Source organism: endosymbiont GvMRE of Glomus versiforme, from assembly GCF_003546845.1.
This window is the reverse complement of sequence record NZ_NWVA01000006.1, coordinates 1-57,671: the sequence shown is the minus strand read 5'-3', so window position 1 is coordinate 57,671 and position 57,671 is coordinate 1. Positions and strand designations below refer to the sequence as shown.

Below are 57,671 nucleotides of genomic sequence, written 5' to 3'. Positions count from 1 at the left end.
ATTAGTTAAATGGTTAACTTGAAATCAAGTGCCATTAATTTCGCCATTGCGTTCTATGGGTCCTTTAATAGTGAGTTCACGGATAGATTTACCCGTGAGGAGAAAGCAAATATCCACTCTGGTATCATAGATAAAAACAATATCAACAAGATTATTCATGCTTTACCNATTTAATAAATAATATTTTAACAAAATTCAATAATTTTTGTTTTAATTCCTAATTATTATTTCTAGAATTTATCCTGAATTTGCTGATTCAGGTCTTCTGCTTTTTGTTTAAGTTCTTGGTTTTTTTGGATTTTAGGTGATTTATTTCTGTTTTAAGATTATTTACTACTAATTTTATTAATTAAAGAAGAATTTACTAAAAAATATGAAAAATATGGGTCAATAGATTCTTGGATTATCGATGAACTAAGACTGAATAAAGCATTTGCTCATGCCTTTGAACTCAGTTATAAAGGAAAAATAGCTATCCCAAAGCAGCCAACCACTTAAATAAAAATGCCGGCGACGCGGGGAACCGAAATAAGCGATTTTCCAAGCTAAGCAATTAGCAAACGAGCAAGAAAGGAAAAATTTAAAACTTACTCCTCCATTTGCCACTTATGGGGTCTTTTATTCATTCATCTTTTTCAGTGAAAGAAAAAGTTAAAAGAGAATTTAAACTATCTACTCGCAATAAACGGCGATAGAAAGTTATTTGTCCGTCTCTAACGCATTTATAAAAGGCTTCTCAGGTGTTTAGACGATATCTGTCTTTTCTAAAAGAAACTCAATGATTAGTTAAATGGTTAACTTGAAATCAAGTGCCATTAATTTCGCCATTGCGTTCTATGGGTCCTTTAATAGTGAGTTCACGGATAGATTTACCCGTGAGGAGAAAGCAAATATCCACTCTGGTATCATAGATAAAAACAATATCAACAAGATTATTCATGCTTTACCTCCTTAACACAGTTAACGCAATAATAACCACTAGCAATTTTTTTCATGGTGATAGTTAAATGTTTTTCATAACAATTTTGACAAGTTTCCGTTTCGGGACATTCTTGATGTTCTACGGATTTTAATCAAAAGGATAAACTATAACAAGTTAAATTCCTCCTTGTTCTATCAGCAAAGAATTCGGACTTTTCAACTTCATTAGCATAATCACTAACTCATAACTGATAATTCTTTTCGCTAATGTCTTGGTCACTAATTGGCTGCTGACAGTGCGGGCAGAAGAAATCTTTTAAATAGTTATCTTTTTCAAAAGTACCAGTGAATTTTAACAATTCAGCTCCCATTTTAGTAGGAACCTCCTTTCAATGCTTCGTTCTCTGTGACTGGATAATTAACTTGACAATTCTGACACTGATAAGCACCCAAGCAACCAATTCCGTTATTTGATTTACAGCTCAAAAGCACTTTTCCTTGTCGTCTAGCTTCTAAACGAGCGAATTTTCTTTCTTCATATTGGAGTTGGCTTTGAATATGGTCTAATTCAAGTTGTAAAATTCGGTGTTGTCTTTCCACACTCTCGCTGACCAATTTAGCAAAGGTTTCAATTCCAATCGCAAATTTTAAGGCAAATTCAATTTTGTTTTGGAGCAAGTATTCTCATCAGTTGCTATCCGGTTGCTCTTTGGCTTTTTCATTTTCTACGGCTTCGGTTAAGAATTGATTACCAAATTTCTCCGCAGTTATTAAGCAATTAGCCAGATTATTCGCTTTTTTGGCTTTGATTTGACAAGTTTTTAACTGCTTTTGGGTTTGCTGTTCTTGCTGCTGTAATTCCGCAATTTGGCTTTCCAATTGAGTTTTTTTCTCACCTAGGAGAGAAGCCCCGTTATTTTGGTTTTTTTTATCGTTCATATCTATTTTCATGAGTAAATTAGCAGGCGTCGCCGTATGAGACTTGGCGTCTACCCCAAGGGTGGGGGAGACTGAGAAAATTACGACTGGCTTGGAATTTTTTCACTTTTTTGTTCACAAAAAACCAAGGGGTTCGTAAAATTTGCTTATTAAAATTGATATGAACTTTAAAGATAAAAGAAACCTTTGAAAAAGGGATAATTACCTTTTAAGGATTAATTTGGGGTATCGGGGAAACTGGCACACTGGGACAGTTTGGGCGATGGAGTTTAAAACTAACGCAATAAAACCAAAGAAAAGAAAGTAAAAACTTCTATTATGTTAGGAATTACCCAAATTACCCAAGAGGTAAACAAAAAAAGTAAATTAAACAGTATTGAAAGCACCAAAAAAGTCTTAAATGCTTTCTTAGAAACTATTCAGCAAAAGCTAGTTCAGGGAGAAAGCATTAACTTTAAGGGATATTTCACTATCCAAAGAAACACCACTAAACCAAAAGGTAGTAAGAATTGCGGCAAGCATGAAAAAGCCATTACTGATTTCAAGCAAGCCAATAAGGGAAAAGGCATTGCTGTTTTTGCTAAATCAGAAAAGTTTAAGAATTTAGTCCGAGACACAAGAAATTGTAAAGACTGCCAAAGCAAAAAACAGCAATTAGCTAAATCTGCTAAACCAATTAACAGAGTTAGTTTTAAAGTTAGTAAAGATTTTTGAACTGCTTCTAAATCAAGCAAGAAAAGATAAGGAAAAAATTGCCTATTAAACTTACTTAAACGAAGAAGTTTTAAAAAATACAAAAAAGACTGATACAAAAAAAAAAAGAAATTGGCAAAAGAAGAAAAATAATATGAAAGACATAGGTCAAGAAATAGAAATAAGTTTAGACTTGTGAATTTTATTTCATCTTTTTCAAAACAAAGGAAATGAAAGGAAGATGAAAGCAATCTTGTATAGTTTAGAATATCAAAGCAAAAGCGGAAAAGAAGCTGAAAAGATAAAAGATAGATGATATGCAGGTTATCCAAACAAAAAATATGAAAAGATTCTGAGCAATAAATTTAAACCCGTTTTTAACAAAAAGAGAGATATTTCCTTTTTGAATAAAAATATAAATTTTTCCATTGAGATAGAAGAAAAAAAAGAAACTAAACATTTAGAGAAAATATTTTCTGACACCGCTCTCTTTGTTTCTGATTTTAATTTCTTGGACAAACTTTTTGAAAAAGTAATCACTGATAATATTTCACTACTAGATGAAAAAACAAAATTCACAATCAAATTTACTAAATCCACCGAGAAGCCAGACATTCATGTTCTTTTAAACGAAACTAAATTCCTTGGCATAGAAATAGTTGAAATTCACACTCCCAAATATAATTTCGAGAGAAAAAAAGGTTCGGTGATGAAAGAAATTTACAAACAGATTGAAAATGAACAATGAGAGAAAATCAAAAAAAATAAATCTGGATTAGTAAACTTTGAAAAGGTTGAAAAAGAAGCGTGGTCAATTTTCGGAATCCGGATTAGAAAATCAACTCCCGAAGAACTAATGAAAGAAACAGAAAAAGAAATAACGAGAAAACTACAAAAAAAATATTTTCAAAATCCCGAATTTAAGATAATGACAATTTGAACTTTTCTACTGCCACAATTTTTTCTAACTCCTTGAAGCCTATTACTATACGAACGAGAATTAAAAACAAAACTCACACAAAGCGACTTTTTAGAAAAAATGTCAGGAATGCTAAATAGACTAAAAGAAAAAAATTTAAACTTTTTGCTAGTCAACTATCTAGAAACTTATCCTCCTCGGCTTGACCCAGTAAGCGAAGAAATGGATAAAAGTCATTATTTTTTTAACAACAACTTTTTAATACCTAACAACAACTTCGAAAATAAACTACTGTTGGAAAAGATAAAGGAAGAATTAAAAGAAGAAAATCCAAGTTATTCACAAGCAAAGCTCAAAACTGATCACTTTTCTCTTCTTTATTATTATAAAAAAAGTGAAAATAACTAAAATTTATTAATAACATGAAAAAAAACAAAAACTTTGAAAAAGCTCTCCAAATTTTAGGACAAGGAATTGGACCAGTACATATTAATGAGAAGGGAGAAATAATTATTTTTGATGAAAAAGCCAAAAAAGAATTTAGTATAGGAAAATTAAAATCACTCGACCAAGCCCCCAAGGACGAAATTAAACAAGCCAAAAAATTTTACGGAAGAAAGTAAAAATATAAATATAGATAGTAATTGTTGATTGAATAAGCTAGTCAGTCGGTCGGATTTAGTGAAGTTTCCTAGGCTTGGCTGGCTGGCTTATTGAGTTAGCAATTATGGAAACTTCACAAGCAATTCAACTAACTCCGACTGCTAAAACTAGCAGACACGGAGAATATAAAAATTCTAATTATCATAGAGAGTATTATTTAAAAAATCGTGAAAAGTTATTAACTTATAGCCATGATTATTATGGTGTTAAAAAAACCTTAACTTCTCGCTTCCAAGGAGAAAAATTTGGTGTTAAAAAATTTTTTTCTTCACACACGCGTAATAATAACATATCCTCCCAAGAAACAAAGAACTTGTTTTTTTTTGGGGAAGAAGGAAGCAAGAGGGAAAAGTTAGAAAGAAGGTTAGACAAGGAAAGATTGAGATTAGCCACCAAGGATAAAAGACCCTTAAAGAAATATTGAAATCAGCCTTGGTTTAAGGAGTGATTGGATAAAAAAGGGTTGTTAAAGAGATATCAAGAGTGAAGTTTACGGGGAGGGAATAAATTAGGGAAAAAATATTTATCTTTCTTAGATGTGGATATTGAAAAGCCTGATTTGGAGGAATGGCGAAAAAAGCAAGTAAGGAAAAATGTGCTTTTGTTTTTGAATTATTTGAATTGTTTTTATGTAGAAACTAAAAAAGGTTTTCATGTTTACATTCTTTCAGATGAGTTATTAACTAATGAAGTGCTTTATCATGTTGATAGTTGATTAAAACGTAGTAAAATCGTTGGGAGCATTCAAAGTAAAGGCAAATATGTGGTAGGTTTTGATAGCATTGATAAAAAATTGGTAGAAAAGGGTAAATGATTTTGACATGTAAAAAATTTAGAGGAAGTAAAAGAAAAATTAGCAAAGTTTTTTTTATTGGTTGGTAGCCAAGAAGAAAAAGCAACAAAAACAGTGAAAAAAACTTATCAAAAGAAGATAATACCGCAGTTCAAGTTTTCTACACAAGTTAAAATATTATCTACTCATGAGAAATTTATTAATCGATTAGGTGAAATGATGCGAAAAGTTAGATATTTAAGTAGCATGGGTAAAAATGGTTATTTTCTCCTTAATTCTTATCAAAAACCAAGAATATTAGAGCAATTGCCAAGAGGAAAAATACTGAGTCTAGGGTTGATTCAAGGGAGCAAGCATGCTTTCTTTGGTAGAATTAATATATAGAAGCTATACCGTATAGAGGCTATATTTATTAAAGAAGTTGTTAAAATTATATATTATGACAGAATTAAGACAAATAAGTAATCATAAATTTCTCCAAGAATTACAAAAAAGAGTTCAGGGAAACCAAATAACCACGGAACAGTTAGCCGAAATACTTAAAAAAAGGGTTAGCCAGGTAGTCAAAAACCAAGAGGAGCAGCAAAAACAAGCCGCCAAAGACTATGAGGAATGAGCTAACGACCCCGAGGAATGAGAAGTGGACGAAAAAGAGGAATGGAATGGTTAAACGAGGTGAAGTTTATCGAGTCCGTTTGGATGATGCCGAGGGACACGAACAAAAAGGTGATAAAGAAACGGGCTATCGTCCAGTAGTAATAGTTTCTAATAATCAGCAAAATGCCGCAGGAAAAATATTTGTGGTTGTTCCTCTAACCAGCAAAATAAAAAAACTTTATCAGGCTTTTCAAGTTCCCATTTTCTTTCGTGGTAAGCAAGGGCGAGCCAAATGTGAACAAGTGCGAGTAATTGATGTGGGAAGGTTAGAAAAATATCGTGGCAAGTTAACCGAAAGAGAAATGACTGCGATAAATGAAAAGTTAGTATTTGTGTTGGATTTACTGGAAACTTTTTCTAATGAACAAGTTCTAGCATTATTAAAAAGAAGGTTGCAGAAAGGGAAAATAAGTTGGTTAGGTGTTTTAACTAGTTTGGAGGTGGAAAAGTAAAATTATATGACAACAATAATCGCCATCCTCTCCCAAAAAGGCGGCGGAGGAAAATCTACTCTTGCCCGAACGCTAGCAGTAGAATTAACTAAACAAAATCAAAAAACTCTACTAGTAGATTTAGATATTCAACAAAAAACTAGTCAAGAATGAAGCGAAAGAAGGAAAAGGAAAAATATCAAGCCTTTAATTAGTTGTCAATCTTTACCTTATTTTGAGGAGAAGTTAATCAAAACTAACTATGATTACTTAATAATTGATTGCCCGGCCAGAATTAGCAAAGAAAGCTTAATTATTGCTAAACATGCCAGCCTAATTATCCAACCCGTCCGTCCTTCTTTGGATGACTTAAACCCTGCTATTCGGGAATTCCATGCCTTAGTGAGAGCAGGAATAAGTAAGAAAAAACTAGCTTTGGTGATTAATTGTGTTAATTCTAATGCCGAAGAAAAAAACACCCGTGAATACTTGACCGAAGCCGGTTATTTTGTTTTCTCAATTGCCTTACTAGATAAGGTTTCTTATCGTGAAGCCCAAAATCAAGGATTAAGTATTAGTGAAGTTAAATATCCAAGGTTAAGCAATCAAGTTCAGTTATTAGTTAAAAGCATTTTAAGTAAAATATAGAGGCTATACGATATAGAAGCTATAAAATAATATATATGAACCAAAAACAGTTAAATCCTCACTTGAACCAAAACTTTATTTGTGATAGTTGCCAGAGAAAGTTCCAAAACGAAACGGCTTATTCACCAAAACTGGGTCCAGGTTTTTTGACTGAAACCTATTGTGTTAACTGCGTAGAAGCAACCGAGGAGAAATCATTAAATAATTCTAAATCTCAATCCAAGACTAAAAAACCAAAAAAATGAGAAGCCCCTCCTTTGGAAGCCAGTGAAAATTTAACTTCTTTAAATATTGACAAGAGAAGTTTAACCAAAACTGGCAGAGTTCACCAATTAGGAACCCGAGTCAGAAAGGAATTTTTAGAACAATTAAAATCCATTGCTTATGAAGAAAGATTAAAGTATGTAGAAGTATTAGAAAAAGCATTAGAGTGTTATGAGAAACACAAGAGAAAGACAAAAAATTAAAAAAAAAATAATTTATCTGTTTTTCCTTTTTTGATATCATTTATTTTCAGCATCTTTTTCGTTTTTGCTCCTGGGGAATTGCCATCAAGCACAGCCACAGCAGAAAAAAGTAGTTTGGGACTGATAAGCAACTAGGTAGAGAGGATTATTTTCAACACCACAAAAAGCACATTTTCCTTTGCCAGCAGACAAGCAATTTTTTAAACTTTGGCAATAAAAGCAATTGGTTAAGTTTTCTTTCATGGTGGCGGGTGGATTATTTTTGCTTCTAATGTCTGGCGTTCTCTTTCTAACTGCTGGTAATAATTAAGTTTCTGTCACTGGTAAAACTGTTGAGCTGCTTTTTTGATTTCATTGGTTAGATAGTTTAATTGCTTTTCTGCTATTTGCTTATCTTTTAGGGCTTGCTGATAAGCATTTTGAATGTTGGTGAGGTTTTGTTCGCTATGGTTTAACTTTTGCGTTAAATTAGTGTTGGTTTCTTGCTCGTTTTTGAGTTGTTGGCGGAGATTGTGATTGATTTGTTTTTCGTGGGCGAAATTGTTTTCAGCGATGGTTCTTTTTTCTTGTTCGCTGGCTAAATCTTGGATTAGTTGGCTAATTGTTTCCTTGGTAGTGGTTAAATCTTGCTGAATTTGTTCTTTTTGCTTTGCTACATGGGTTTTTTGTTGGTGGAGGAGAGAATTTTGCTCGCTTAACTCTGCTAAATCGCTTTGTAAAGTTTCGTTTTGTTCTTTTGCTTGGGCTAATTTTGATTTTAAACTTTTATTTTCCCTCTGAATTTGACTTAACTGTTCCTCTAATTGGTTGATTTTGGTTAAATGCTTTGCTTGTATCGGGCTAAATAATGACAAATCAGGGGTTAATGGTTTAGGCAATTTATCCAAATTCACTTTAACGGGATTGTCAGGTTCAGGTTGTGGCGGTTTTGGCTTTTCTAGTCAGAATTTACCAGCAAGGATATCAGTGGTGTCGTCATCATCGTCGCCATGGTAAGTATTCATCCAATATAAAGCGGTAGTTCTAATGCTTTGGTGGCCTAAAAGTTTTTGGAGTAATGGTAAAGGTAATCCTGCTTCGGCATGATAAGTGGCAAAACTTCTCCGCAAAGTGTGGGGAGTTAATTCAGTATTAGCAGGGATTTCTAGGGATTTTTTAATTCTCCGCAAGAAGTGGTAAAAATTAAAACGATTAGTTTGCTTTGGCTTCCACTCACATTTTTTTAGTTCACTAATGACTTTTTTGGGAACATAAACATAACGATTTTTCTTGCCTTTGCTCTTAATCAAAAATAAGCCCCGGTGAGTTTTAGCTGACAAATCAAAATTTATTGCTTCACTTACTCGCAAGCCTGCTTGATAACATAACAAAAATAGTCCATAATGTTCTCTCCTCTTAAATTCTCCGTGGTTATTTGGGATACTCTGAATTCTCTGGCTAATTCTTTCTAAAACTTGTAAATTAGGAAGCATATTATTTAAAAATAAAATATACCTCCTGGGGTTGTTTAATTAATCAATTTTTCTCCTTATTAGTTAATTCTCATAAACTCTTAACTAACTCTTTTTTAACCCTTTAACTGTAAGCAGGGCGTAGCCCTTACATAATGGTTTTTTGGTTAAAAGATTATACTAATATTTTACTCCGCCATGGAATTTGCGGCGACTTTTTTTCTTTTGCCTAGTCAGTAACCAATTCATAATACTGCTAGGCTAAAAAGAATTAAGCCGCCAACTAATAGATAAATGCTAGTATTCGGGCTTCTGGTGTTATTTTGGCTATTATTTGGTGCTGATTTTCTGATTTCTGTTTTTTGCGGCTGACTAACTATTTCTTGCAAGTAAGACATATGAGCTTGGGTTTGTTGATTAGTATTGCCTCTGCCAACTAATTCTTTGGCATGAACCAATAAATCCATTAGCACAGTGCCTTTTCAGCAATTAAGTTGGATTTGTTTGGTTTTAATACCTTCAATGATTTTGCTAAACTGCTCGCTGGTTAGGTTGTTTAAGTTTTTCGCACTAGCCGGATTTTTGCTGATATTGATTCGCTTTAAATTAGGAAAATCAGTAAATAACTTGGCAAAATCTATTTCTTGGATTTGATTACCAAAAAGATTAAGGCTTTGTAATTTATCTTTATTGGGTAAACTATTTAAAAAATCAAGGTTCTCAAAATGATTATTTGCCACATTGAAACTTTGGAGAGTGGTGAATTCGCTTAAATCTGCGTTTCCTGCTAGGTCTCTATTGCTGATATCTAGGTAATAAATGCGTCCTTTACGGGTGATTTGGTTTAAATGTTGTTGTGCGTCATTATTCATATAAGAGATTTTAACTAAATTTAAAATCACCCCTGGCTAAATAAGACCTAAAATTAGCNGGCTAATTCTTTCTAAAACTTGTAAATTAGGAAGCATATTATTTAAAAATAAAATATACCTCCTGGGGTTGTTTAATTAATCAATTTTTCTCCTTATTAGTTAATTCTCATAAACTCTTAACTAACTCTTTTTTAACCCTTTAACTGTAAGCAGGGCGTAGCCCTTACATAATGGTTTTTTGGTTAAAAGATTATACTAATATTTTACTCCGCCATGGAATTTGCGGCGACTTTTTTTCTTTTGCCTAGTCAGTAACCAATTCATAATACTGCTAGGCTAAAAAGAATTAAGCCGCCAACTAATAGATAAATGCTAGTATTCGGGCTTCTGGTGTTATTTTGGCTATTATTTGGTGCTGATTTTCTGATTTCTGTTTTTTGCGGCTGACTAACTATTTCTTGCAAGTAAGACATATGAGCTTGGGTTTGTTGATTAGTATTGCCTCTGCCAACTAATTCTTTGGCATGAACCAATAAATCCATTAGCACAGTGCCTTTTCAGCAATTAAGTTGGATTTGTTTGGTTTTAATACCTTCAATGATTTTGCTAAACTGCTCGCTGGTTAGGTTGTTTAAGTTTTTCGCACTAGCCGGATTTTTGCTGATATTGATTCGCTTTAAATTAGGAAAATCAGTAAATAACTTGGCAAAATCTATTTCTTGGATTTGATTACCAAAAAGATTAAGGCTTTGTAATTTATCTTTATTGGGTAAACTATTTAAAAAATCAAGGTTCTCAAAATGATTATTTGCCACATTGAAACTTTGGAGAGTGGTGAATTCGCTTAAATCTGCGTTTCCTGCTAGGTCTCTATTGCTGATATCTAGGTAATAAATGCGTCCTTTACGGGTGATTTGGTTTAAATGTTGTTGTGCGTCATTATTCATATAAGAGATTTTAACTAAATTTAAAATCACCCCTGGCTAAATAAGACCTAAAATTAGCCGCCTTATTAGCAGGAATTCAATCAAAAGCATCAAATCTTTTGCCATTTAAGATTTTAACTAAACAAGCATCACAGAGATATTTATGCTGATTACTTTCTTTTTGGGTTCAATAGCCTCAATTGTTTTTTTGGCTGTATTGTTTTTTTTTTGTATATCATTTTTTTGTTTTTTCTTTTAGTTCTTTAAGCGGGTGAAAACATAGTTGACAGAAAAAAATAATAAAACAAAAGAAAAACAAAAGAAAATGGATACCAAATATAATCCTCTTCTTCGTATTCTTGTTGTTATTCATTTTTTTGATAAAATTGTAAAATAAATTTACATGGAACCATTAGGATATCTTTTTTATTTTCTTATTTTTTTTCCTTTATGAGTTATTTTACTTGTTTTCTCTCTAGTATACAAAATCTATCATATTCAACAACAGATTAAAAAGCACAAAAAAGCAGCCGTTTTTTGATGAGACTGGTTAATGATTAGTTATCTTTTACTTATGCTTGCTTGTGTTATCTTATATTTGAATCGTTGTGACAAGTTAATTTCGATTATTGTTATACCCATATTTACTTTTTCTTTATTTTTGCTAATTAGTAGATTTTTTTATCCCCAAAAATCTTCATGAGCAGATTGATTACTAGTTTTTCCTACTTTGCTTGCTTCTACTTTAGTTTTTCTTCATTTAATTATTATTTTTTATTATTATAAAATTAAAATTTAGACATAAAATAGCAAATTATGGAGATGAACCAATAAAGAATACCTAAACAGAGTTTCTTTGGTTTTATTAACTGGTATTCTTATATTTGCCTACATTCCTGCTTTGATATTTTGCCTTTTTTTTACAGCAGATTTGAGATTATATTATTAGTCGACCAGGAAAAAAAGGTGAAACCAAAAAAAACGAACATGAATGTTTATTTCTTTTATGCTGAAAAGCAGGTTTACGAATAACTGAAGCAGTGAGATTTGATTTAAATATGGAACACCAGAATCCTGAATATAGAGGGTTGTATTTATTGCGGGGCAAAAGAAGCAAAGAAAGATGGATTTATATTTCACCAGAAATTATTAAGGAATTAAGAAAGAGAAATTGAAAACCCAACACAGCTACTCGGTTTGGTTTTTTTAAATTTTTGAGAAAGGTTAGAAAAGAATTAAATATTGCTGAGAATATTGAATCTGAACCCCATACTTTAAGAAGATGTTTTGCTACTTATAATGCTTTAAATGGTATGCCTTTACCGGTATTGCAGAAGGTTTTGGGACATACTAGAATTAGTACTACTGCTTTATATATTAAAGATAGCGATTTAAGTAATTTGGTTAAGTTTAAGCCGATGAGGTAAGAAGTTTAGAAGAATTAATTGAAGGTAATTTGAATTTTTTGAAAGGGATTCAGAAAAAAAAGATTTTTAATAACCAAATCAACAAAATAGGAACAAAAAGGGAAAATAAACTCCAAAATCTTCTTTTGGTTTGATAACTTCACTTATTTCAATCCCTGTAATCTTTCTAACTCTTTTACTTCATAGAGAGTTCACAGAAAAGCTTCAATATCTTGGGTTAGCTCTTGGTGTCTTTCGTCGTGTTTTTGACCGAAATTTAGTTTATAATTAGCCATAAGACAGTGAGCTAATTCATGGGCGATAGTGTTGATTAGTTTGCGAAAGCCAAAATGGTCGGTAAAGTTAGGAATATCACTTTTTAATCCGGCTAAACAGTAAGCAAATAGAATGTTTAAATGGATTTCTTTGGTGTAAATGGTTAAGTTTCCTATCTCTTCTTTTCCTAGTCTAGTTCTGCCGTGTCAGTTGTAACTTAGTTGAAATCCACCAAACTTGACTACTGCGGAGCGTAGAGGATAAATGTTGCCGTGTTTTTTAATTAAAATGTCCTGGTAAGCTTGATAAGTGGCATTAATTAGATGTTCAAAATAAGTCTCCATTTTATTTTTTTGGTTTGAATGTTGTGCTACTTTTAGCGATATCTTTGCCGCTACAAATTACTTCAACACTAAAACTTCCTTCTTCGTCAGGAGTGTTTTCTGCTTCTTTTTTTAAACTTAACAACAATTCTCTCATTTGTTTATCACTTATTCTTTTTGGTTTAGTTGTTTCTCTTTGGTTTAGTTTCATATAAAAGTTTTTGTTAGTCTAAAAGAAAGAACCAAAGAAAATTTTGCCCGCAAGTCCCATTTCCTCTCAATTTCAGTGAAAAATATTACAAAAAATCCTTGTTTCTTCCCATTTTTGAGTGAAAATAATGAAATTTAGCCCTTTTCCTGCTCTTTTTCCCTAAATATTTAAAAAATGAGTAATTTTTAAGGCTTTTAAAAGTGAAAATACTGCTAAATTTCCTTGTAAATCTGCTATTTTTTCAATATTAATGAGGCAAACCCTTAATTTTTTGTAATTATCATTCCTCACTATCAAAAGCAACTTTCCAAGCCACTTTTACCTTTTCCATTGTTTCTCTGCTGGCTACTCCTAAATACTTTTCTAACCTTAATTCTCGAAAAACAGTAAAAGGGTGATTAAGAACTATTTTACTAGGTTCGTCTAAACCAGTTTCCGGAGTATTTTTGATAAAGACTTCGAACAAACGAACATTTTCTAAATCATCCGTAGTCATCATAGCAACAACTACAAAATTGTCATACTCATTTTGAATATCACTACTGATTACTAAACCAGGACGGTAATCTTTGGAGAACTCCTTAATTTTATCACACTTTATTAATCAGATTTCCCCTCGGCGGGGAATACTTGGTATTTCGCCTCTTTTTGGAGTTTTGTTTTNAAGTAGTTTAAAAGAATTTCATTGCTCAACTAATCTAATAAAAGACGCTAAAGTAAAAGCTATTGAACAAGAACTAAGAAAATTTGGAGAACCAAATAATTATGATTTTGCTAATCTTTTAAAGTCTTGGAGAACTTGACAAGAAGAATTTGTTAATAGTTCGGCTCAACAGTGGCTGGATAAAGAATATCCGGAAGAAGATGAATGTCAAAGAATGACCACTGATGAGGGTTGAGATGGCAGTTATGGATGATACAATGGGTGCAAAGAAAGGGGAGAAATCACCAAACTAGATATTAGCCAACAAAACTTAAAAGGAGGATTAAGATTAAAAGGTTTTAGTAGTTTAGAAAAACTTGATTGTTCAAGTAATCAATTAACTAATCTTGATTTAAGTGATTGTCCAAGGTTAATCGGACTTAGATGTGACCAGAATGCACTACGTGATTTAAACCTTCTTCAATCAGTTGATAAGTTAGAAGTATTGCGAATCCAAAATAATCCCAACCTTTCGCAAGATTTAAGAATATTCACTTCTTTTAAAGAATTAATCCACTTAGATATTAACAATTGCCCTTTTGAAGGAAGCTTAAAGCCTCTTGAAAGTTTGAATAAATTGGAACAATTAAACATTAGCAATACCAACCTGAGAGAAGGATTGGAGTACTTGCCAGAAAGTTGTAAAAAAGTTTATTGTAATAGTAATTATCCTCATCAATCAACCAAAATTATGGAAGAATTAGATAAAAGTAGGTGTCTAGTAGAAGAAAGAAAAGAAGATGATAAATATTATGATCTTGATAAATGACGAGTAGACAAACAAAACAACATGATTGCTTCTATCATTCCTTTGGAAAGATTATTTGTCATTCGGGGTATAATGTTAAGCAATTTATTAATAAATGGGAAAAGTCACTCGAAAATGACTGATACGATAACCTCAGAGACTTGTTGACAAGTGAGAAAAAAAATAATTCAAGTGAACTAAGCAAACTACAATCTCCTGGCGAACTACGAAAAGAACGTTGAGTAACTTATGGTATTCAATTCATTGGTCGTGGTTCCGCAGTAGTAGGTGCTATCCTAACCTTTCAGGATTACGGTGCTATTGGTGGAGGAATTTTAGCCATTTATCCCTTTACCGAATTAGCAATTTCCAGTATAGGAGGAAAACTTGAGACCAAAGGAAAAAAATGAAATGACTTTTTGGCAGATGCTGATGATTTTTTAGATAATTATCACGAGTTGCTAGGAATACTTGCTCCGATTGAAATTGATGAGTTGAAAGAAGAAGGTTCGGTAAACAAATCGATAAAAGATTTAAGTAGAAGAATTGAGAAGTTTTTAAAAGAATATGATAAAGATGGTAACTATGAAATAGATGTTGATGAATTAGTCAGAGAACGGGAAAAACTTATTCAAGATTTAGACAAAGGCAAAGAAGAAAGTGAACTATGAGGAATTGTTAATGACATAAAATCACTAGAAAATGCGATAGTTGAGTATCGAAAAGCTTCTTATTATGGAAAAAATGAAGTGAAAACTAATAATAAAAGGCCAGAAAACCATAAAGTTGATATGATGCAAGCTCAACAAATAATTCAAAAAGAAGTTTATGGAATTCCGGGTTCGAGTAAGAAATAAATTTTCAAAAGGAATTTTTTCCAAAGGTGAACTGATAAAACCAGAGGTTGGAAGGGGAGAAAAACCTTGCTCTTCTTTGGTAGTTGCTCTTTTCGCTTGGTGAATCTGGCATGGGGTAAAAAATGAAAAGTGGTTTAGAATATAAGAAAAGGGAGCCAAAACTCCCTAATTTTTTAATAATTGAGTTTCTTGCTGAATTATTAGCAAAAAAAAAGAAAATCCCCCCAGACCCCCCATTTTCCCCCCAAAAATTGAAATTTCTCAGCATTTTCCTCACCTTTCTCCCTCAAACCCGCCGTTGTCGCCCCTCGGGTTGACTCCTTCTTTCGCCGTTGTCGCCCCTCGGGTTGACTCCCTTCGGTCGTCAATTCCCTTCGGGGCTTCCAATTCGGCGTAAATATTACAAAAAAGTTGCGTTTTTCACTCTTTTTCTCCTATTTTCGCCGCACATTCAGCCTTAATTTTTATATAACTTGGACTGTTTCACAGTCCAAAAAGCCCTCCGGGCTTAATAAAAAAAAAATAATAATGATTGAGGCTTAAAATTTTTAATAAGTGATGCTGTTTTTTCCTTTTTTTGCCTGTGCTTTTTTGTATCCAAAGCACAGGTTTTAAGTATTAAATAGGGAAAATCCTTTAATTTTCCTTATTAAATGGGGCAAAATAGGGTTTTTGAAGGAAAATTTTTTTTGCTACTTTTTTTTAAATGAGACAATAGACGGACAGATATTAAAAATATCTCTATGAAAAGCAAAGGTGATAATTTGTTAGAGAGGAGTATTTTTAATTCAAAAGAGATAAATAAATCTCCTTTAAAAAGAGTAGGAAAGAAACATTTCAAAACTCCTACTTGTCAGTGATGCAGTTCACCAGAAATTAGATTGGTGCCAGTGAGTTCACTTTGGAACCTAAAACCCCCAGAAACCCCTCGTTATCAAAAACTTTGGCAAGAACGCGGCTGACCAACGAAACTGAACTTATGCTATTATTGTAAACAGAACTGTGAGTTAGCACATAGAGAAGTTAACTTGTGGCTGTGTCCCCGGTGTCATAAGTGTTTGATTTATCGTTTAGAGAATAAGCCGGGAAAGGCGGCTTATGAGCAATTGCCGGTGAATTGCTTGTGGTGCGGTTGGAAAAAGAAGCGTTTGACTAAAAAACAGCAAAAGAAAATCACCGACCAAGTAATTAAGAGTGGGCTGAGTTATCAGAGAAGTAAGAAAACCGCGAGCAAGAATTATTTTGCTTGGTGTAGTTTTTGTGAAGGAGTGATAGTTGGTAAGCAAAAAGATAAAGGAGTTAAAAACCGCAACCAAATACGCTTTTGAACTGATAAAGTTGGTGAGGAAAAGTTGATTTGTAATAAATGCTTGCGGGAAAATGGGGAATTTCAGCAGTTATTGTTAGGTAAATATAAGGGGAGGTGAAGAAAGTATAAGAGTAGGGGGTTGATTTAAAGCAGAAAGGCTTTGTTGCTTTAAAAAACATTATATTCCATGACGAGCAAAGAAACATCGCCCCAAAAAAGCCAAAAAAGAAGTAATTACCTATTTTCTTTATCCGCTAGAAGACCAAAAAATTATGGTCAATGACCACTTAATTAAATATTTCTGCATTAGTTCTCACTGTGATAAACATTTAGAACATGGCATCACTCATGAATTAATTATGAAACTAGTTCAATTATTAAACAGCCGCTATTTTCCTTTTAGTGGCAAACAACCCAAGAAAAAGAATTATTTTAAAGAATACTCACCAAATCACTGCGTTAGCAATTCACTTTTAATTGGAAGGGCGTTAACCTTTTTAGCGTTTTTACATAATGGTTTTTTGGTTAAAAATAAAGGCTATTTATTGGAAACCTTAATTATTTTATGATTAGTGAGTTTTTTGCTCTTGCTGCTGATTGTTTATTCCCTCTGCTGTATAAAAGCCATTTGCTGCGAACCAGTACTTATTTCTGCCATTAGGGCTTGGACTTGGTTTTGTAATTCTTGGTGCTCCTGTTTTAAGTCTACTAGTTCTTTCTCTACTTTCTCTTTATCTTTTTTAGTTTGCTCTAATTGAGTTTGGAGAGATTGATTCTCTGTTTGCAATTGACCGTTAGTATTATTAGCAATAGTTAGGGAACTATTAAGATTAGTAATAGTCTGCTGATTTTGTTGATAAATATTCTGTTGATTTAATTGGTTGATTTGACTTTGCAATTCCTGTTTTTGTCTATCTATTTTTTCTTGAAATTCTTGCCTGGCAGTGTCTAGTTGATTTGTTAAATCTTCAATATTATTTCTAAAAACTTCTTCGCTTTGTTGTTGTTGGTTAAGTTTTTGTTGTAATTCTTGGATTTGAGTAGTTAAATTATCAACATTTTCTCCTTGGGCTTGGATTTCTCCTAATTTCTCTGCTAATAAATTAATAGTCTTCCGGTCTTGTTCTTTTATTCATTCAAAAATAAATTTCTCTATTCCGGAACCAATTAAAGGTTTTTGTGGATTTTCTCTTGCTTTTCCTAAACAAGCTTTTTTTCAGTTATCTTCGTTCTCTAAAACTTGTAATCATTCTTCGTATCTTCCTGCTTGGTTTTTATTTTCTTCACTTTCTGCTATTTTAGCCAAAAGTCAATTTCTAAATTCTTCAAAATTATGTGTCATAATAGTTATTTTTATAGACAATAAAACAATATTTTCCTTTTTTGGTTCTTGCTTTTTTTTCCTTGTTCCAATTCCCTAATTTGTTTTTCTATCTCAACTATTTTTTTAATTGGCGGTTGCCTCTTCTTAATTCAGGAAGAGCATTGTTTAATCTTTTTCAAAATATTTGTTTTTCCTTTTACCTAATCAGTAACCAATTGCTAAGACTGCTAAACAAAACAATACCAAACCGCCAATTAGTAAATAAGTGCTGCTATTAAGAAATTTGTCGTTGCTTTGGCTATTATTTGCCGCCACTTCTCTAACTTCTGCTCTCTATGGTCTTTCTTGGTTCACTATCTCTTGTAATTGTGCCAAGTGAGCGTTATGGCTAGTGTGTCCGCGATTAACTAAATTCTTGGCATATTCCAGTAAATCCATTAAAACTGTGCCTTGCCAAGAAACTACACGGAACTTTTTGTCTTTAATTCCTTGGACTAGTTTAGCAAACTGTTCGCTAGTGAGATTATTTAGATTCTTGGTTTTTACTGGGTTATTTTCAACATTTATGGCTTCTAAATTAGGAAAAGTAGACAGTAATCAAGCAAAATCTATTTCTTTAATTTGGTTGCCAAAAATTAAGTTTTTTTAACTGGGATTTGTTGGCGAGAGAGTTTAAAAAGTCCAAGTTTTCAAACTTATTATTATAAGAATTTAAACTTTGGAGGGTGGTAAATTCACTTAAATCAGCATTACCGGAAAGGTCTCTATTGCTAATGTCTAAATATCTAATTTTGGCTTTTTTGGTGATTTGGTTTATATGTTGTTGGGCGTCATTATTCATATGGATAATTTTAATTATTTTCAATAATTTTTTAATGCTTTCCTCTTATCCGATAACAATCAACAATTCCTAAAAATTGCGGGTCATTGTCATCTAAAAATCAGACTATTCGATACTCTTTGCCTCGTTTATCATAAACCGGACTAAAAGCATAATATTTCCAGGCTTCTCAGTGACGATTAACGCTATGGTGTCTTAATTCTTTGCCGTTGAGTTGAGGAATAAACAACTTTTCAATTAATTCATCAGTTATTAATCTTTCGGCTAGTTCCTCAGGAGTTAACTTAATACTTCGCTTGGCTAACCCTTTTTTATATTTCTCATTTTGGTCCTCGTAATCATGGCTAATGGCTAGTTTAGTGCGTCGTTGGTTGTTAATTATCACATCACAACTTTTACCAGTAGCAACATTAGACGGCGTGGCGGGTGGTTTCTTTTCGCTCATAAGGTAGCGGGATTCTTATCTCCGTAGTAATATGGAGACTATTAGCGTAATCAATTAGTTTATCTAAAGTAAATTTATTAATATGTCCGAATAAAATGTATTCGGCTTTTTTTTCCTCAATTCCTAATTTTTGGGCTAATTTCTTTTCAGTCAAGTTATTTTCTCGCTGATAACGAGCTATATCCTGGCACAGTTCATATTTGGCTTTTTCCGTGGGAGTAGCATTTAAACTTAAACCAATATTTACACGGTGATTAGAACGAGAAATTTCCTTTCGCACTCTTTTTAATTCTTCCGGAGAAGGAAAAGTAGTTTTATTTTGGTTCATAATAGTTATTTTTGTTTATTTTTAGTATGTTTTATGGGTTTTTTACCCTTTTTCTTGCTAATATTCTGCCAGCGTCTATTTTTTAAGCGAGCAGGAGAAAAGTTTTTAATATGGGCTAGGGTCTTTTTTACTCATTCTTTTTTTTGTTTTTGTTGCTGGATTTGCTTTTTACCAAAGAATTTTCAATAAATAACTCACCCAAGCAAAAACGCCAGCAAAAGAGGGAAAAATAAAAGAATTAAAAAGAATTTGTTGTTTGACATTTAATAATCTCTAATCTGTTTTTTAGCGAAGCAAAAATCAATAAGTTAAAAAAAGGCTAAGTAAAAAGCAAGTAGCAAAAATAATAATTCCTACTAAAAGAAGTTTTTTCTTTTGCTTATCTTTGTCCCAAAAAAAATATAGATAAGCAATTCAGCATAATGGAAAAATTAAAAGAGTTAGTATAAAAATAAAAGGTCATAAATTTAGTTCTGGACCCAACATAATACTCTACATTATTCCACACTTTTCATTCGGTATTTTGTTTGGAACTACAATTCTAGCCTCTAATTGTCTGACTTCTTTATTATTTTCTTTTGCTTCGTAAAATTTATTATTAACCTCGTCTATTTCATTTCTCAAACAAATGGATTTTTTACCATTATTAGATTTAAAGTTTCCACAACCAGTTTTTAGACAAGCAGATCCGCTCATTTTACAACCAACTCTGGATCCAGCAGGACTTTCTGCTACTTGTTTTGAATAATTAATACCATAAACCATCATGTTTGCTAAATGTTCGCAATTACGATTAGCCAAACAATATCTCCCATTTCAAAATTTAATTTCTTTGGCTCAAACAATACTACGAATTACTTTTTTTCATTCCCTAAATGGTATGATAGGTTGAAACACTTCTATGTGATATCCAACTCTTTGCGTTCCTTTGGCATCTCCTAAAAAAGTCCTAATATCATCAATCCGAGCTTTCATGTCTCTGGTTTTTCAGTAATCATAAATATGAAAGACCTTATTGTCGCCTATGTAAACACCAACATGATAATACTTCTTACCTCATGCCGTATTTTGTTTTTCCACTCTAATAACACTTAAAGGTTTGATATGAGAATCTAAATCACTCGGTCAATAAAAAGTATTATTCTCGTGATGTCCTACTTCGTATTTTTCTACATAAGGATTATTTATTACTCAATAAAAACTGTCATAATCGTTGGCTAGATGATGAACAACTAATATTGGATTTTTCCCATCTAACATTTTTCTCAATCACTCGGCTTCTTTTTGAGCATCTGACAGACAACTATGTTTTTCTCTTTTCTTTACATAAATACCATAATCACCCTGATAAGAATAGTCAACAGGAAACACATAAGGATTTTCGCTGTTTTTTCCTTGCTCGTAAACTAATAAAAATACTCAATGGTTTCCATCATCGTTAATTACTGTGGCTAAATTTTTGTTCCATCAAGTTTCAAAGCGAACCACTTCTTCAATTTCACCAGGTATGTCAGTTTTTAATTTAACCAAAACTTTTAATTGGTCTTTTTCTCTTTCAAACTTATTTTCTTCTCTTAAAAATTCCAAAGCTTTTTTCTTACTTAACAAATAAAGTGAAGGTTTTACCCTGGCTTTAACCATGCTTGATTGGTCTATTACATTATTAACTCTGCCTTTTCAGTCTACTCAATTGTTATCTTTTATTAGGATTATGTATAATTCTTTCTTATCTCTGATTTGCTTATCTAAATCATTACATTCCCAATGGCTAGAAGCAGTACCATTTTCTTTATTAAGAATTAAAATGTTTTTTTTGAGTTCTTTGCCATCTTTGCTTATGTTATCATCTCAACCATTAGCCAGAGCAAGAGTAGTTAAGTCTTTGGAAAGAGAAGCGGTAATTACCCTGCCATTACGGGAAACATTGCCAAAGTCGTCTCGGGCTTTTTCAGTAGTTAGTTCTTGGATATTAAAGGGAAAGTGTTTTTTGAGTTCCAAGCGTTTTTCTAATAAGTATTTTTCTAACTCTTGGTCGGATATTTTTCTTTTTTTAAGAGAAAATAAATCACCAAAATCAAATATACCAAGAGACAGAGCAAATGCTTTGGCTAGGGAAAGTTGTTCGTCCTCACTTTCATTGTCAGAAGCAGGAGTTTGATTTTTCAAATATTCTTGGTATTGTTCTCTAAACAAATCATCATCAGAGAATTCGGTCGGAGATATTTTAATTTCGTCTCGTAATCAAGCAGCATATCTGCTATCTTGGGGTTTTAAGCCAACATTTATTCATTCTTTACATTGTTGATAAGTAAAGTTTTTGTTTTCTCATTGTTTTTTTAACTCCGCAGTAAAATCAGGATGCATATCTTTTCAATTTTCCATAAATAATTATTCATTATTAATTTTTAAAAGTTTTTACAAATTTTTTTCGTATTAGGAAAATCCTGTTTGACATACTAATAACAAAATCACTTTGCCGCTCTTTGGTTATCTTTTTTTAATCAGTAAATAAAAGCCACAGTTGCCCCAAAAATCAGCCAAACCAAGAATAAATAAACAGGTAAAATAAAAGACCAAAACTGACTATCCATGAATTATTTTTGGCGGTCATTGCCTCCACTTTTTCCAAGAAAAAACAATTAGCGTTCCACTCCAAAATACCCTCTCCAAGTCTCGCATTTTACGAGACCTACGAAAGCTCATTAATCAATGCGACACGATAAGGTATATAAGTAAAAAGTAGTATTAAGAGCCTTCAACAAGAATGAACTCTGACTTTCAAACAAGAAAATAAACTGGGTGAAACTCTGACTAGTTTTAACAAACTAGTTAAACGCTAAAAACGCTAAAATTAATATATGAACCAAGCCAAAAAGCAAAAGTCCGCCAAGACTTACACTTTTATTTTATTCACGAAACCCAAAGCGGATTAATGCTTGAAGGATTTTTTTTTTGGTTCTTTTTTTTAGAGGGAGTTATTTGTTAGGATTATAAGGAAGAGTAGTTGGTTGGAGGACCTGGGGTTTTTGTTGCTGATTTAGAACTTGAAAACCTGTTGTTATCAATTTTTCTTCTTTATCCTTTAATTGCTCAATTACATTTGTAGAAATTGCAAGAGCTTTTTCTATTTTAGCATAATCGGCACGAGTTTTGGTTAACTGTTGTTGACTTTCTTCTAATTCTCTAGACAGCTCTTGTTGTGTTAATTCAAGATTTCAATTAACATCCTTAAGTCACTCTTCTGCCTCTTCCTTGGCTCGAAGCTGCTTACTATGATACTCGATGTTATGCTCCAAACCAGCTTTTTCTGTTTCAAGCTCTTTTATTCTTTCTTCCTTTTCTTGTAATAATGCTTGTAGTCGTTTTATTTCTATTAATAATTTCTCACCTACTTCAGAAGCAAGTCTCATATCCCCCCTTGATAACTTGCTAGTTGGTATTGCAAATTCTGGATCTAGTACAGGTGATATAGTAACTTCTGGGACTTCGATTTCACTTTTTTTTAGAAGTTCTTCATAATTACTACTAACTTCCCCTAATTCTTTTAACACTTTTTGATAATTTTCTTCGTGAGAGTTTTTTTCTTTTTCATATTTATTTTTTCAATAATTATTAACTGCTTTCATTATATTTATATTTTACTTTCACTTTTCTAAATAATTTCGAACTTGGACAATTTTGACTTCGTATTCTTGTTTTGCTTCCTGATAGTATTGTTTTTCTCCTTTTATAGATGAACTAATTGCTTCATCACAATTATCAATTCCTTCACCCATCAAATTTAAGTAATCTTTCAAAAAGATTCTTGTTTTTTCTATATCTCCTGAGTAACTTTCAATTTGATTAATTTTAACTTCATAGTCTCGCTTCAGTTTTTGATAATATTGTTTGTTTTGCTGAATGTTTTCATCTTTTGATTGCTCAAGATCAGTAATCACATTTTGTAAATCTTTAACTAGTACTTGAATGAAAAGTAGGTAATCTTTTATAAACTCTTTATTTTCTCTTTTGTTTAATTGCTTACTATGCTCGTCAAGTATTTTAGTTTCTTTTTGTAAATAATTAACATATTCACTTCTTAATCGTTCAATATTTTGAAGATAACTAGTTCTTTTTATTCCTTCCGCAGTTAATTCTTTGATATCCCTTAACCAAGCACAAAAATCAGCATCAATTTGAGGATTAAAATCATTTAAAGCAGTGGTTCATTTTTTAGTTTGTTCGTAATCAAATCCTTCTTTTAGCCATTTTAACACTGTTTCTTTATTAGCGAATTCTGGATGAATTTCTTGCCAATTGTGTTCACCAGCCACACTGCTTAAAAAGATATCACCCCCTAGTTCTTTAGAAATTCCCTCATAATTATTAAAAATATGCTTCAAAACTTTTTGGCGAATAGTTTTTTCTTTTTCTTGGATTTCTTTTTCTAATCTTGCTTTTGTGTTTTGGAGTTGAGCAATTGATTCATTAATGCTAATGATTGCGATACTATTATCTTTTTCAGCAATTGGTTCTGATGGAGTGTTTTTAGGTTCATTACCTTTAATTTCAGGAGTTTGGGTGCTAATTGGTTTGGTTTCTTTTAAACTGTCTAACTCTTTTTGGAGTTCTTCTTTTTTTTTTAGGTATTCAAAATAGTCTTCGGCAATTGCTTCACTTAATTGGGCTAATTTTTCTGGTTTATAAGAATCTCCTTGACAATTATCGTTTAGGTGTTTTAGTAATATTTTCCTAGATTTACCTCTTGCTTTTTTGTTTGATTCTAGCTCTTCTTCATCAGCACCTGCAATCTTTATTGACGGATTATCTACATAAACAACTTTTTCTTGGCAAGATTCAATTATCTCGGCTAAATTAGTGGCTGATAACTCCTTTTTTGCTTTTTCAGTCTTGGTCGATAATTCTTGGTATTCAGCACTATCAGAGGACAGATTTTTCATTTCTTTTTCCTCAGCAACGATACTTTTTTCTAACTCGGTTCTTTTTTCTTTGGCTTCTTTAACCATTAAATCAATATCCGCTTTACATTTTTTTTTATTTTTAAAATCTTCAAATCGAGTGCGAGTAATAGTAGTATGCTCAGTAATCTTTTCATCAAAAATAATGGTTCTTAATAAATCATAAGTAGCCATCTCAAATTGGTCAAATCGACCATCAGTAACAAAAAATACTTGACTAATGCCATCTTTGGCCAAATAGACTGCTTCAGCAATGATGTCTAATACTTCATTATCTGACATTTTAGTGTCTCCGATGCCCGGAGTGTCGATTATTTGATAATTAATTTTGTTCTCTTCAAATTTCTCAAATTGAATTTTTTTGGTTTCACTGACACTACCTGAACTTTCTTTAAATTTATCAGTGCTAGTAATTACATTAGCCAAGGCAGATTTCCCTCGTCCTGATCTCCCAATCAGGAGTATTGCATTAGTTTTTGTCATGGTTTTTACTTCTTATTAAAAGGTCAAATATTAAGATTCTTCATCTCTATCTGAGCAGTAAACTTAGGTAAAGGACTAATCTCCAACGCGAGTGTAGCATTTACTTCATCAGCAATTTGTTCTTTTCTTTTTTCTACTTTCTTTAATTCTTCTCCTTTACTTGAACTATCACTTTTTTCTATTTTTTCTTTTTCTTTATAATAATCATCTACCACGGAAACTATACTATCTCATTTCTTTAATTTATAAACTTCTGAGCAGTTTTCGACTAAATGATTTAATAATCTTTCTCTTGATTCTTTTCTCTTTTTTTCATTTCGACTGATTTTTTTTTGCTTTTCTTCTCTTTCGTCTTCACTATCCTCTTCTTCGTCAATTACGGGTAATGAAGGGTTATCCACATAGATAATCCCATTACAAGAGTTAATTATTTCACCTAACTCTTTATTACTCTCATTAAACAAAGCATCCTTATCTTCTTGGCACTTCTCTTTGCTTCTAAAATCGGCAAAATTAGTTCGCACCAAAGTAGTAAAACTAGTAATGCCAGCTTCAGCAACAAAGTCTTTAAACAAATTAAAAACTGCTATTTGTTCCGGAGCAAATCTGCCCTTGAAAACAAAAAGAACCTGATTAATACCTTCTTTAGCAGAGTGAATTCCTTCTCCAACTTTAAATAAAATGTCTTTTTCAGAAATGTTATTAGTGTCTCCGAATCCGATATTATCAATTATGCGGTATTTTTTGCCTTGATATTCAAAAACATTGCTAGGTTGAAAGTTTTTAGTTACACTAGTGCTCGAAGCATTTTCGGCAAACTGGCTGGTGTCAGTTAAAACATTAGCCAGGGCAGATTTACCATTACCAGTTATGCCAATGATTAGGATATTCCGAACATCATTCTCTTTGGTTCTAGTTATTTGGGGACCACTTTTTACTTTTGAATTATCTTTTACTAACTTGGCTTTTTCAGGATTATAAGCAAGATTAGAACTTATTGTTTCTTCATTAAGTTTAGAGCAATTATTTATGTTTACTTCTTCGAGATTAGGACAATTATCCAAACTTAGTCCACTAAGATTATTATTAGAACAGTTAATTTTTTCAAGATTAGAACAACCATTAACATTTAAATTGTTAAGTTCATTAAAATGACAATCTAACTCTTCGAGATTAGGACAATTGCTTACATCTAATTTAATTAATTGATGAGAAGAAACTATCAAAGTTCGCAAATTAGTAAATCCCTCTAATTTTAAAGAACCCACCAAGGTTTTTTCGTTTAAATATCATCCAACTTTTCCTTTTCTAATATCTAATCTAGTTATTTCTTCTCGCTTTTTTCCTTTATTTTCAGAGTCATTATCTCTCTGGCAAGCACTGTTTATTGGATATTTTTCATTTAATCAATCTTGGGCGTTCTTATTTACCATATTAGTTATTTCCTCCTTTTATTATTTTATTTATTCACTTTTTAATTACTACTATTTTTTTCATAATATTTCTTTTTAAATAATATTTTAGAAAAATAGGTAAAAAAAACTTTATTTATTTTTCCATTTACCACTCACAGGGTCTTTTATTCATTCATCTTTTTCAGTGAAAGAGAAAGTTAAAAGAGAGTTTAAACTATCTATTGGTAATAAACGGCGATAGAAAGTTATTTGTTCTCTTTGGACGCATTTATAAAAGGCTTCTCAGGTGTTTAGGCGATATTGGTTTTTGCGAAAAGATATTCAGTGATTAGTTAAATGGTTAACTTGGAATCAAGTGCCGTTGACTTCGCCATTGCGTTCTGTATCGCCTTTAATGGTAAGTTCCCGAATGGATCTGCCTTGTCAAACAAAGCACATATCTCCTTTGGTATCATAGATAAAAGTAAGGTCAGCAATGTTATTCATTTTTATTTCCTCCTCTGGATAAACTTCGTTTTCCTCCTGAAATAAAAACGGGTAATCAGAGATTATTCATGCTTTACCTCCTTTTTAAATGCCGTTGGTTGGCAATCTTGGCACCACCAATTATCATTTTTCCCTTTCAGTTCATTCATTCTAAATTTTTCTCAGCAACCTTGACACCTTTCACTTTCGGGGCATTCTTGATGGTCAACAGCTCTTAATCAGAAGTTTAGAGAATAGCAAGATTGACCGCTTATGAGAGAGGTCTTATCAATATCATTAGCGTAATCACTAACTCATAACTGATAGTTTTTCGTTTCAATATCTTTATCGTCAATGAAAAGACCGCAACCGGGATTGCTACACTGAAATTCTTTTAAGTGTTTTTCACCTTTTTCAAAATTCGTTCAGCGAGTTAGTTTTAGAATTTCGGCTCCCATTTTAGTAGGAACCTCCTTTCAATTGGTTATTCTCACTTACCGAGTAGTTGATTTGACAATTCTGACACTGATAAGCACCCAAGCAACCAATTCCGTTGTTTGATTTACATTCAAGGAGAGTTTTGCCTTGCCTGCGGGCTTGGAGACGAGCGAATTTGCGTTCTTGGTGTTGGAGTTGACTTTGAATAATATCTAATTCAGTTTGTAAAGTTCTTGCTTTTCTTTCCACACTCTCACTGACTAATTTGGTAAAGGCTTCGGCTCCGACTTCAAATTTAAGGTTAAATTCAACTTTGTTTTTAAGCAAGTATTCTCACGCTCAATTATCAGGTTGCTCTTGGGCTTTTTCTTTTTCTACGGCTTCGGTTAAGAATTGTTTACCAAATTTGCCCGCAGTTATCAAGCAATTAGCCAGATTATTCGCTTTTTTGGTTTTGATTTGCCAAGATTTTAATTGCTTGGCGAGTTGCTGCTCCTGCTTTTGGAGCTCCGCAATTTGGATTTCCAATTGGGTTTTTTTCTCCTGAGGGAGAGAAGCCCCGTTATTTTGGTTTTTTTTATCGTTCATATCTATTTTCATGAGTGAATTTCAGGCGTCGCCGTATGAGACTTGGCGTTTGCCCCAAGGGTGGGGCGAACTGGAAAAAATATGAACTTGCTGAGGATTTTTTTCACTTTTTTATTTATAAAAAACCAACAGGGGTTCGCAAAATTTTCTTATTAAAATTGATATGAAATCAGACGATAAAGAAAATCCTCGAAAAAGGGAAAATTACCCGTAGGGAATAATTTGGGATATCGGGGAAACTGGCACACTGGGACAGTTTGGGCGATGGAGTTTAAAATTAACGCAATAAAACCAAAGAAAAGAAAGTAAAAACTTCTATTATGTTAGGAATTACCCAAATCACCTCCGAGGTCAACAAAAAAAGTAAATTAAACAGTATTGAAAACACCAAAAAAGTATTAAATGCTTTCTTAGAAGTAACCAAGCAAAAACTAATCCAAGGTGAAAATATTAACTTTAAAGGTTATTTCACTTTAAAAAGAAACAGCACTAAACCAAAAGGTAGTAAGAATTGTGATGAACACCAAAAAGAATTAGAGAAGTTTAAACAGGCTAATAAAGGAAAAGGAGTTGGATTTTACGCTAAATCAAACACTTTTCGCAATTTAGTAGGAAAGACTAGAAATTGTGCTAAATGTAAAGCAAAAAAACAGCAATTAATTAAATCTGCTAAACTTACTAATAGAGTTAGTTTCAAACCTAGTAAAGATTTCTGAAAAGTAAGTAAAAAGAGATAAAATTAACTTTCAGGCAAAAGAAAATCCCAAAAACACTTAACAAATAAAGGCTATTTCATTAAAATTAACAATAATTACTATGAAAAAAGAATTAAATCAAAAAAAACTAGCTAAACTTCCACCCATTCATCCCGGAGAAATTTTGCGAGAGGAATTATTAATCCCCCGCAACATTAGCCCCCAAGAACTAGCCCAAGCCTTAAAAGTTCCTAAAGAACAAATTCAATGAATATGTGAAGAAAGAGGCGATATTACTCCTGATTTGGCTACTCGTTTATCTATTTATTTTGATAGTTCCGTTGAGTTTTGACTAAATATCCAAAGAAGTTATGATAAAGAAATTGCCGAGGAAAAATTATCTTTATTAAAAAAAGAAATCAAACCTTATAAAGAAAATAGAGAAGGAGCTAGACTAAACCATTAAAAATGTTGTGGAAATAACCAAGCAAAAGAAATTTAAACGAAAAGAAAGAAGTTGAGGAATATTTAAAAGGAGAATGAATTAGAAAGTTTTCTGGGATTAAGAATAATAAAGAAGTGCGGCGGAGATTACGAATAACTTCTGAAGCCCAAGACAAAAGGGATTTTAGTATGTTTTCAGGTTTTCGATTAGAACTAATTCAAGGAACTAAAAATCATTATAGCATTAGAACTGGGAGCGGTCAATGGCGAATTTTCTTTCTTTGAGAGAATAATCAGTCCTGGGAAATTGACCTGAATAAGCATGATTATAAAAAAATCAAAAGATAACGATAGCAATTGTATATAATTGACAAAAAAACATAAAATCTACAATATGAAAAAATATAAAAATCTCAAAAACCTAGACGAAGCAATGAAGTCTTGCGGCATGAGAATTAATGAAAAAGGAGAAATAATAATAATTGGCGAACGAGATGGTAAAGAATATAAAATAGGACAAGCCAAGAAGAGGATAGTCAACGAAAAAGAATTAAAAAAATTTGTGAAAAAAGCAGATAATCAAGAGAAAGAGAGAACTAAAAAAACTAACTAATAACTTAAATTTTACAAAAAAACAAAAAGAGTTAAAAATATAATAATATATAATCTACAATTGTTGATTGAATAGGCTAGTCAGTTAGTCGGATTTAGTGTGATTTCCTAGACTTGACTGGCTGGCGTATTGAGTTAGCAATTATGGAAATCACACAATCAATCAAACTAACTCCGCCTGTTAAATTTAACAGACACGGAAAACACAAAAATCTTAATTACTATAGAGAATATTATCAAAAAAATCGGGAAAGATTATTAACTTATAGCCATAACTATTATGGTGTTAAAAAACTGCTAAAAAACTGTTTAAAACTAGGAAACAAAGAAACTAAAATTGGTGTTAAAAAAATTTCTCTCACAGACACGTGTAAATATAACATAGCACCCTCTAATTATAAGTCGCTTGGGTTTTTTCAAAGATTAGGGGGGGATAGGAAAGGGGTAAGGTTAGCCACGCGAGGAAAGAAGCCACAATATCCAGCAGGGAGCAATTGACCGACTATTGAGGAGCATCGTGGAATTGAGGAATTGGTTAAGGGATATGGGGAACACGGAGAAAGAACTGGCACTAAACGAGGAAGGTTATATTTTCAAGTGTGAGATATAGATATTAGACATAAATCTCAAAGTTTACCAAGTTGGTTACAAAAACAAGTAGAAAAAAGTTTTAAGTTGCTAGCTAAAATTTATCGTTTCAGTTATATAGAAACTCAACAAGGCTATCAAGTTTATTTGCTTTTGGAGGAATTAAGTCCTAATTGTGAAATATACCACCGTGACAGCTGGCGAGGAATTAAAAGAAATATTGGGAGCATATTAAGTAAAGGTCGCCAAGTCCAAGGAGCAAGCAGTCAATTTAAGCAATTTATAAATAATGGCTCTTGATTCTGAAAATTAAAAAATATTGAGGAATTAGCCGCCATACTTAAAAAATTTTTCTTTGAAATTGATTTAAATAAGCAAAAATCAAACCAAAATGCTAATTTAAAATCTGATGAAACAAAAGGAGCAAGAATAATCACAAGCCAAAACACTTATAAAATCCTTAAACTAGAAAATATATTGATAACCAACAAACAACTAACTAAAAAAGCCAATCATTACCGAGTAAATTATTTAGATAAATGGCAAAATAAAGGCTTCTTTTTCTTAGATAGTTATTTTAGAGATAAAAAAGATTTAATTCAGCCAAATTTAATAACTAACTTAGTTTTAGCCCAGGGTTATAAATACCAATTTTTTATAAGTCTGTAAAGATTTAAAGAAATAAAGATAAAATTATAGTATATGACCATTAAAAAATATCGCGACAAATACCAAACCAGCAAAAAATCCCTAATCCAAGAAAATACAGACTTGAAAATAGAAAACCAAGTAATTAAAAGGCAATTATTAAGTATTAGAAATTTAATTGATGATATTCTTACTGAGGATATTTTAGAAGAATATCAAACTAAGCAAGAAGAAAAAACCAAAAAACTTAAAACCAAGCAAATCAAATCAGAGTTAAAGGAAAATGAAACGCAAGAAAAAGAACAAAATAAGGAGGGACAAAATGAATAAAAATCTAACCACCAAACCTTTTATCAAATGAGCCGGGGGCAAAACCCAGTTTTTAGAGGTAATTAACCTTTTACTACCGAATGACTACAATCAATTTATTGAACCTTTTGTCGGTGGTGGTTCAGTATTTTTAAATAAACAGCCTAATAAAGCAATTATCAATGACGCTAATAAAGAATTAATAATAACTTATAAAATAATAAAAAACCAACCTAAAGAACTCTTAAAACTTTTAAAAGAATATGAAAAAAATCATAGCCAAGATTTTTATGAAACTTTACGCCGTCAAGAAACCAAAAATTTAACTGAATTAGGAACAGTGGCTCGTTTTATTTATCTCAACAAAACGGGCTATAATGGTTTATATCGAGTTAACAGTCAAGGAGAATTTAATGTGCCTTGGGGCAAAAGAGAAAAAGTGAAATTATTCGACACTGAAAATATATTAACAATTAGTAAATATTTAAACGAAAATAATTGTCAAATTCTTAATCAAGATTACCAAGAATTATTGCCTTTAATTCAAGCAGGAGACTTTTTATTTGTGGATCCGCCTTATGATAGTGAAAAAAGCAATGGGTTTACGGCTTATACGGCTAATGGTTTTACTCGGGAAAATCAAAAGGAGTTGTTTAATTTTCTTAAAGAGTGCGAGAAAAAAGGTGCTAAATGACTTTTAACTAATCACGCTACGGATTTTATTAAGGATTTGTATAAAGATTACCAGCAATTCACTAAAAAAGCCCAAAGATTTATTAATTGCCAGGGAGAAAAAAGAATTGGTTCTGCCCAAGAAATTTTTGTGTGAAATTATGAATTAAGCAAAGAAAAAAAACAACAATTAGAATTTGAAAAGTGATTTGATACTATTCAAACTACTAATGTAGATTTAAGTCAGTTAGTAAATTGAAAGAAAATCCAAAGCAATTTAATGGCTTATGAAAAGGATTTAAATATCCTCAACTCTTTAATTTGTGCCAACAAAGAAGAACTAAACCAAAGAATTCAGCAAATTTGGCAAGAAGCACCGCAGAGTTTTCAGGCTTTACCTTTGCTGTTAGCCATTAGAGATAATGAGAATTTTGCTTGATTAGAAAAAGAGAATATTGAATATTGAGAGAACTTAACGCTAGAAAAAGTAAAAAAATTAATTTTTAATTCTGGTTTAGCTCAATACTTAACTAATGGAAAAATCAAAAACTTAAAAGATTATTGTTTAGGTGTAGAAGTTGGCTTAGGAACTCATAGCAAGAAAAATTTGGTCGGAACAACCATGGAAAAGGCTGTGGAAACTTTGCTTAATAAATATCAAGTAAAATACCAAAAACAAGTACCGGTGAATTTCCAGGTTAACGGGAAAAAGTTATTTGACTTTCAAATTAAATTAGATGGTAAGGAATATTATCTGGAAACTAGCTTTTATAATTCTCCAGGTAGCAAAGTTTCAGAGATAATTCGTTCTTATAATGGTGTTTTACAAAAAGCTTACAATAACGAGATTAATTTTTTATGAGTTTTAGATGGCAAAGGCTTAAAGTCAGTAAAAGAATTATTGAAAGAAGTTTACTTGGTTAATAAGGGTTTTATGTTTACTATTGCTAGTTTTGGGGAATGATTAGGGAAACAGAAAGGAGAAAAAGTTAATTAGTATGACAATAATCGCTTTTATCTCTCAAAAAGGAGGAGTAGGGAAAAGCACTCTTGCTCAAGCGTTAGCCGTAGAGGCTCACAAAAAGAAAGTCAAAGTTTTGTTAGCTGATTGTGATAGCCAACAAACAACTAGTTACGAATGAAGCAAAATTACAGGCAAAATTCCTTGTCAAGTATTTAATTCCGTTAAAGAAGTTTGACCTTTGGCTAAACAATACCAATTAATAATCATTGATGCCCCAGCTCGCACTAGCCAAGGAACCCTAGAAATAGCCAAGCAGGCTAATCTAATAATCCAACCTACGGGTGCTAGCCGTGCCGATTTAGCACCGGCGGTGAAAGAATTTAATGCTTTAGTGAAAGCGGGAGTAAGCAAAAAGAAGTTATTATTTGTGCTTAACCGTATTGGTAGTAAGGCGGAAGGAGAAATAGCTCAAGGATACTTAAAAGATACTGGTTATTTTTATTTACCCATTTCTTTGCCAGAAAAAGTTTCTTTTCGTTCAGTTCAAAATGAGGGAAAAGCGATTACTGAAATTCCTTATAAGACTTTACGAAAGCAAACCAAGAAGTTAGTGGAGGGTATTTTAGATTATATTTAAAAAATTATATAAAGAAATAAAGATTTAAAGATATGAATAAATGAAACAAACTGCGTCGGCAAAATTTAGGAACAATTCCCCAGGAGGCTAGTTCTAACCTAACTGCTCCGGAAACGGCTCCTTTTCGCAAAAGAGAAATAAATAAACGCACCAAACCTTTAAATTTTAAAGTTAGTGAAGAATTTTATTGACAATTAAAAGATTTAGCTTTAAAGCAAAAATGCTTGATGGTGGAAGTGGTTGAGAGAAGTTTGGAATTTTATAAACAATACTGTTCGAAAAATAATCTTTTGAGTGATAAGGGACGAGAAAAGATTAAACAAAAACCACCAGTCCAAAAAACCAATCCACTAAATCAATTCTGAAAAGTAAACTTTACTTGTGACAAATGCTATCAAAAATTTGAAAGAGCGATAGTCTTTTCTCCTGCTCCTAATCTAGACCAATTAAACCAATATCCTACTTATTGTGTTGATTGCAAAGTAGAAATAGAAGAACCCGAATTTTGCTCTTTTTGAACTGAGACCGGTCCAGAAAAGTGTCCCCATCTCCTTTTCGATAAAAAGAAACAACTTTGTCGTTCTCATAATCGTCAAGTGTGAAAAAGATTTAACCAATTCCTAAAAGATAAATCAGTTAGCAGCACCGCAACCTGATTAACCACTTGGGAGCAATCAGGAGACTGAAAATATTTTTGAAACTTAGGAGAGAAAAATGAATAAAAATCCTGCTAAAAAATTTTATTATATACACTAGTCTAAACCATGATAAATAATAATCTGCTTTCTCCTCAAAAATCCATCTCTTACCACAATCTCTACCTTTGGCTAATGAAACAGTAAAGACATCTAAATATTTTTTAAAAGGATTCTTATCTCGCAATAAGTATCAATTTAAATCTTAAATGTTTGGATTTGAATGCTTTTTACTTCAAATTTGAAAGATGCACTTAATATCAATGCTATTGCCATTTAAAGTATAAAAAGAATTTTCTCCTAACTCCTCTGAGTAGATTAGATTAAATTCTTTCACTTGATATTTGATGCTACCCTTGCCTTTGCTACCGAAGAACATGGGCAAGATAAAGCACACAAAATTGGCTCCCTTTGAGTGATTTATAAATTCCAGAGAAACAACACCTCTATGTCCGAAAGGTGGATTTCCTATAACGAATTAGTGGCTTATTAGGTAATTTATACTTTAAGTAATTACCTTTAATTATATTTTCTCTTTTTGGGTCAATATCAATGCCAATTCTTTTATTTTTAGGAAGCAAATCATAAAAACATCCTTCTCCTACGCTTGGTTCTAATCAAGTGTATTTTTCAATTTTTTCATATTGAGAAATTATGTTTTTAGTTTTTTCAAATAATTTTTCTGCAATATATCTTTTTGTAAAATATTGGTCAAGTATATTTTTTCCATTAACATAATTTAGATTCATTATTCGTCATCTTCTTCGCCTTCCTCTTCTTCGATTTCAGAAGCTCTTTTTTTTATTCTTTCTTCATAAACTTTGCTTTCTAGACAATTACTACAAATCCTTTCATTAGGATCTTCACCGAATCTAACTCTTGGTAATCATTTTTTGCAAATGAAGCAATATCAAGTTTTTCTTTTAGACATATTTTCTTGTTTTTTTTTTGTTAAAAATATATATTTGAGAGTTAATCATAAGACACTAAATTAAAAAGCGTTGGTAAGTTTTTTGTATTTATGAAAATTTTATGCATAAGATTATTAATTTTTGAAAAGTTCTTAAAATGTAGATATTATGAATAAGCAAAAAAGTAAGAAAGGAATAAAAGAATAAAAATGTTTCCTTTTCCTAATTTACCAAATTACCAATATGATTTTAGCAATCTAAATCATCCAATAGGTCAAGATTTAACTTCTCCTTTAACCATTCAAAAAGTAGAATGAGAAGATAAAAGTTGAGGAAAGGTTTTGAAAGTAACTTTTGCAGAGAATATTAAGTTTGGAAATGGTGTTTTAAATAATTTGCATTTTCTCAGGTTTGCAGAAAATAGTGAAAATAAATGTTCTGATTTTGAAAATGGAGAAGCTTTTTTTTATTTTATGAGTAAATTAAATCAAAGTGTTCAAATTCCTATTCGTAGCACCAGATTAGATGAGCAAAAGCTTATTTATTGAGTATTGAGTGATGAAATAATTGAGGAAATTAAAAGCGAAAAAAATAAGTGAGATAAACTTGGTTATATTGAAGAAAAAGATTTAATTTGAGAGAATAAAGAGAAAGTTGAAAAAAAAAATTGAACTGACATTCATCCTGATTTCGCCAAAGATTCGGGTTGAATAATCACTGCTACTAAACAAAAACTAACTTGGCAACAATGATGAGAAAATAAGGGCTTCACAGTTGAAGAAATAAAACAACTAGTAGATACTGGTTTGCATCCAAATGAACCCCATTTCGGTCGTTGGTTAAAAGATAAAAAACAGTTTAATAGTTCACTAACTTTAAATGCTAATGAATTAAGAACAGAATATAATAAACTTTGAAAAGATATTCATGAGGATTTTGGTGAAAAAAACTGAAACGATAAAACTTACCAACAAATCTGGGAAGAAAAAGGCTTAACTTACCAAGATGTTCAGGGATGAATTAAAGCTGGATTTGAACCAAAAGATTATGAAAAAGTTATAGAATGAAAAAACCATAACTTCACTCCCCAAGAAGCTAAGTCTTGAAGAGATATTGGTTTGGATGAAAAACAACATTCTGAATTTGCTACTTATTTAAGAAAAAACAATTATACTCCGGAAGCAGCTTTTCAAGAAAAAAAAAGTTATGCTCAGTACTGACTAGATAGAAATTATCCCCAAAACCAAAGAAACACCATAAGCGACTTACATATTGGCAAAAGATTTCTCATTAGTAGCTTGGATCTAAGCGATTTTGTTAATTTAAAGAAACTTGATTGTTCTCATAACAACCTTACCCAAGTAAAACTACCAAAAGGAGAAAAGTTAAAAGAGTTAAATTTAAGCAATAATAATCTCAACCAAGACTTATCTTTTGTAAGTAAGTTGGTTAATTTAGAAAAATTGTATATTGGTAATAATAAGTTCACTGGTAGTTTAGAGACTTTAAAGAATTTAACTAAATTAGAAAAACTTGATATTAGAGATACTGACATAGACAGCGGTTTAGAATGTTTATCCAACAGCATTAAAGATTTTTGGTGTTCAGCAGATGAAAGAAAAGATGCTAAATGCCAAGGTATATATAAGTCATTTGCTTTTGCTAGTAAACAAGGAAAAGCAGAAACAGATGGACATGGAAAAGTTAGGAATTTTTCCTGAAAACTTCAAGAAATTAAAAAAAAAATCAAACAATGAAAAAAACTTAACTTTTCTAGTGAAGAAATAAATCGGTGAATAAATGTTGGCTTAACAGTTAGTGAATCTGATTTTGCTAATTATCTCAGAAAAAGGGGTTATCAACCTAACACTCCTGATATTAGGGAAATAACTAAAAAAGAGTCTTGACAAGATATTCATGAGAATTTCAGATACTGATGAAGAAAAAAATGAGAAGAAAAAGGATTTGATTGTGAACAAGCTAAAAAATGAATTACACTGCTTGGAACTGGTTTTAAAGTTAGTGATCATGAGTATTGCACTTGGTTGAGAGATACTAAACAAATAGATGTTGAATCAATGTTAGATGGTGACTTAGAACAGAAGTTGAGGGAGGAATACGGAGAACAATGGCTTGGAATTAAGACTATTAAGCAGATAGAAAGATTTAAATATAATGCATTAACTCCTGAACAAAAATCTTTGATTAATCAGTTGATTTCTAGTGAAGAATTAAAAGAAAAGTATCAGAAATATGGGCTGTGTAAAAAATGCCAACAGCCTAAATCTGATCGTGCTTGGTGTCAGTTTTGTAATTCTCAGCATTTTGCTTGGGGGTTTGCTGATTGGACTAGTGGCAACAAAGTCATTGATGAATTTATTCAAAAACAACAAATTAGAGCAACTAACCATGATGATTTATTAGAGTGAATGCCTTACAATAGGTTTATAAATGTTGAATATCTTGCCCAAGGAGGGTTTGGTAAAGTTTATAAAGCAAAATGAGAGGGAGGATACATAAAAAACTGAAACGACAAAAACAATAAATGACAGAGATACGAGGATGATTCCAAAGGAGATGTTGTTTTAAAAAGTTTACATAATTCTCAAGATATAACTACTGACTTTTTGCAAGAAGTTGCTTACCATCATAGATTAATTGATGATAATGGATGAGTTGTAAAGTGTTATGGTATATCTCAAAACCCTAAAACTAAGAATTATCTAATGGTAATGAGATACATAGGAGATAACATGAGAAGATATTTGCAGAATAATTATAATAAACTTAGTTTTAGTGGCAAAATGAACCAGTTGAAAGATATTGCTAATGGATTAAATTCAATTCATAGGCAGAGGTTGGTACACCGAGATTTTCATGCAGGAAATATTTTAAATAATACAAACAGCTATTCTTCCAAGTTTCATATTGCCGATTTAGGACTTTGCCGACCAGCTAATGAAACTGATGAAGAAAAAATTTATGGGGTATTGCCTTATGTGGCTCCTGAAGTACTCAAAAGAGAACCGTATACTCAAGCATCTGATATTTATTCATGAGGCATCATAGCTTGCGAAATGTTTTCTGGATTACCACCTTATCATGACATAGCCCATGATTTTCGTCTAGCATTAAAAATATGTGAAGGATTGAGACCTAATTTAAATGAAGTTAAAGCACCGCAATTGCTCAAAGATTTAACAAGTAAATGCTTGGATGCTGAACCATCAAATCGTCCAACAGCTGAGGAATTGAGTCAGATTTTAGAAAGTTGGGATATTAATGTTAATAACAGCATAAGAGATATAGAGTTCTATCGTCAATACAAAGAAATAATAGACGCAGGGGAGTTTGAAAAAAACTTGTCATCAATAACAAACAAACTAGTTTATAAAACTCATTCTCAAGCAATTTATACCAGTCGACTACTCAATTTTAAGAATTTGCCTAAACTTCAAACTAATTTTTCTCAGGAATGACAAACTTCTACTTTGCTAGAATTGAGAATTAATGGCATTAAAGAAGAACTAAAACTCTTTAAAAAATCTCGGGAAGAGTCAGCTGAACTAATAGAAAATTTTATTCAGAACAAAAAAAAGGTGATTAAAGAAGAAGATAACGAATCCAAAAATGAAGCACGAAAACTAAGAAAAGAGCTAGAAGAAAAAGGCTTTTCAACAGAAGATATGAGTGAGATTGTTCGCTATTGTGAAGAATTGGTTAATTTAGAACAACAAAAAGAAACAAACGACCAAGTCTTAACTAACCAAGCTAAAAGACAATTATCCCTTAATACTCAAAATACAATCACTCAAGAAAAAAATAAATTGTTTAGGATAATTGAAGAAGACAACAAGTCAGAGGCAATTAATTTAATTTGTAAACATAATTCAGCAGAACCGACGGAAATAGATAAACTTGAACAATTTGCCTCTACTGGAATTACGAAAGAACTTAATCAACTTAATATTCTAGATTGACAAAACATCCACTCTTCTTTTACTTCACAACTAATTCAATCTTGAATTCAACATAATTTCACCTATGAACAAACTCGCGATTGAATAAATATCCATTCTCCTAATGACCAAGGACAAGCCATTCAAGAACCAGAGTTTTATGCTTGATTGAGAGATATTAAGCAACTAACTCCTGAATGAGTGTTAAATTATAGCAACATTGATACTTTAAAAAGAGAATATCAACAAAGTCAATTCCAAGCCCAAATAATCCAGAAGACTCATACTAACAATTAAAATATAAATATCATGAAATACAATCAAGAGTGATTCGATAAAGAATATCCTAAAACAGCACAAAAAATAAAACTCACAGATGAAAATTTCCAGGGACAATTAATCATTGAAAGTTATTTACAATTAGAAAAATTACATTTACAAGATATTGAGAATATAAACAAAGTAACTCTCAAAAATTTACCTCAATTACAAGAATGCACTATTTGAAATTGTGGAATGCAAGATTTAGTAATTGAAAATTGTCCCCAGTTAAAAACATTGAATGTTCGTAGAAATCTTTTAACTAATTTAGAATTTTTAATAAACTTGGAAAATTTAGAAGAATTAGAAATAGATGGCAATATAAAAATCAATTCAGGATTAGAATATTTACCTAAAAGTTTAGAAAAACTTTCTTATAGCAATACTAAGTTAGTGGAAATTTTAAAGCAAGAATCCTATAAAGGCAATTGAAGAGCTTTTAGGATAGTTGAGCTAGCTAAAAAAAGACCTCGAGATTTGTTAGAAACGATTTCTGATTTACATGAACAAAATAAAAGGCTAAAGAAAGAACTTAAAGAAAGCAATAATCTTCCTCAGTTATTAGTCCTAGAGGATTCTAATGAGTTTGAGAAAAAGTACCAAAAATTAAAGAGTAAGTTAAACTCTCTTTTAAAAGAAAATGAAGCAAGAACTAAGGAAATACAACCTTTAGAAAAGTCTCTTGCTACCGATGAAATATTAGAGAAGATAAAGAGATTGCAAAAGTCAAAAGAAGCACTAGAAAAACAACTTGTTTCTTTTACGAATGTTGAACGAAAAGAAAAGAAGTTAGATGAAATGCAAAGAGAGTATGCAAAAAAGACTATCCCGGGTTTATTAGGAGGATATAACAAAGAAAAGATAGAAGGAAAAATAAGAAAAATTTTGGAATTTCAAAAAGATATAATTCTTTACGGAAAACCTCCATCAGTCATCACTAATAAAGAAGAAATAGAAGCTAAATTGGCTAAAAAAACAAGGTTGTCAATTGAAGAACTAGACAAAATTTGTATTTTACAGGAGGAAATAGTTCAACTAAAAAAAGATATTAACCAACAAGAAAAGCAAATAATCAATAACTACAACATTGCTGGTAATGCAATTATTAATAGCACAGTTGGTGATAATGCTGATTTAAAAACTATTACTTATCAATCAACCGCCAGTTCTTCAACTTCGGCAATTGTAGGCAGTTCTCAAAAAGCTCAAATTGAGCAAAAGCACAACAAGTGATTAACTTGAAGAGATAAGGCTTAAAAATATAAGTATCATGGAAAATCAAAATAATTTAACTAGAAGTCCAGTTAGGTCTACTACTGGTTCTTTTAATTTTACTGGCTCACTAAGCGTGGGAGGTCATTTAGTAAACGTTGGTGTCTTTGGTGATAATGCTAATTTAAGTTATACCAATTATTCGCAAAGTATAGATAACCAATCTATGCCAATTAACACTGTAAATAATGCTAATCTTTCTCCTGAGTTAAGTAAAGAAACCAAGGAATCAGAAGCAACAATCATCGATGGCAATTATTGCTGCACACTAGGAACACTTGAATTTACTTGTGGTAATGTCTTGTCTTTTTTCTGTTTTAAGTTAGAACCAAGTATCAGATTAAGTGAATTAATATGTTGCCCAGGAAAAAGGAATAAAGAGAAAAAAGAAAAACTTGATGAGATTGAACTAGACATTGTTGAAGAGAATCAAGAAGTTTTGGAAGAAGTTCATCAGGAACAAGAGGAAACTCTTATTCAAGAAGCAAAAATCCTCCAACCAACTAAAAATAATTAATAAAAGCATTGACAAGAGTTTAATTTGAAATTATGAAATTTTTCCTCTCTTATTTATATAACCACAAATCAAGCCTAGATGGCTCATAAACTTCTCGATATTATTCGAGAGGAATACAAAAAGAAAAACAGACCACTAATCATAGTCGCTGATTGGGATGAAGTTATACAGCCTTTCCAGCCTTTGGCGGTTTGAAAAATAGGAAATAAAATTGGCAAAGTCGACTCAACTTTTGAAGAGTTTTTTAAGAGATTCTTTGAAATTGCTCGTTATGGACAAGGTTTAACTAGTGAATTGAGAATAAAAAACATTGAAGGCGGAACTGAAGCAGAAAAAAAAGCTTTTGACGAATACCTAAAATCTCTCGATCTTGTTCGCAAATACGATAAAGGAGAAAAAGGCGAAAATGAAGCTTATTGGAAAAATTATTATTGTTCTTCGGAATGGATTGATGCGATTACCAATGCTCCTTTTCTTTCTCCTGCTGAAGACTTATTAAAAGCCTTAAAAGAAGGACTAATTAGCAAATTAGTAATCATCAGCTCCTATCGCAAAGGCAGAGGTAAAGGTCAAGGATTAACCCGAAAGAAAAAAGTTTTCTCTAAAACTTGAGGTAAATTTTCTCAATGCCAACTGAAATTAACTGAAACTGCTAGAGGAGAAAATGGTAGACATATTCCTTACCGCTGAGAAGTCTTGCGTGATAAATACCTAGACTTTGATATTTTTATTGATGACAGTCCGGGAATAATTTCAGAAAGTATAGAAAACTTGTGTAGAGACAAGATTTATGCAATGCCTGATTATAAACCTTGCCGAAGAGTTCAAAATGAAAATGTTTACTTTGTATCAACTAACATTAGTAACTTAAAAGATTCCGATTTCATATATCAAGAACAAAAATCAAATCAAATCCAACCAGAACTTGAATGATATCACTGAAAATCTACTACTGGAAAAATTCTTTGAATTGGGATTCCTTTACTTTTATTAGCAGGAATCTTGGGAATTATTTTCTATTTCTGAAAAAGAAAAAAAATCTAAAAAATAACCTGTATAAAATTCTCTATGGCAAAAGAATATATTTATCAGAATAAAAACAAGAATCTAATTAAATTCAAGAGTCAATACTTTATTAATTTAATTGAAACTAGACCAGAAACTTATGGGCAGAATTATTCATTAGTGAGCACAGTTTCTTATCCAGAAGAAATTACCAAGCAATACCTCATTTAAAAAAAAGAACCAAAAAAAAATAATCCAGTCACCTCGCTCTGCTCTTTAATAATGCAAAACCTCCTCTTTTCACCATTTTTAAGTGAATTTCGCCAAAAATACTTAAAATCTACCTATGAACTCCCCAAACCAATTGTCTCTCTTTGACCTTATCCAAGATTGTTATCAAATTGGTTGTCATTATCTCAACATTATTCCTTATAAGCAAGTAGTTTTCAAGGGATTTTACAGCGAAAAATTGTTCACTGAAATCTCTAATAATAAGCAAATTGCTCAGTCTCTTCGTTTAAACCTTAATGACCTGCATCAAAAACAAGAATTTGCGGAGTTACTTCAACGAGTGCCAAAAGAATTTGCTGGTATAACTTGAGCCTTAACTAATGAAAGCTGAATTACTCTTAATCCTACCTATTGTCAACCACTTCTCCAAGGAGATTTAAGTTATTTGCTTTGTCATGAAATTACTCATGCTGTCTTACATAATTTAGACATTTATTGAGGCCATTCTTCTCCTCATAGTGAATTAACGGCTTATCTATGACAATATTGCCAAAAGAAATATAGTCACCAACAATTAGTAAAACTACTTATATCATGATGAGAAATGAACCAATAATCAATCAGCAATTACGATCCGAAAGACAAGAACTATTAGCTTTTTACAATCGTTTAGATGCTAACCAAAGAAATAAGTGGCAAAACTATTGGCAAGAGTTAACCAAACGAGATTTCCAAGAAGCCAAAATGGTTCAAGAATTAAACTCTCTTTCTGAGCAACATTATCGTCAATTAATTGCTTATACTAAACTTTTATTGTGGGCTTAAATCCCCCTATTTTACTAGTCTTTTTCATTTATTTCTTGTTCTATTTCGTAATCTTCCCATTTTTCTTCTTCGCTCTTAATGAATTGGGGAAATTTTCTTTCAAATTCTCCTTCAAATCCAGTCCCTTTTTCTAATTCTTCTTTAATAAACTTCTCCGTTCCTTCAATAAGTCTCATTAATTCTTTGAGTTGCTTATCAGTAACTTCTTTGCTTTTTTTTGTTAGATAGTTCATGCTCCCATTGCCAAAGTTTTTTACATAGTAATTATCAATACTGTCAGGATTATTCGTTAACAAACTTCATATTTTATCGGACTTCTCCTTACTTATAAGTTCTTTTCGTTTAGAACCTCCTCATTCTAATAAGCTAGAACTGCATAAATGAGCCCGGGCAAATATTATTATTTTTCTTGGTTCTTTTCGACCAATTTCAGTTTTTATAAAATTTTTGTAATTATTTACTAATTCATGCTCTTTCATATTTTTTCTTAATTTTTATATGAGGAAAGCGCGAGGTAATTTGATTAGGAACTTGCGAAAAAGGGATATCGACAAAATCAGTGTTTTCAATTCCTAGTTTTTCAGTAAAGAGAATTAGGTCGTTTAGTTCTGAATTATAATCAATTAGTTTATCCTTTTCTTCCCGGGCATTTTTTTGATGTAGAGACTTTAATTCGTTGAGTTTAAACTTACTAATTCTTCCGTATAAAATATTTTCAGCTTTATCTTCATTAATTTCTAATTTTCGAGCTAACTCATTAGGAGTAAGTTTATTTTCTCTTTTGTAGCGAGAGATAGATTGGCAAAGACTATATTTTATTTTATCCAGTTCGCTAGCATTAGACTTCAACCCTTCATTTATGTCTTTGCAGTTAGAGTCAGAAAAGTAATTAGTAATGTTTTCTATTTCTTCTTCGGAAGGAAATGTTGGTCTTTTTTGATTATCACTCATTGATTTTTTATCTTGTTATAAAGAATTTTTTATGATGTGGTTATTTATTTTCTTTTTTTTTTTGCTTAGATAAAGGAGATTTATAAAACTAACAAGTTTAGGAAATTTTTCATCAATTTTTATAATTATAGTGTAGGTTCAGTTGTTTCTACTATCAATAACTCCTCTAAAAGCAAAATAGTTTGGTTTCTTATTTTCAAGTTCTTTTCTGTGGAGTTGCTGAACCATATCACGGATTACCTTATTGTTGAATAATCGGTTGGGGTCAGGTCTAACTCCTCTTTTCCTACAACCTTTCAGATACTCGCAGTTGCGTTTTTTATAATGATAACTAACTTCTAATCAAATTCTTTCTTTTCCCCTAATTGTCGCTTTTATTTTATAGAGGCGACTTACTTTTTCAGGTTGTTGCTTTGAAAGATTTTTGTTTGTATTAGAGTTTGCTTTCAGGGCTATTTTCATAATGATGTATTGATCCGCCCTCGGTTTTTATATATATTTTTACGTGTTTTCTATTTTTTACTTATTTCTTGCTCTATTATTTTTTGAAGCCGGGTAATTAGTTTATTTTGACCCATTGCTTATTAAAGATTTTAATGTGTGTGTGTGTGTAATTAAGCATTCTTAAACACTAGCATTTCATAAACAATAAAATGCTTCTTCATAGTTTTATAGCAAAGCATTAAATTTTAAGCAAAAATCAAGCATCCCCCCCTATTTAAAAAAAAGTAGCAAAAAAAAAGTAGCAAAAAAAAAGTAGTCCCTTCCGTCTCGTTTTTCCCAGAACTCGCCTTTCAGGCTCATTTTCCCCCCAATTAAGCCAATTTTTTTGCTTTCAGCAAACATAAAATGTTCCATTTTGTTAAAAATTGGCTAATAAATTGAAGTCACCAATCTCTTCCCCCTCCTCAAACCCGCCGTTGTCGCCCCTCGGGTTGACTCCCTTCGGTCGTCAATTCCCTTCGGGGCTTCCAATTCGGCGTAAATATTACAAAAAAGTTGCGTTTTTCACTCTTTTTCTCCTATTTTCGCCGCACATTCAGCCTTAATTTTTATATAACTTGGACTGTTTCACAGTCCAAAAAGCCCTCCGGGCTTAATAAAAAAAAAATAATAATGATTGAGGCTTAAAATTTTTAATAAGTGATGCTGTTTTTTCCTTTTTTTGCCTGTGCTTTTTTGTATCCAAAGCACAGGTTTTAAGTATTAAATAGGGAAAATCCTTTAATTTTCCTTATTAAATGGGGCAAAATAGGGTTTTTGAAGGAAAATTTTTTTTGCTACTTTTTTTTAAATGAGACAATAGACGGACAGATATTAAAAATATCTCTATGAAAAGCAAAGGTGATAATTTGTTAGAGAGGAGTATTTTTAATTCAAAAGAGATAAATAAATCTCCTTTAAAAAGAGTAGGAAAGAAACATTTCAAAACTCCTACTTGTCAGTGATGCAGTTCACCAGAAATTAGATTGGTGCCAGTGAGTTCACTTTGGAACCTAAAACCCCCAGAAACCCCTCGTTATCAAAAACTTTGGCAAGAACGCGGCTGACCAACGAAACTGAACTTATGCTATTATTGTAAACAGAACTGTGAGTTAGCACATAGAGAAGTTAACTTGTGGCTGTGTCCCCGGTGTCATAAGTGTTTGATTTATCGTTTAGAGAATAAGCCGGGAAAGGCGGCTTATGAGCAATTGCCGGTGAATTGCTTGTGGTGCGGTTGGAAAAAGAAGCGTTTGACTAAAAAACAGCAAAAGAAAATCACCGACCAAGTAATTAAGAGTGGGCTGAGTTATCAGAGAAGTAAGAAAACCGCGAGCAAGAATTATTTTGCTTGGTGTAGTTTTTGTGAAGGAGTGATAGTTGGTAAGCAAAAAGATAAAGGAGTTAAAAACCGCAACCAAATACGCTTTTGAACTGATAAAGTTGGTGAGGAAAAGTTGATTTGTAATAAATGCTTGCGGGAAAATGGGGAATTTCAGCAGTTATTGTTAGGTAAATATAAGGGGAGGTGAAGAAAGTATAAGAGTAGGGGGTTGATTTAAAGCAGAAAGGCTTTGTTGCTTTAAAAAACATTATATTCCATGACGAGCAAAGAAACATCGCCCCAAAAAAGCCAAAAAAGAAGTAATTACCTATTTTCTTTATCCGCTAGAAGACCAAAAAATTATGGTCAATGACCACTTAATTAAATATTTCTGCATTAGTTCTCACTGTGATAAACATTTAGAACATGGCATCACTCATGAATTAATTATGAAACTAGTTCAATTATTAAACAGCCGCTATTTTCCTTTTAGTGGCAAACAACCCAAGAAAAAGAATTATTTTAAAGAATACTCACCAAATCACTGCGTTAGCAATTCACTTTTAATTGGAAGGGCGTTAACCTTTTTAGCGTTTTTACATAATGGTTTTTTGGTTAAAAATAAAGGCTATTTATTGGAAACCTTAATTATTTTATGATTAGTGAGTTTTTTGCTCTTGCTGCTGATTGTTTATTCCCTCTGCTGTATAAAAGCCATTTGCTGCGAACCAGTACTTATTTCTGCCATTAGGGCTTGGACTTGGTTTTGTAATTCTTGGTGCTCCTGTTTTAAGTCTACTAGTTCTTTCTCTACTTTCTCTTTATCTTTTTTAGTTTGCTCTAATTGAGTTTGGAGAGATTGATTCTCTGTTTGCAATTGACCGTTAGTATTATTAGCAATAGTTAGGGAACTATTAAGATTAGTAATAGTCTGCTGATTTTGTTGATAAATATTCTGTTGATTTAATTGGTTGATTTGACTTTGCAATTCCTGTTTTTGTCTATCTATTTTTTCTTGAAATTCTTGCCTGGCAGTGTCTAGTTGATTTGTTAAATCTTCAATATTATTTCTAAAAACTTCTTCGCTTTGTTGTTGTTGGTTAAGTTTTTGTTGTAATTCTTGGATTTGAGTAGTTAANATAATCACGATTAAGCAATTGGGCTAATTCTTGAATATTAGCGGGCTGCTCTGCTACTAAACAGGCTAATAAGTCCATTCGGGCTTGACTAGCTACTCGATAAATGGTTTCTAAACGGTTAGCAATCATTAAATTTTTTGGTTGAATGTGTTTTTTGCCGGTATCCACTGCTTCTCAAAAACCTTGAAACATCCTACGAGGGGAAGCTTGTGGGTCATATTTAAAAATAAACTTTTTCATAACTATAATTCAAAATCAAAATCACCAAAGTGTTGTCGCACCAAAGTTAAAAACATTTTTTCGGTTTCAGGACGAGAAATTCAAGCAAAGAATTTTTGCTTTTTCTTATCGTCGATATGATAATGTGGCGACTTACCAGGATGATTATCCAACAAAACAAATTCTTTATTTGGTTTAGTTAAATTAAAAGCAATTCATTCCATTTTGTAGCCTTCGGGGGAAACTCAGGTCGAACTTTATCAATGTATTGCCAAAGTTTCATACGTAAAGAGATTTCATAACCTTTATCAGTAATAAATGTTTCACTGATAAAATAAACCAAATACCGCTTTTGCTTCATTTATATATGTAGTTTTAGCACCACATATATTTAATTTTTAGGAGCAAAGAAAAAGTTTGTTTATTAATAATGGCAAATACCAGCATTATTTAAAACAACTCTTTTTCCTCTATTTGCGGATTACAAGTTTGACATTTTTCTCAATTACACACTCTCATGTTAGCACTTTTTCATTTTCTCACCGTGCCGTCAAGCTCTTTTCTTTCGCGTCAGTCTAGGAAACCGACATAATGCTTACCATCTATTTTAGTGCTTAATTTCTCTAACTGGTTATTGGTTTCAATTAGTTCTATTCAAAAGGTATCATTATTATTTAGCATGTTTTAGAGTTATATAATGATTTTTATTCGTAAAAAAAAACCAACTCTGCTTAAAAATTTTATATGATTTGTTCTCGTTGTCATAAACCAATTCCCCAAGGAGAAGAAGTTCAAAGGTCGGGTGGTTTCTTCTTCTGGTGAATGGGAAGTGAGACCGTGTGTAAAAAGTGTTCTATTATCCGACAGCAACAGCAAAAGACTTGAATTATAGGCTATATAGTTTTTCTTTTGATTTTACTTTTTTTGCCTTTAATTATCATATTAATTAAACAAAGTATAAGAAAATAAAGTATTTTATTTATTGTTATTTATTAGCATGCTTATATAATAAGTAAGTTTTTTTACCTTCTATTTTCTCATCTTTGTCAACTTTCTCGACAAATACCGCAATTATTTGCTTTGGCACAACATTTAGCACAAACTAAATTGGTGTCTCAGTGTTTATCCCTTGAATCAACTATTTCTGTTTTGGAATTAGGACATTCTCGTTTTTCAGACATATTATATTTATAATTTTACTTTCTCTGAACCTTTTTTAGATACTTTTCTAACCCTTTACTGGATAAAGCATCAGGACTTCGTTCTAAATCTTTTGGTACGGAGTTAGTAAGAATTCTGGTTAACTCCTTTTTAAGAGAATATAACTCGCCAACATATCTATCATTTTCATAAAGATAAACAGAACTGGACTTTTGCGGAGAAAACAAGGCTAAACAAACGGGACTTTCGGTGTCCGTAAACATTTGACTGCTTAATAAAGTGTAAGAGTGTAATCTATCTAAAAATAAATCAGCATTAATAAAAGAAGCGGGGATAATGGCTCCCACATAATCACAATTTTTTAGCATTATTTCTAGGCATAATTTATATAAATCATCATATTCAGTGGTGGGAAAAGTGATTTTTTTGCGACAAGCGGAATTTTTAGCAAGGTAAGGAGGATTAGTAATGATTAATTTGTAGCCACGGGGGAAGTCTTTAATGGTATCTTTATTTTTTACTTCGGGAGAGCCAGGATTTACATCATAAGCCACAAAATCAAAGTTATAGCCTTCGTCTTGGAGCATTTTGATTAAGTTATTAGAGCCAGCAAAGGGTTCTAAAACTAGATTATTGCTTTCTTTTAAGGCTTGGTTAAATCATTCTTGAAACTGCGGATAACTGAATATATTTTGGGTAGTGTAAAAGCAACCTAGTCTAATCTTTTCAGTGTTTATTAGTGAATTTTCTAAAAGAGAAGTCATTATTAAGATAACTAATTAAGAAAAATCGCATCATGAAAAGCAATAAACAAATAATTAGCCAACATGGCAAACATAAACCAAATTATTATCAAAAAAATAAACAAAAATATCTTTTAGCTAATCAAAAATACCGAACTAAATTAAAAGCACAAAGGGAACCAAAAACCCCTTCTCTTTTTCAACAAAAAAAGCAAAAACAACTTTTAAAATTATTAGTTAATAATCGCTCTTTTGTCCCGGTTCCCTTGGGCTTAAAGCACCCCATAATTAAAAACTGAAATGCTGATAATTACTGATACAAGCAAAAAATTGATCGGAATAATTTAGCGAGAGGTTGCGTGCGTATACTTAAAGATAACTGAAACAACTCCGCTATTATTTGGCTTGATATAGACCAACCAAACTGAACTAAACTAGCCAAAATATTCCGTTGCGGTTATATCACTTCTCCGAAAAAGCATATTCGCATTCCAATTCCGATTAAAGATTTACAAGGCAAGAAAACCGGCACTCTTTACTATCAAGGGCAAAAAATCGGAGACGCTAAAATCAGCGGTGAGGTTATGCTTCCTGGCAATGCTTATTATGACAAAAATGGTCAGTTTTTAGGCTATTATCAGTATAAAGCATGAGGTTCTTTTTTTCCTTTAAATAACCTCATATGAGAAAACACTACTGAATTCTTTGCTTATTTAAAGCGAATTAGTGGAATTGAATATAAATCTATTAGTCAACATTTTTCTCACGCAAAAATCATTGACAAAATGCTTGATTATATGCCATTTAAGATTTCTTTTATTCCCTCACGGGAACCACCAGAATTAAATAACCTTTCCAAAATAGCTAATTACTAGGGGCATTACAGCCTTTTTGTAATTATTTACTTTGGGGAAGTTATTTTACTAACTTTTCCCTAAAAAACCAAAAAGAACAGCGATAAGTTGGAAGCCTGATTAGAGAAATCTAACACAGGAGAGCGTTATTAACGTGGTAGTTAATGACGGGGCTAATGTAAAACAAGCCCTAGCGGTCCCGACCACACCGAAAGGTCGGCATGGAAATGCTTCCGTGGTATCACTAATTCTTTTATACTATATTTTTACATAAGAGTAGATATCATGGAAAGAGAGAAGAAACCAAAATATGTTTGTTACAGAAAATGATTATACACCATGGTTAGAGTTGGGAGAGTGCGAGATTTAGAGGATTGGTGTATAATCAAAAAGGGAGAGTGAGAAGAGGAGAATTGAGGTTGTTTTTGTTAGTCTTGTTGATGACAATTTTTTACTCATAAATGATTGTCCGTTCCATCTTTAAACCAAAATACTAATTTATACTTTTTGTCATCAAAGGGAATTCTTTGAGGAACAAAATGGTCTCTTTTCCAGTGGGGATTTTTCTTGGGTTCAGGGGCTAATATTGCTTCGTTTAATGCTTCTTTGAAAATATTGATAATTAGTTCTTTGGTAATTGTCTCCCGACCCTTTTTGGTTCAGGTATAGTCGGTAACGGTTAAATATTTAATTATTCTTTTGTTAAAAACCAAATTAAAGTGAAGAGAGTAAGTTCATTGTTGTTCGTTATGTTCCTTGCTAAATTTGTCGTCAATTAAACTAAACAGTTCGCTCATGCGGGGAGGTTTTGTCAGCTTTTTTTTGGACTACCATTTTTATTTCTAATGGTAAGTGGGTAGCATAAGCGACCAACCTGTCCAAAGTAAAGTAATCAATGCGGTAATATAAAATGTCCTCTGTTTCGGCTTTGCTTAATTGGATTTTTTGGGCTATTTCTGCGGTGCTAGCTTTGGTGTCTAATTGATAGCTTACAAATTGCCGACAAATATCATGTTTAGCTTGTTCCAAAGGAGTGGGATTTTCTGGTAAAACCCATGAGCCGCCTGAATAATTTGGGTCGCATAACTCTTCTAAATATTTTTGGTATTCGGTTTTTGCTTGATTGTTTTTCATGCTTATTATTTATTTTTTACGATGTTTCCCATAACACTCCAAAGATTTTTCTAGGATTTCGGTCATTAGACATTTTTCTTTTAGAGCATACTCTTTAAGTTTTCAATAAGTTTGTTCTTTAACTTTAAGATTTAATTGTTTAGTGCGACCACTAATTCTTTTATCACTAGGGGCTAATTCTGGGGCTTGTAAATTTTGACTAGCTTCTTGGGGAACTGCTCCGAGGCTTTTCTTATGAATTTTGTTTCAGTGATTATTGGCTTTCTCGTTTGCTTTTACACAATCACCGCAATAAGTTGTCTTTAATTGGTCTAAATCAGAATCCGGAGAATAGGCTACTTTTCTATTAAATTCTTTTTGGCATTTGTCGCAAACAAAGTCTACTTTTATGAAGCGGTTTAATTTCTCTCACATATAGATATTTTTATATCGCTATTTAGATACCGCTATCTTTTATAAGTAAGAAAGGAGATTGTTAATTAGTTGCTGGGCTTGTTTTTGGAGGTTTTTATATCTAGTTTCAGTGATAGATTTACCTTCATTTTGCGTTTGCCGATAACTGGCTTTTTCATAGAGAACTAGGGGAGAATAATGATAACCACTAACTTTTAAATATTGCTGGCTGGCTTCGGCTTCGGCTTTGGTGGCAAGGCGAGTTAAAATGAATAATAATTTTTTCTTGTTTACGCCTGCTTCTTTTAAGGCATGGAATTCTTTCACTGCTGGCACTAAATCTAACCTGCTTGCTCCGGTGGGTTGAATTATTAAATCGGCTTTTTCGGCTATTTCTTTGGTGGCTTGGCTGGTTCTTGCGGGTCCATCAATTATTATTAAGTCATAATTACGGCTTAAAGGTCAAATATCTTTTACTTGCTGGAATACTTGACAATTAACTCTTTTTTTAATTTGGCTTCACTGATAACTGCTCGCTTGCTGGGGGTCGCAATCGGCTAGTAAGATTTTTAGTTTCTTTTTGGTGGCTTCGGTGGCGAGGGCTTGGCTTAAAGTAGATTTTCCCACTCCTCCTTTTTNTTATTATTTATTTTTTACGATGTTTCCCATAACACTCCAAAGATTTTTCTAGGATTTCGGTCATTAGACATTTTTCTTTTAGAGCATACTCTTTAAGTTTTCAATAAGTTTGTTCTTTAACTTTAAGATTTAATTGTTTAGTGCGACCACTAATTCTTTTATCACTAGGGGCTAATTCTGGGGCTTGTAAATTTTGACTAGCTTCTTGGGGAACTGCTCCGAGGCTTTTCTTATGAATTTTGTTTCAGTGATTATTGGCTTTCTCGTTTGCTTTTACACAATCACCGCAATAAGTTGTCTTTAATTGGTCTAAATCAGAATCCGGAGAATAGGCTACTTTTCTATTAAATTCTTTTTGGCATTTGTCGCAAACAAAGTCTACTTTTATGAAGCGGTTTAATTTCTCTCACATATAGATATTTTTATATCGCTATTTAGATACCGCTATCTTTTATAAGTAAGAAAGGAGATTGTTAATTAGTTGCTGGGCTTGTTTTTGGAGGTTTTTATATCTAGTTTCAGTGATAGATTTACCTTCATTTTGCGTTTGCCGATAACTGGCTTTTTCATAGAGAACTAGGGGAGAATAATGATAACCACTAACTTTTAAATATTGCTGGCTGGCTTCGGCTTCGGCTTTGGTGGCAAGGCGAGTTAAAATGAATAATAATTTTTTCTTGTTTACGCCTGCTTCTTTTAAGGCATGGAATTCTTTCACTGCTGGCACTAAATCTAACCTGCTTGCTCCGGTGGGTTGAATTATTAAATCGGCTTTTTCGGCTATTTCTTTGGTGGCTTGGCTGGTTCTTGCGGGTCCATCAATTATTATTAAGTCATAATTACGGCTTAAAGGTCAAATATCTTTTACTTGCTGGAATACTTGACAATTAACTCTTTTTTTAATTTGGCTTCACTGATAACTGCTCGCTTGCTGGGGGTCGCAATCGGCTAGTAAGATTTTTAGTTTCTTTTTGGTGGCTTCGGTGGCGAGGGCTTGGCTTAAAGTAGATTTTCCCACTCCTCCTTTTTGGCTGATAAAGGCGATTATAGTCATATAGCAAGATAGCGGTATTTAAATAGCGGTGTTTTTAAGGTTATTTTTTTCTTTTAGCCGTAGGTTTAGAAGCAGTTCAAAAATCTTTACTAGGTTTGAAACTAATGCGATTAGTTGGTTTAGTTGATTTTAATAAGTCTTGTTTTTTCTTTTGACAATCTTTACAATTTCTTGTATCTCGCACTAAATTCTTAAACTTGTCTGATTTAGCAAAAACGGCAATACCTTTTCCCTTATTGGCTTGCTTGAAAACATTAATGGCTTTTTCATGTTTGCCGCAATTCTTACTACCTTTGGGTTTGGCAAGGCTTCTCTTAATGGAAAAATAATTTTTAAAGTTAATATTTTCTCCTTGGATTAGTTTTTGCTTGGCTACTTCTAAGAAAGCATTTAATACTTTTTTCGTAGTATCCTCATTGCCGATTTTACTTTTTTTGTTTACTTCTTTACTTATTTGTTGAATTCCTAACATAATAAGAAGTTTTAACTACTTAACTGGCAAACATTTCTCGTATCCAGCGTTTTTTGGCAGGTTAATTACATTTTTGTTCTCATTTAAAGAGAACCACTGCGTGTCAAAATAAAGTTTTATTTTTAGTAGAAGTGTATGAAAAAACCAATTAATTCCCACCAAAAAACTAATGCTGAATACGACCACTCTTGCCAAGAATGTCGTAAAAACGAAGCCGTGATAAAACTTGAAGGTAGTGGCTGAATGGCAAGTATTCAAGGGAAATTCTGCGAGGAATGTGCCATTAAAAAAATTAAGTATTGATATTGTAAAGATATGCCTGAATTTCACTTAATTTGTGCTGATTGTGGTCGTTATAAAGACCAACAAGCAGAAAATAACCGAGTGTTGCGAGAAGTAGAAATGTCGGAATTATTAAAAGAAATCCAGCGTCGCATGAAAGAAAACAAAGAATAATAGAATCCTCTCCATCGTATAAGTGAAAAGTAAAACACCATCATGGACTTAAAAATTTAAAGTCTTGTTAGCCGACTGTGATAGTCAGCAAGCCACTAGTTATGAGTGAAGCAAAATTAAAGGCAAAATTCCTTGTCAAGTATTTAATTCAGTTAAGGANCTAATGCGATTAGTTGGTTTAGTTGATTTTAATAAGTCTTGTTTTTTCTTTTGACAATCTTTACAATTTCTTGTATCTCGCACTAAATTCTTAAACTTGTCTGATTTAGCAAAAACGGCAATACCTTTTCCCTTATTGGCTTGCTTGAAAACATTAATGGCTTTTTCATGTTTGCCGCAATTCTTACTACCTTTGGGTTTGGCAAGGCTTCTCTTAATGGAAAAATAATTTTTAAAGTTAATATTTTCTCCTTGGATTAGTTTTTGCTTGGCTACTTCTAAGAAAGCATTTAATACTTTTTTCGTAGTATCCTCATTGCCGATTTTACTTTTTTTGTTTACTTCTTTACTTATTTGTTGAATTCCTAACATAATAAGAAGTTTTAACTAGTTCCTATCGCCCAAGCCGCCAAATGTCGGCTTCCCCGATACCCCAAATTAATCCTTAAAAGGTAATTATCCCTTTTTCAAAGGTTTCTTTTATCTTTAAAGTTCATATCAATTTTAATAAGTAAATTTTGCGAACCCCTGTTGGTTTTTTATAAATAAAAAAGTGAAAAAAATCCTCAGCAAGTTCATATTTTTTCCAGTTCGCCCCACCCTTGGGGCAAACGCCAAGTCTCATACGGCGACGCCTGAAATTCACTCATGAAAATAGATATGAACGATAAAAAAAACCAAAATAACGGAGCTTCTCTCCTAGGTGAGAAAAAAACTAAATTGGAAAGCCAAATTGCTGAGTTACAGCAGCAAGAACAGCAAACCCAAAAGCAGTTAAAAACTTGTCAAATCAAAGCCAAAAAAGCGAATAATCTCGCTAATTGCTTAATAGCTACGGAGAAATTTGGTAAACAATTCTTAACCGAAGCGGTGGAAAAAGAAAAAAATCAAGAGCAACCGGATAGTTTTTGGCTAGAATATTTTCTTAGAGACAAAATTGAATTTAGTCTAAAATTTGCAGCTGGTAAAGAAGCCTTTATGGAGCTTATTCTCAAAGCTACGGAGCGAGAATTAAACAGTCTCCGTCAGAGATTGGCCAGCATTCAAAGCCAACTCCAACACCAAAAAAGAAAGTTTGCCCGTCTCCAAGCAAGACGGCAAGGTAAAACTCTCCTGGAATGTAAAGCAAATAACGGAATTGGTTGTTTAGGTGCTTATCAGTGTCAGAATTGCCGAATTAATTATCCAGTCGCCGAGAGCGAAGCATTGAAAGGAGGTTCCTACTAAAATGGGAGCCGAATTGTTAAAATTCACTGGAACTTTTGAAAACTACGACTATTTAAAAGATTTCCAATGTCCACAATGTAGACAACCCATTAGCGAGCAAGATATCACTGAAAAGAATTATCAGTTATGAGTTAGTGATTATGCTAATGAAGTTGAAAAGTCCGAATTCTTTAACTCAACTTGTTATAGTTTATCCTTTTGATTAAAATCCGTAGAGCATGAATATTGTCCCGAAACGGAAACTTGTCAAAATTGTTATGAAAAACATTTAACTATTGCCATGAAAAAAATTGCTAGTGATTATTATTGCGTTAACTGCATTAAGGAGGTAAAGCATGAATAATCTTTGATTACCCGTTTTTATTTTAGGAGGAAATAAAAATGAATAATATTGTTGATATCACTTTTATCTATGATACCAGAGTGGATATTTGCTTCCTCCTCACGGGTAAATCTGTCCGTGAATTAACCATTAAAGGACCCATAGAACGCAACAGAGAAATCATTGGCACTTGATTCCAAATTAACCATTTAACTAATCACTGAATTTCTTTTAGAAAAGACAGATATCGCCTAAACACCTGAGAAGCCTTTTATAAATGTATCCAAGGAGAACAAATAACTTTCTATCGTCGTTTATTGCGAACAGAGAACACTGACACTTTGCTTAACTTTTCTTTCTCGGAAAGTGATGAATGAATTAAAGACCCCATAAGTGGCAAATGGAGGAGTAAGCATGCTAGTAAATAATAAGTTAGGGTTTCCCAGACCCTTTTTTTACAGTGTTTTATAAGGCTTTTAACACGGGCTTTTGTCCCGCTTTGTTGCTAAAATAAATATATGGTAAAAAGCCGTAAAAAATATACTCTTATGGGGGGAGTAAAAGTTAGTTCGCAACAATTATCCGAGTGAGGAAGCACAGGCGGACGACCCAAGAAATACGCCAATCCTGCTGAAAGAAAACGAGCTCACCGTTTAAGAAAAAAGCAAGCCCAGTTCGGAAACCAAGCCCAATTAGCCCCCCGCAAGACTTACGGCAAAGTAATCATTAAAAAATATCTCACTTGTCCTAATTGTGGCAAAATAAACTATGATTTAAGTAAATACTTTAACGAAAAAGGTGAATACATTCCGCAAACCTACTGATTTGATACTGTGCGAATGAAAAAGATAAATATCCGTGAAAATGAATATAATTGCTTAAATTGCTATCAAACTTTTTCTTTCCATAGTGGTAAAATAAAACTCCAAGAGACTAAAAAGACAGTTCTCCAAGCAGGAAACAGCACTGAAAGAAGTCAGAGAAGCCGGGCAAAAAACAAAAAATAAGTAATGAATAGTCAGTTTTCTCGGCTGAATTTGCTGAGGACTAAAAGCGATCAGTGATTTATTAAATAAATATGTCAAGCATTAGATTTTTATTAGTGATTTTGCTTTTTCCGTGCTTGCTGATTTTTTTTCTAGTTTGGTTTATCTACTGAAAATTCTTTGGTAAAAAACAGCTAAAAAAAGACAGAAAAAGACAAGAATTCAAGAAAAAACTCCAAACCCATTTGTATAATTTTGCTCCCAGTAGATTAAAAAATAGAACTTGGCAAAAAAGCACTGGTAAGCTCAAAAAGAAGCATAAAAAACCAATCAAATCAGGCAAAATAAAACAATCAGGAATTAAAAAATAATTAATATGCGAACTAGAACCCAAGAAGAAGCAGTTAAGCAGCCAATTCTCCCTAAATCCAAAGAAGGCAAAACTTCCCAAAAAAGGGTTAAAATACTTAATTTAGCCATTCACCTAGAAAAATTAACCGCCCAACTAAACGACGGACGAGAATTAAGCATTCCCATTGATTGGTTTGCTAAATGAGGAGTAGAAAATGTTAGTGCCGATAAATTAAGAAAATATGAGTTAAAAAGAGGAGAAAACATTTACTTTCCTGATATTGATGAAGTATTAGGGATTGAAGCCTTTATTTATGGTTTTGACGCCCCTTGTGAATAAATTTATGCCAACTTGGAAAATAAAGGGTTATTGATGCTATTTCAAAGTTAATGATATAACCAAGAATAAGCCCGCTCATATTCATATCGAAACTTCCCGCGGTGAAATTGAGTTTTGATTAGAGAAAACTGATACTAAATCCAAAGACGAAGTAAAGATAAAGAAAATTCAAGGTCAAGTTTCAGACGAAGAAAAGAACGAGACCGAAAAGATTGCTAAAAAGAATAAAGATTTATTTCTAAAAGAATGAAATCAGAGAAAAACCAAGATGACAAATAAATAACACCAAAATAATTATAAAAATCAATAAATCTAGTTAAAAATTATGTATAATAAAAAAATCTGTATGAATAATGATGAAAACCATTCTAAAAGAACCAAACCCTGAGGACTAAAAGTCCATGAAAACTTTTTCTGAAAAGTAAAACAAACTGCTCTTAAAGAAAGGTGTGAAGTAGTAG

General features: G+C 32.1%; 83 protein-coding genes (1 of these 83 running past the window's edge). 38 read left to right on the top strand and 45 right to left on the bottom strand.

Annotated elements, in window-relative coordinates; genetic code table 4:
- From GvMRE_RS09730 to GvMRE_RS09715, 4 genes are all read right to left on the bottom strand, one after another.
- Positions 1-159 carry the beginning of a hypothetical protein gene (locus GvMRE_RS09730; protein ID WP_147411000.1) on the bottom strand. Its footprint begins 201 nt before the window's first position, so only the first 159 of its 360 coding nucleotides appear in the window; the start codon lies at positions 157-159; the stop codon falls past the left edge of the window.
- A 421-nt stretch (positions 160-580) separates the two neighbouring features.
- Complete coding sequence (locus GvMRE_RS09725) at positions 581-940, bottom strand: hypothetical protein (RefSeq protein ID WP_147411000.1); 360 nt, start codon at positions 938-940, stop codon at positions 581-583.
- A complete protein-coding gene (locus tag GvMRE_RS09720) occupies positions 933-1,292 on the bottom strand; it encodes a hypothetical protein (protein WP_147410999.1) in 360 nt (119 codons plus the stop codon). Before GvMRE_RS09720 ends, GvMRE_RS09725 begins: the two co-directional genes overlap by 8 nt.
- A gap of 1 nt (position 1,293) precedes the next feature.
- A complete protein-coding gene (locus GvMRE_RS09715; RefSeq protein ID WP_147410998.1) occupies positions 1,294-1,860 on the bottom strand; it encodes a hypothetical protein in 567 nt (188 codons plus the stop codon).
- A 318-nt stretch (positions 1,861-2,178) separates the two neighbouring features.
- Here GvMRE_RS09715 and GvMRE_RS09710 point away from each other — a divergent pair, with 318 nt between their 5' ends.
- From GvMRE_RS09710 to GvMRE_RS09675, 8 genes are all read left to right on the top strand, one after another.
- On the top strand, positions 2,179-2,604 hold the full coding sequence (locus GvMRE_RS09710; protein ID WP_147410997.1) for an HU family DNA-binding protein: 426 nt from the start codon (positions 2,179-2,181) through the stop codon (positions 2,602-2,604).
- Between the two features lie 103 nt (positions 2,605-2,707).
- A complete protein-coding gene (locus GvMRE_RS09705) occupies positions 2,708-3,880 on the top strand; it encodes a hypothetical protein (protein WP_147410996.1) in 1,173 nt (390 codons plus the stop codon).
- 14 nt (positions 3,881-3,894) lie between these two features.
- Positions 3,895-4,095 (top strand): hypothetical protein, encoded by a 201-nt coding sequence (locus tag GvMRE_RS09700; RefSeq protein ID WP_147410995.1) that lies wholly within the window; start codon positions 3,895-3,897, stop codon positions 4,093-4,095.
- 104 nt (positions 4,096-4,199) lie between these two features.
- On the top strand, positions 4,200-5,312 hold the full coding sequence (locus tag GvMRE_RS09695; protein WP_147410994.1) for a hypothetical protein: 1,113 nt from the start codon (positions 4,200-4,202) through the stop codon (positions 5,310-5,312).
- A 55-nt stretch (positions 5,313-5,367) separates the two neighbouring features.
- Positions 5,368-5,598, top strand: a complete 231-nt coding sequence (locus tag GvMRE_RS09690) for a hypothetical protein (protein ID WP_147410993.1) — start codon at positions 5,368-5,370, stop codon at positions 5,596-5,598.
- Complete coding sequence (locus GvMRE_RS09685) at positions 5,591-6,037, top strand: type II toxin-antitoxin system PemK/MazF family toxin (RefSeq protein WP_172575358.1); 447 nt, start codon at positions 5,591-5,593, stop codon at positions 6,035-6,037. Before GvMRE_RS09690 ends, GvMRE_RS09685 begins: the two co-directional genes overlap by 8 nt.
- 6 nt (positions 6,038-6,043) lie before the next feature.
- On the top strand, positions 6,044-6,664 hold the full coding sequence (locus GvMRE_RS09680; RefSeq protein ID WP_147410991.1) for a ParA family protein: 621 nt from the start codon (positions 6,044-6,046) through the stop codon (positions 6,662-6,664).
- Positions 6,665-6,699: 35 nt separating this feature from the next.
- On the top strand, positions 6,700-7,131 hold the full coding sequence (locus tag GvMRE_RS09675; RefSeq protein WP_147410990.1) for a hypothetical protein: 432 nt from the start codon (positions 6,700-6,702) through the stop codon (positions 7,129-7,131).
- Between the two features lie 12 nt (positions 7,132-7,143).
- Here the strand turns inward: GvMRE_RS09675 and GvMRE_RS09670 are convergent, their stop codons facing one another.
- The 5 genes from GvMRE_RS09670 to GvMRE_RS09650 all read right to left on the bottom strand — a co-directional run bounded on the left by GvMRE_RS09670 (position 7,144) and on the right by GvMRE_RS09650 (position 10,753).
- Complete coding sequence (locus tag GvMRE_RS09670) at positions 7,144-7,374, bottom strand: hypothetical protein (protein WP_147410989.1); 231 nt, start codon at positions 7,372-7,374, stop codon at positions 7,144-7,146.
- The gene (locus tag GvMRE_RS09665) at positions 7,359-8,603 is read right to left on the bottom strand and encodes a tyrosine-type recombinase/integrase (protein WP_147410988.1); all 1,245 of its coding nucleotides are present in this window, start codon (positions 8,601-8,603) and stop codon (positions 7,359-7,361) included. Before GvMRE_RS09665 ends, GvMRE_RS09670 begins: the two co-directional genes overlap by 16 nt.
- Before the next feature lie 167 nt (positions 8,604-8,770).
- Entirely contained in the window at positions 8,771-9,454 is a 684-nt protein-coding gene (locus tag GvMRE_RS09660) for a leucine-rich repeat domain-containing protein (RefSeq protein WP_147410987.1), read from the bottom strand.
- Positions 9,455-9,717: 263 nt separating this feature from the next.
- Entirely contained in the window at positions 9,718-10,401 is a 684-nt protein-coding gene (locus GvMRE_RS09655; RefSeq protein ID WP_147410987.1) for a leucine-rich repeat domain-containing protein, read from the bottom strand.
- Between the two features lie 10 nt (positions 10,402-10,411).
- Positions 10,412-10,753 carry a hypothetical protein gene (locus tag GvMRE_RS09650; protein WP_147410986.1) on the bottom strand — a complete coding sequence of 114 codons (342 nt, stop codon included), beginning with the start codon at positions 10,751-10,753 and terminating at the stop codon, positions 10,412-10,414.
- Positions 10,754-11,264: 511 nt separating this feature from the next.
- Here GvMRE_RS09650 and GvMRE_RS09645 point away from each other — a divergent pair.
- Positions 11,265-11,807: a tyrosine-type recombinase/integrase gene (locus tag GvMRE_RS09645; protein WP_147410985.1), complete on the top strand. Its 543-nt coding sequence runs from the start codon at positions 11,265-11,267 to the stop codon at positions 11,805-11,807.
- Positions 11,808-11,950: 143 nt separating this feature from the next.
- Here the strand turns inward: GvMRE_RS09645 and GvMRE_RS09640 are convergent, their stop codons facing one another.
- From GvMRE_RS09640 to GvMRE_RS14235, 3 genes are all read right to left on the bottom strand, one after another.
- Complete coding sequence (locus tag GvMRE_RS09640; protein WP_147410984.1) at positions 11,951-12,406, bottom strand: hypothetical protein; 456 nt, start codon at positions 12,404-12,406, stop codon at positions 11,951-11,953.
- Between the two features lies 1 nt (position 12,407).
- The gene (locus GvMRE_RS09635) at positions 12,408-12,596 is read right to left on the bottom strand and encodes a hypothetical protein (protein ID WP_147410983.1); all 189 of its coding nucleotides are present in this window, start codon (positions 12,594-12,596) and stop codon (positions 12,408-12,410) included.
- A 277-nt stretch (positions 12,597-12,873) separates the two neighbouring features.
- Entirely contained in the window at positions 12,874-13,131 is a 258-nt protein-coding gene (locus tag GvMRE_RS14235; protein ID WP_245939644.1) for a type II toxin-antitoxin system PemK/MazF family toxin, read from the bottom strand.
- A gap of 1,080 nt (positions 13,132-14,211) precedes the next feature.
- Here GvMRE_RS14235 and GvMRE_RS09625 point away from each other — a divergent pair.
- On the top strand, positions 14,212-14,904 hold the full coding sequence (locus GvMRE_RS09625) for a hypothetical protein (protein WP_147410981.1): 693 nt from the start codon (positions 14,212-14,214) through the stop codon (positions 14,902-14,904).
- A gap of 165 nt (positions 14,905-15,069) precedes the next feature.
- On the opposite strand, the gene GvMRE_RS09620 is transcribed toward GvMRE_RS09625, so the two are convergent.
- Positions 15,070-15,510, bottom strand: coding sequence for a hypothetical protein (locus tag GvMRE_RS09620; protein ID WP_147410980.1), 441 nt, complete (start codon positions 15,508-15,510; stop codon positions 15,070-15,072).
- Positions 15,511-15,647: 137 nt separating this feature from the next.
- On the opposite strand from GvMRE_RS09620, the gene GvMRE_RS09615 reads away from it, so the two are divergent.
- A complete protein-coding gene (locus tag GvMRE_RS09615; RefSeq protein WP_147410787.1) occupies positions 15,648-16,361 on the top strand; it encodes a hypothetical protein in 714 nt (237 codons plus the stop codon).
- A gap of 453 nt (positions 16,362-16,814) precedes the next feature.
- Here the strand turns inward: GvMRE_RS09615 and GvMRE_RS09610 are convergent, their stop codons facing one another.
- The 13 genes from GvMRE_RS09610 to GvMRE_RS09555 all read right to left on the bottom strand — a co-directional run bounded on the left by GvMRE_RS09610 (position 16,815) and on the right by GvMRE_RS09555 (position 27,498).
- Positions 16,815-17,555: a hypothetical protein gene (locus GvMRE_RS09610; protein ID WP_147410979.1), complete on the bottom strand. Its 741-nt coding sequence runs from the start codon at positions 17,553-17,555 to the stop codon at positions 16,815-16,817.
- Positions 17,556-17,702: 147 nt separating this feature from the next.
- On the bottom strand, positions 17,703-17,852 hold the full coding sequence (locus GvMRE_RS13845) for an EGFR-like transmembrane domain-containing protein (RefSeq protein WP_172575356.1): 150 nt from the start codon (positions 17,850-17,852) through the stop codon (positions 17,703-17,705).
- Positions 17,853-18,153: 301 nt separating this feature from the next.
- Positions 18,154-18,378: a hypothetical protein gene (locus GvMRE_RS09605; RefSeq protein WP_147410978.1), complete on the bottom strand. Its 225-nt coding sequence runs from the start codon at positions 18,376-18,378 to the stop codon at positions 18,154-18,156.
- A 31-nt stretch (positions 18,379-18,409) separates the two neighbouring features.
- Entirely contained in the window at positions 18,410-18,823 is a 414-nt protein-coding gene (locus tag GvMRE_RS09600) for a hypothetical protein (protein ID WP_147410977.1), read from the bottom strand.
- Positions 18,789-19,151, bottom strand: coding sequence for an XRE family transcriptional regulator (locus GvMRE_RS09595; RefSeq protein ID WP_147410976.1), 363 nt, complete (start codon positions 19,149-19,151; stop codon positions 18,789-18,791). The genes GvMRE_RS09600 and GvMRE_RS09595 overlap by 35 nt, the downstream gene beginning before the upstream one ends.
- A 5-nt stretch (positions 19,152-19,156) precedes the next feature.
- A complete protein-coding gene (locus GvMRE_RS09590) occupies positions 19,157-19,414 on the bottom strand; it encodes a hypothetical protein (RefSeq protein WP_147410975.1) in 258 nt (85 codons plus the stop codon).
- 229 nt (positions 19,415-19,643) lie between these two features.
- The gene (locus GvMRE_RS09585) at positions 19,644-21,533 is read right to left on the bottom strand and encodes a hypothetical protein (RefSeq protein ID WP_147410974.1); all 1,890 of its coding nucleotides are present in this window, start codon (positions 21,531-21,533) and stop codon (positions 19,644-19,646) included.
- Between the two features lie 593 nt (positions 21,534-22,126).
- The gene (locus GvMRE_RS09580) at positions 22,127-22,777 is read right to left on the bottom strand and encodes a hypothetical protein (RefSeq protein WP_147410973.1); all 651 of its coding nucleotides are present in this window, start codon (positions 22,775-22,777) and stop codon (positions 22,127-22,129) included.
- Positions 22,778-22,789: 12 nt separating this feature from the next.
- Positions 22,790-24,592, bottom strand: a complete 1,803-nt coding sequence (locus GvMRE_RS09575) for a GTPase (protein ID WP_147410972.1) — start codon at positions 24,590-24,592, stop codon at positions 22,790-22,792.
- 5 nt (positions 24,593-24,597) lie between these two features.
- A complete protein-coding gene (locus GvMRE_RS09570; protein WP_147410971.1) occupies positions 24,598-26,025 on the bottom strand; it encodes a GTPase in 1,428 nt (475 codons plus the stop codon).
- Positions 26,026-26,136: 111 nt separating this feature from the next.
- Complete coding sequence (locus GvMRE_RS09565) at positions 26,137-26,493, bottom strand: hypothetical protein (protein WP_147410970.1); 357 nt, start codon at positions 26,491-26,493, stop codon at positions 26,137-26,139.
- A gap of 62 nt (positions 26,494-26,555) precedes the next feature.
- The gene (locus tag GvMRE_RS09560; RefSeq protein ID WP_216361643.1) at positions 26,556-26,930 is read right to left on the bottom strand and encodes a hypothetical protein; all 375 of its coding nucleotides are present in this window, start codon (positions 26,928-26,930) and stop codon (positions 26,556-26,558) included.
- Position 26,931: 1 nt separating this feature from the next.
- Positions 26,932-27,498, bottom strand: coding sequence for a hypothetical protein (locus tag GvMRE_RS09555; RefSeq protein ID WP_147410968.1), 567 nt, complete (start codon positions 27,496-27,498; stop codon positions 26,932-26,934).
- A 320-nt stretch (positions 27,499-27,818) separates the two neighbouring features.
- On the opposite strand from GvMRE_RS09555, the gene GvMRE_RS09550 reads away from it, so the two are divergent.
- From GvMRE_RS09550 to GvMRE_RS09510, 9 genes are all read left to right on the top strand, one after another.
- Positions 27,819-28,235, top strand: a complete 417-nt coding sequence (locus GvMRE_RS09550; RefSeq protein ID WP_147410967.1) for an HU family DNA-binding protein — start codon at positions 27,819-27,821, stop codon at positions 28,233-28,235.
- Between the two features lie 79 nt (positions 28,236-28,314).
- On the top strand, positions 28,315-28,659 hold the full coding sequence (locus tag GvMRE_RS09545; protein ID WP_147410966.1) for a HigA family addiction module antitoxin: 345 nt from the start codon (positions 28,315-28,317) through the stop codon (positions 28,657-28,659).
- A gap of 113 nt (positions 28,660-28,772) precedes the next feature.
- On the top strand, positions 28,773-28,985 hold the full coding sequence (locus GvMRE_RS09540; protein WP_172575355.1) for a type II toxin-antitoxin system RelE/ParE family toxin: 213 nt from the start codon (positions 28,773-28,775) through the stop codon (positions 28,983-28,985).
- Positions 28,986-29,031: 46 nt separating this feature from the next.
- A complete protein-coding gene (locus GvMRE_RS09535; RefSeq protein WP_147410964.1) occupies positions 29,032-29,250 on the top strand; it encodes a hypothetical protein in 219 nt (72 codons plus the stop codon).
- Positions 29,251-29,393: 143 nt separating this feature from the next.
- Positions 29,394-30,506: a hypothetical protein gene (locus GvMRE_RS09530; protein ID WP_147410963.1), complete on the top strand. Its 1,113-nt coding sequence runs from the start codon at positions 29,394-29,396 to the stop codon at positions 30,504-30,506.
- Positions 30,507-30,539: 33 nt separating this feature from the next.
- Complete coding sequence (locus GvMRE_RS09525; RefSeq protein ID WP_147410962.1) at positions 30,540-30,815, top strand: hypothetical protein; 276 nt, start codon at positions 30,540-30,542, stop codon at positions 30,813-30,815.
- Entirely contained in the window at positions 30,808-32,463 is a 1,656-nt protein-coding gene (locus tag GvMRE_RS09520; RefSeq protein WP_172575354.1) for a DpnII family type II restriction endonuclease, read from the top strand. Before GvMRE_RS09525 ends, GvMRE_RS09520 begins: the two co-directional genes overlap by 8 nt.
- Before the next feature lies 1 nt (position 32,464).
- Positions 32,465-33,067 (top strand): ParA family protein, encoded by a 603-nt coding sequence (locus GvMRE_RS09515; protein WP_147410960.1) that lies wholly within the window; start codon positions 32,465-32,467, stop codon positions 33,065-33,067.
- Between the two features lie 32 nt (positions 33,068-33,099).
- The gene (locus GvMRE_RS09510) at positions 33,100-33,789 is read left to right on the top strand and encodes a hypothetical protein (RefSeq protein WP_147410959.1); all 690 of its coding nucleotides are present in this window, start codon (positions 33,100-33,102) and stop codon (positions 33,787-33,789) included.
- A 419-nt stretch (positions 33,790-34,208) separates the two neighbouring features.
- Here the strand turns inward: GvMRE_RS09510 and GvMRE_RS09505 are convergent, their stop codons facing one another.
- Together GvMRE_RS09505 and GvMRE_RS09500 are read right to left on the bottom strand one after the other, a co-directional pair.
- Entirely contained in the window at positions 34,209-34,511 is a 303-nt protein-coding gene (locus GvMRE_RS09505) for a hypothetical protein (protein WP_147410958.1), read from the bottom strand.
- Positions 34,511-34,693 (bottom strand): hypothetical protein, encoded by a 183-nt coding sequence (locus GvMRE_RS09500; protein WP_147410957.1) that lies wholly within the window; start codon positions 34,691-34,693, stop codon positions 34,511-34,513. The genes GvMRE_RS09505 and GvMRE_RS09500 overlap by 1 nt, the downstream gene beginning before the upstream one ends.
- A gap of 189 nt (positions 34,694-34,882) precedes the next feature.
- Between GvMRE_RS09500 and GvMRE_RS09495 the strand changes: the two genes are divergently transcribed.
- From GvMRE_RS09495 to GvMRE_RS09470, 7 genes are all read left to right on the top strand, one after another.
- Entirely contained in the window at positions 34,883-38,929 is a 4,047-nt protein-coding gene (locus tag GvMRE_RS09495; RefSeq protein ID WP_147410956.1) for a protein kinase, read from the top strand.
- A gap of 12 nt (positions 38,930-38,941) precedes the next feature.
- A complete protein-coding gene (locus GvMRE_RS09490) occupies positions 38,942-40,210 on the top strand; it encodes a leucine-rich repeat domain-containing protein (RefSeq protein ID WP_147410955.1) in 1,269 nt (422 codons plus the stop codon).
- 13 nt (positions 40,211-40,223) lie between these two features.
- A complete protein-coding gene (locus GvMRE_RS09485; protein ID WP_147410954.1) occupies positions 40,224-40,742 on the top strand; it encodes a hypothetical protein in 519 nt (172 codons plus the stop codon).
- A gap of 78 nt (positions 40,743-40,820) precedes the next feature.
- Positions 40,821-41,786, top strand: coding sequence for a hypothetical protein (locus GvMRE_RS09480; protein ID WP_147410953.1), 966 nt, complete (start codon positions 40,821-40,823; stop codon positions 41,784-41,786).
- A gap of 24 nt (positions 41,787-41,810) precedes the next feature.
- Entirely contained in the window at positions 41,811-41,978 is a 168-nt protein-coding gene (locus GvMRE_RS13840; RefSeq protein WP_172575353.1) for a hypothetical protein, read from the top strand.
- A 115-nt stretch (positions 41,979-42,093) separates the two neighbouring features.
- On the top strand, positions 42,094-42,594 hold the full coding sequence (locus GvMRE_RS09475) for a SprT family zinc-dependent metalloprotease (RefSeq protein ID WP_147410952.1): 501 nt from the start codon (positions 42,094-42,096) through the stop codon (positions 42,592-42,594).
- On the top strand, positions 42,573-42,803 hold the full coding sequence (locus GvMRE_RS09470; protein ID WP_147410951.1) for a hypothetical protein: 231 nt from the start codon (positions 42,573-42,575) through the stop codon (positions 42,801-42,803). Before GvMRE_RS09475 ends, GvMRE_RS09470 begins: the two co-directional genes overlap by 22 nt.
- Before the next feature lie 14 nt (positions 42,804-42,817).
- Here the strand turns inward: GvMRE_RS09470 and GvMRE_RS09465 are convergent, their stop codons facing one another.
- The 4 genes from GvMRE_RS09465 to GvMRE_RS09450 all read right to left on the bottom strand — a co-directional run bounded on the left by GvMRE_RS09465 (position 42,818) and on the right by GvMRE_RS09450 (position 44,948).
- Entirely contained in the window at positions 42,818-43,282 is a 465-nt protein-coding gene (locus GvMRE_RS09465; protein WP_147410950.1) for a hypothetical protein, read from the bottom strand.
- Positions 43,257-43,754, bottom strand: a complete 498-nt coding sequence (locus tag GvMRE_RS09460) for a helix-turn-helix domain-containing protein (protein ID WP_147410949.1) — start codon at positions 43,752-43,754, stop codon at positions 43,257-43,259. Before GvMRE_RS09460 ends, GvMRE_RS09465 begins: the two co-directional genes overlap by 26 nt.
- Positions 43,755-43,769: 15 nt before the next feature.
- Positions 43,770-44,216 (bottom strand): hypothetical protein, encoded by a 447-nt coding sequence (locus GvMRE_RS09455; RefSeq protein ID WP_147410948.1) that lies wholly within the window; start codon positions 44,214-44,216, stop codon positions 43,770-43,772.
- Between the two features lie 411 nt (positions 44,217-44,627).
- Complete coding sequence (locus GvMRE_RS09450; RefSeq protein WP_147410947.1) at positions 44,628-44,948, bottom strand: hypothetical protein; 321 nt, start codon at positions 44,946-44,948, stop codon at positions 44,628-44,630.
- Positions 44,949-45,085: 137 nt separating this feature from the next.
- Here GvMRE_RS09450 and GvMRE_RS09445 point away from each other — a divergent pair, with 137 nt between their 5' ends.
- Positions 45,086-45,799 (top strand): hypothetical protein, encoded by a 714-nt coding sequence (locus GvMRE_RS09445; RefSeq protein WP_147410787.1) that lies wholly within the window; start codon positions 45,086-45,088, stop codon positions 45,797-45,799.
- Positions 45,800-46,661: 862 nt separating this feature from the next.
- Here GvMRE_RS09445 and GvMRE_RS14635 read toward each other — a convergent pair.
- The 3 genes from GvMRE_RS14635 to GvMRE_RS09425 form a co-directional block, all read right to left on the bottom strand.
- Positions 46,662-46,778: a hypothetical protein gene (locus GvMRE_RS14635; RefSeq protein WP_484454269.1), complete on the bottom strand. Its 117-nt coding sequence runs from the start codon at positions 46,776-46,778 to the stop codon at positions 46,662-46,664.
- Positions 46,779-46,942: 164 nt separating this feature from the next.
- The gene (locus tag GvMRE_RS09430; protein ID WP_147410944.1) at positions 46,943-47,143 is read right to left on the bottom strand and encodes a hypothetical protein; all 201 of its coding nucleotides are present in this window, start codon (positions 47,141-47,143) and stop codon (positions 46,943-46,945) included.
- A 226-nt stretch (positions 47,144-47,369) separates the two neighbouring features.
- The gene (locus GvMRE_RS09425; protein ID WP_147410942.1) at positions 47,370-47,600 is read right to left on the bottom strand and encodes a hypothetical protein; all 231 of its coding nucleotides are present in this window, start codon (positions 47,598-47,600) and stop codon (positions 47,370-47,372) included.
- 63 nt (positions 47,601-47,663) lie between these two features.
- On the opposite strand from GvMRE_RS09425, the gene GvMRE_RS09420 reads away from it, so the two are divergent.
- Positions 47,664-47,888: a hypothetical protein gene (locus tag GvMRE_RS09420; protein WP_147410941.1), complete on the top strand. Its 225-nt coding sequence runs from the start codon at positions 47,664-47,666 to the stop codon at positions 47,886-47,888.
- A gap of 53 nt (positions 47,889-47,941) precedes the next feature.
- Here the strand turns inward: GvMRE_RS09420 and GvMRE_RS13835 are convergent, their stop codons facing one another.
- Together GvMRE_RS13835 and GvMRE_RS09415 are read right to left on the bottom strand one after the other, a co-directional pair.
- Complete coding sequence (locus GvMRE_RS13835; RefSeq protein WP_172575352.1) at positions 47,942-48,100, bottom strand: hypothetical protein; 159 nt, start codon at positions 48,098-48,100, stop codon at positions 47,942-47,944.
- 15 nt (positions 48,101-48,115) lie between these two features.
- On the bottom strand, positions 48,116-48,844 hold the full coding sequence (locus tag GvMRE_RS09415) for an Eco57I restriction-modification methylase domain-containing protein (protein WP_147410939.1): 729 nt from the start codon (positions 48,842-48,844) through the stop codon (positions 48,116-48,118).
- Between the two features lie 32 nt (positions 48,845-48,876).
- On the opposite strand from GvMRE_RS09415, the gene GvMRE_RS09410 reads away from it, so the two are divergent.
- On the top strand, positions 48,877-49,698 hold the full coding sequence (locus GvMRE_RS09410) for a hypothetical protein (protein WP_147410938.1): 822 nt from the start codon (positions 48,877-48,879) through the stop codon (positions 49,696-49,698).
- Between the two features lie 407 nt (positions 49,699-50,105).
- On the opposite strand, the gene GvMRE_RS09405 is transcribed toward GvMRE_RS09410, so the two are convergent.
- The 7 genes from GvMRE_RS09405 to GvMRE_RS09375 form a co-directional block, all read right to left on the bottom strand.
- A complete protein-coding gene (locus tag GvMRE_RS09405; RefSeq protein ID WP_147410936.1) occupies positions 50,106-50,474 on the bottom strand; it encodes a hypothetical protein in 369 nt (122 codons plus the stop codon).
- The gene (locus GvMRE_RS09400) at positions 50,458-50,811 is read right to left on the bottom strand and encodes a helix-turn-helix domain-containing protein (RefSeq protein WP_147410935.1); all 354 of its coding nucleotides are present in this window, start codon (positions 50,809-50,811) and stop codon (positions 50,458-50,460) included. Before GvMRE_RS09400 ends, GvMRE_RS09405 begins: the two co-directional genes overlap by 17 nt.
- Before the next feature lie 9 nt (positions 50,812-50,820).
- Complete coding sequence (locus GvMRE_RS09395; RefSeq protein WP_147410673.1) at positions 50,821-51,225, bottom strand: hypothetical protein; 405 nt, start codon at positions 51,223-51,225, stop codon at positions 50,821-50,823.
- A gap of 39 nt (positions 51,226-51,264) precedes the next feature.
- Positions 51,265-51,831, bottom strand: a complete 567-nt coding sequence (locus GvMRE_RS09390) for a ParA family protein (protein WP_147410934.1) — start codon at positions 51,829-51,831, stop codon at positions 51,265-51,267.
- A gap of 19 nt (positions 51,832-51,850) precedes the next feature.
- On the bottom strand, positions 51,851-52,255 hold the full coding sequence (locus tag GvMRE_RS09385; protein WP_147410673.1) for a hypothetical protein: 405 nt from the start codon (positions 52,253-52,255) through the stop codon (positions 51,851-51,853).
- Positions 52,256-52,294: 39 nt separating this feature from the next.
- The gene (locus GvMRE_RS09380) at positions 52,295-52,897 is read right to left on the bottom strand and encodes a ParA family protein (protein WP_147410671.1); all 603 of its coding nucleotides are present in this window, start codon (positions 52,895-52,897) and stop codon (positions 52,295-52,297) included.
- 40 nt (positions 52,898-52,937) lie between these two features.
- A complete protein-coding gene (locus GvMRE_RS09375; protein ID WP_147410670.1) occupies positions 52,938-53,369 on the bottom strand; it encodes a hypothetical protein in 432 nt (143 codons plus the stop codon).
- A 135-nt stretch (positions 53,370-53,504) separates the two neighbouring features.
- Between GvMRE_RS09375 and GvMRE_RS09370 the strand changes: the two genes are divergently transcribed.
- On the top strand, positions 53,505-53,825 hold the full coding sequence (locus tag GvMRE_RS09370; RefSeq protein ID WP_147410669.1) for a hypothetical protein: 321 nt from the start codon (positions 53,505-53,507) through the stop codon (positions 53,823-53,825).
- 99 nt (positions 53,826-53,924) lie between these two features.
- On the opposite strand, the gene GvMRE_RS14545 is transcribed toward GvMRE_RS09370, so the two are convergent.
- Positions 53,925-54,356 carry an HU family DNA-binding protein gene (locus GvMRE_RS14545; protein WP_147410933.1) on the bottom strand — a complete coding sequence of 144 codons (432 nt, stop codon included), beginning with the start codon at positions 54,354-54,356 and terminating at the stop codon, positions 53,925-53,927.
- A 288-nt stretch (positions 54,357-54,644) separates the two neighbouring features.
- Here GvMRE_RS14545 and GvMRE_RS09360 point away from each other — a divergent pair, with 288 nt between their 5' ends.
- The 7 genes from GvMRE_RS09360 (at position 54,645) to GvMRE_RS09330 (ending at position 57,493) form a co-directional block, all read left to right on the top strand.
- Positions 54,645-55,211, top strand: coding sequence for a hypothetical protein (locus GvMRE_RS09360; RefSeq protein WP_147410932.1), 567 nt, complete (start codon positions 54,645-54,647; stop codon positions 55,209-55,211).
- A 1-nt stretch (position 55,212) separates the two neighbouring features.
- Positions 55,213-55,554 carry a hypothetical protein gene (locus GvMRE_RS09355; protein WP_147410930.1) on the top strand — a complete coding sequence of 114 codons (342 nt, stop codon included), beginning with the start codon at positions 55,213-55,215 and terminating at the stop codon, positions 55,552-55,554.
- Positions 55,555-55,592: 38 nt separating this feature from the next.
- Positions 55,593-55,961 carry a hypothetical protein gene (locus GvMRE_RS09350; protein WP_147410928.1) on the top strand — a complete coding sequence of 123 codons (369 nt, stop codon included), beginning with the start codon at positions 55,593-55,595 and terminating at the stop codon, positions 55,959-55,961.
- Positions 55,962-56,051: 90 nt separating this feature from the next.
- Entirely contained in the window at positions 56,052-56,540 is a 489-nt protein-coding gene (locus GvMRE_RS09345) for a hypothetical protein (RefSeq protein WP_147410927.1), read from the top strand.
- A gap of 71 nt (positions 56,541-56,611) precedes the next feature.
- Positions 56,612-56,890: a hypothetical protein gene (locus tag GvMRE_RS09340; protein ID WP_147410925.1), complete on the top strand. Its 279-nt coding sequence runs from the start codon at positions 56,612-56,614 to the stop codon at positions 56,888-56,890.
- A gap of 5 nt (positions 56,891-56,895) precedes the next feature.
- On the top strand, positions 56,896-57,210 hold the full coding sequence (locus tag GvMRE_RS09335; RefSeq protein WP_147410924.1) for a DUF2442 domain-containing protein: 315 nt from the start codon (positions 56,896-56,898) through the stop codon (positions 57,208-57,210).
- Between the two features lie 4 nt (positions 57,211-57,214).
- A complete protein-coding gene (locus tag GvMRE_RS09330) occupies positions 57,215-57,493 on the top strand; it encodes a DUF4160 domain-containing protein (RefSeq protein ID WP_147410923.1) in 279 nt (92 codons plus the stop codon).
- Positions 57,494-57,671 lie beyond the last annotated feature (178 nt).